54 protein-coding genes (2 of these 54 cut by a window edge) are annotated in these 56704 nt (G+C 65.0%); 30 read left to right on the forward strand and 24 right to left on the reverse strand.

Going from position 1 to position 56704, the window contains the following annotated elements; all coding sequences use genetic code 11:
• Window positions 1–477, reverse strand: the start of a protein-coding gene (clpA, locus tag sphantq_RS15970; protein WP_066601228.1) for an ATP-dependent Clp protease ATP-binding subunit ClpA. 1842 nt of this gene lie to the left of the window's left edge; only the first 477 of its 2319 coding nucleotides appear in the window; its start codon is at window positions 475–477; the stop codon falls past the left edge of the window.
• A gap of 153 nt (window positions 478–630) precedes the next feature.
• Window positions 631–828, reverse strand: coding sequence for a DUF1192 domain-containing protein (locus sphantq_RS15975; protein ID WP_272798972.1), 198 nt, complete (start codon window positions 826–828; stop codon window positions 631–633).
• Between the two features lie 103 nt (window positions 829–931).
• Here sphantq_RS15975 and sphantq_RS15980 point away from each other — a divergent pair, with 103 nt between their 5' ends.
• The 7 genes from sphantq_RS15980 to sphantq_RS16010 all read left to right on the forward strand — a co-directional run bounded on the left by sphantq_RS15980 (window position 932) and on the right by sphantq_RS16010 (window position 7886).
• Window positions 932–1936, forward strand: a complete 1005-nt coding sequence (locus tag sphantq_RS15980; protein ID WP_066601232.1) for an NAD(P)H-quinone oxidoreductase — start codon at window positions 932–934, stop codon at window positions 1934–1936.
• 415 nt (window positions 1937–2351) lie between these two features.
• Complete coding sequence (locus tag sphantq_RS15985) at window positions 2352–3224, forward strand: UDP-2,3-diacylglucosamine diphosphatase (RefSeq protein WP_129927235.1); 873 nt, start codon at window positions 2352–2354, stop codon at window positions 3222–3224.
• Window positions 3225–3281: 57 nt separating this feature from the next.
• Window positions 3282–4310, forward strand: coding sequence for a glycosyltransferase family 4 protein (locus sphantq_RS15990; protein WP_066605097.1), 1029 nt, complete (start codon window positions 3282–3284; stop codon window positions 4308–4310).
• Window positions 4311–4424: 114 nt separating this feature from the next.
• Window positions 4425–5108 carry a DUF1013 domain-containing protein gene (locus sphantq_RS15995; protein WP_066601244.1) on the forward strand — a complete coding sequence of 228 codons (684 nt, stop codon included), beginning with the start codon at window positions 4425–4427 and terminating at the stop codon, window positions 5106–5108.
• A gap of 136 nt (window positions 5109–5244) precedes the next feature.
• The gene (locus sphantq_RS16000) at window positions 5245–6951 is read left to right on the forward strand and encodes a long-chain-fatty-acid--CoA ligase (RefSeq protein WP_272798973.1); all 1707 of its coding nucleotides are present in this window, start codon (window positions 5245–5247) and stop codon (window positions 6949–6951) included.
• A 41-nt stretch (window positions 6952–6992) separates the two neighbouring features.
• Complete coding sequence (gene msrA / locus sphantq_RS16005) at window positions 6993–7526, forward strand: peptide-methionine (S)-S-oxide reductase MsrA (protein ID WP_066605100.1); 534 nt, start codon at window positions 6993–6995, stop codon at window positions 7524–7526.
• Between the two features lie 96 nt (window positions 7527–7622).
• Window positions 7623–7886: a hypothetical protein gene (locus sphantq_RS16010; RefSeq protein WP_272798974.1), complete on the forward strand. Its 264-nt coding sequence runs from the start codon at window positions 7623–7625 to the stop codon at window positions 7884–7886.
• Between the two features lie 308 nt (window positions 7887–8194).
• Here sphantq_RS16010 and sphantq_RS16015 read toward each other — a convergent pair whose 3' ends face one another.
• A complete protein-coding gene (locus tag sphantq_RS16015) occupies window positions 8195–9148 on the reverse strand; it encodes an L-threonylcarbamoyladenylate synthase (protein ID WP_272798975.1) in 954 nt (317 codons plus the stop codon).
• Window positions 9149–9271: 123 nt separating this feature from the next.
• On the opposite strand from sphantq_RS16015, the gene sphantq_RS16020 reads away from it, so the two are divergent.
• On the forward strand, window positions 9272–10090 hold the full coding sequence (locus sphantq_RS16020; protein ID WP_272798976.1) for an ATP-binding protein: 819 nt from the start codon (window positions 9272–9274) through the stop codon (window positions 10088–10090).
• 40 nt (window positions 10091–10130) lie between these two features.
• On the opposite strand, the gene sphantq_RS16025 is transcribed toward sphantq_RS16020, so the two are convergent.
• Both sphantq_RS16025 and sphantq_RS16030 read right to left on the reverse strand, forming a co-directional pair.
• Window positions 10131–11456 (reverse strand): PQQ-dependent sugar dehydrogenase, encoded by a 1326-nt coding sequence (locus tag sphantq_RS16025; protein WP_066601254.1) that lies wholly within the window; start codon window positions 11454–11456, stop codon window positions 10131–10133.
• Between the two features lie 51 nt (window positions 11457–11507).
• Complete coding sequence (locus tag sphantq_RS16030; RefSeq protein ID WP_165363646.1) at window positions 11508–11681, reverse strand: hypothetical protein; 174 nt, start codon at window positions 11679–11681, stop codon at window positions 11508–11510.
• A gap of 231 nt (window positions 11682–11912) precedes the next feature.
• On the opposite strand from sphantq_RS16030, the gene sphantq_RS16035 reads away from it, so the two are divergent.
• Window positions 11913–12122, forward strand: coding sequence for a hypothetical protein (locus tag sphantq_RS16035; RefSeq protein ID WP_201785474.1), 210 nt, complete (start codon window positions 11913–11915; stop codon window positions 12120–12122).
• Window positions 12123–12137: 15 nt separating this feature from the next.
• On the opposite strand, the gene argC is transcribed toward sphantq_RS16035, so the two are convergent.
• From argC to sphantq_RS16055, 4 genes are read right to left on the reverse strand one after another with little or no spacing between them, the layout of a single operon-like run.
• Window positions 12138–13082 (reverse strand): N-acetyl-gamma-glutamyl-phosphate reductase, encoded by a 945-nt coding sequence (gene argC, locus sphantq_RS16040; RefSeq protein WP_272798977.1) that lies wholly within the window; start codon window positions 13080–13082, stop codon window positions 12138–12140.
• A complete protein-coding gene (locus sphantq_RS16045; RefSeq protein WP_066601256.1) occupies window positions 13079–13987 on the reverse strand; it encodes a C40 family peptidase in 909 nt (302 codons plus the stop codon). The genes argC and sphantq_RS16045 overlap by 4 nt, the downstream gene beginning before the upstream one ends.
• Window positions 13947–14342, reverse strand: coding sequence for a MarR family transcriptional regulator (locus sphantq_RS16050; protein ID WP_066601257.1), 396 nt, complete (start codon window positions 14340–14342; stop codon window positions 13947–13949). The genes sphantq_RS16045 and sphantq_RS16050 overlap by 41 nt, the downstream gene beginning before the upstream one ends.
• 60 nt (window positions 14343–14402) lie before the next feature.
• Window positions 14403–15800, reverse strand: a complete 1398-nt coding sequence (locus tag sphantq_RS16055) for a leucyl aminopeptidase family protein (protein ID WP_272798978.1) — start codon at window positions 15798–15800, stop codon at window positions 14403–14405.
• Between the two features lie 140 nt (window positions 15801–15940).
• Between sphantq_RS16055 and sphantq_RS16060 the strand changes: the two genes are divergently transcribed.
• Both sphantq_RS16060 and sphantq_RS16065 read left to right on the forward strand, forming a co-directional pair.
• Complete coding sequence (locus tag sphantq_RS16060) at window positions 15941–16141, forward strand: hypothetical protein (protein ID WP_066601263.1); 201 nt, start codon at window positions 15941–15943, stop codon at window positions 16139–16141.
• The gene (locus sphantq_RS16065; RefSeq protein ID WP_272798979.1) at window positions 16141–16974 is read left to right on the forward strand and encodes a DUF4163 domain-containing protein; all 834 of its coding nucleotides are present in this window, start codon (window positions 16141–16143) and stop codon (window positions 16972–16974) included. Before sphantq_RS16060 ends, sphantq_RS16065 begins: the two co-directional genes overlap by 1 nt.
• A gap of 117 nt (window positions 16975–17091) precedes the next feature.
• On the opposite strand, the gene rimO is transcribed toward sphantq_RS16065, so the two are convergent.
• The 4 genes from rimO to serS form a co-directional block, all read right to left on the reverse strand.
• Window positions 17092–18480 carry a 30S ribosomal protein S12 methylthiotransferase RimO gene (gene rimO / locus sphantq_RS16070; RefSeq protein WP_201785475.1) on the reverse strand — a complete coding sequence of 463 codons (1389 nt, stop codon included), beginning with the start codon at window positions 18478–18480 and terminating at the stop codon, window positions 17092–17094.
• Between the two features lie 47 nt (window positions 18481–18527).
• A complete protein-coding gene (locus tag sphantq_RS16075; RefSeq protein WP_066601265.1) occupies window positions 18528–19586 on the reverse strand; it encodes a potassium channel family protein in 1059 nt (352 codons plus the stop codon).
• Window positions 19583–20653, reverse strand: a complete 1071-nt coding sequence (locus sphantq_RS16080) for a peptidoglycan DD-metalloendopeptidase family protein (RefSeq protein WP_443021495.1) — start codon at window positions 20651–20653, stop codon at window positions 19583–19585. The genes sphantq_RS16075 and sphantq_RS16080 overlap by 4 nt, the downstream gene beginning before the upstream one ends.
• 150 nt (window positions 20654–20803) lie before the next feature.
• Window positions 20804–22081 (reverse strand): serine--tRNA ligase, encoded by a 1278-nt coding sequence (serS, locus tag sphantq_RS16085; protein WP_272798980.1) that lies wholly within the window; start codon window positions 22079–22081, stop codon window positions 20804–20806.
• Window positions 22082–22175: 94 nt separating this feature from the next.
• Here serS and sphantq_RS16090 point away from each other — a divergent pair, with 94 nt between their 5' ends.
• From sphantq_RS16090 to sphantq_RS16110, 5 genes are all read left to right on the forward strand, one after another.
• Window positions 22176–22616 (forward strand): host attachment family protein, encoded by a 441-nt coding sequence (locus sphantq_RS16090; protein ID WP_066601267.1) that lies wholly within the window; start codon window positions 22176–22178, stop codon window positions 22614–22616.
• Window positions 22617–22773: 157 nt separating this feature from the next.
• Complete coding sequence (locus tag sphantq_RS16095) at window positions 22774–23079, forward strand: hypothetical protein (protein WP_272798981.1); 306 nt, start codon at window positions 22774–22776, stop codon at window positions 23077–23079.
• Between the two features lie 6 nt (window positions 23080–23085).
• Entirely contained in the window at window positions 23086–23655 is a 570-nt protein-coding gene (locus sphantq_RS16100) for a hypothetical protein (RefSeq protein ID WP_066601270.1), read from the forward strand.
• A gap of 526 nt (window positions 23656–24181) precedes the next feature.
• Window positions 24182–24646: an RNA polymerase-binding protein DksA gene (gene dksA, locus sphantq_RS16105; protein WP_066601271.1), complete on the forward strand. Its 465-nt coding sequence runs from the start codon at window positions 24182–24184 to the stop codon at window positions 24644–24646.
• Between the two features lie 65 nt (window positions 24647–24711).
• Entirely contained in the window at window positions 24712–25086 is a 375-nt protein-coding gene (locus sphantq_RS16110; protein WP_066601274.1) for a PilZ domain-containing protein, read from the forward strand.
• A gap of 157 nt (window positions 25087–25243) precedes the next feature.
• Here sphantq_RS16110 and sphantq_RS16115 read toward each other — a convergent pair whose 3' ends face one another.
• A complete protein-coding gene (locus tag sphantq_RS16115) occupies window positions 25244–25402 on the reverse strand; it encodes a YdcH family protein (protein ID WP_082679101.1) in 159 nt (52 codons plus the stop codon).
• A 189-nt stretch (window positions 25403–25591) separates the two neighbouring features.
• Between sphantq_RS16115 and sphantq_RS16120 the strand changes: the two genes are divergently transcribed.
• The 7 genes from sphantq_RS16120 (at window position 25592) to sphantq_RS16150 (ending at window position 35606) form a co-directional block, all read left to right on the forward strand.
• A complete protein-coding gene (locus sphantq_RS16120) occupies window positions 25592–25771 on the forward strand; it encodes a YdcH family protein (RefSeq protein WP_066605112.1) in 180 nt (59 codons plus the stop codon).
• A gap of 124 nt (window positions 25772–25895) precedes the next feature.
• Window positions 25896–26375, forward strand: a complete 480-nt coding sequence (locus sphantq_RS16125) for a DUF1465 family protein (protein WP_066601277.1) — start codon at window positions 25896–25898, stop codon at window positions 26373–26375.
• A 77-nt stretch (window positions 26376–26452) separates the two neighbouring features.
• Window positions 26453–28516: an autotransporter assembly complex protein TamA gene (locus tag sphantq_RS16130; RefSeq protein WP_082678977.1), complete on the forward strand. Its 2064-nt coding sequence runs from the start codon at window positions 26453–26455 to the stop codon at window positions 28514–28516.
• Entirely contained in the window at window positions 28516–32718 is a 4203-nt protein-coding gene (locus tag sphantq_RS16135; protein WP_272798982.1) for a translocation/assembly module TamB domain-containing protein, read from the forward strand. Before sphantq_RS16130 ends, sphantq_RS16135 begins: the two co-directional genes overlap by 1 nt.
• Before the next feature lies 1 nt (window position 32719).
• Window positions 32720–34114, forward strand: coding sequence for an L-serine ammonia-lyase (locus sphantq_RS16140; protein WP_129927506.1), 1395 nt, complete (start codon window positions 32720–32722; stop codon window positions 34112–34114).
• Window positions 34115–34295: 181 nt separating this feature from the next.
• Window positions 34296–34949: an outer membrane protein gene (locus sphantq_RS16145; RefSeq protein ID WP_066601283.1), complete on the forward strand. Its 654-nt coding sequence runs from the start codon at window positions 34296–34298 to the stop codon at window positions 34947–34949.
• Between the two features lie 225 nt (window positions 34950–35174).
• Window positions 35175–35606: an acyl-CoA thioesterase gene (locus sphantq_RS16150; RefSeq protein ID WP_066601284.1), complete on the forward strand. Its 432-nt coding sequence runs from the start codon at window positions 35175–35177 to the stop codon at window positions 35604–35606.
• A 72-nt stretch (window positions 35607–35678) separates the two neighbouring features.
• On the opposite strand, the gene pyrF is transcribed toward sphantq_RS16150, so the two are convergent.
• The 7 genes from pyrF to sphantq_RS16185 are packed head-to-tail and all read right to left on the reverse strand — an operon-like array spanning window position 35679 to window position 41835.
• A complete protein-coding gene (gene pyrF / locus sphantq_RS16155; RefSeq protein ID WP_129927505.1) occupies window positions 35679–36353 on the reverse strand; it encodes an orotidine-5'-phosphate decarboxylase in 675 nt (224 codons plus the stop codon).
• Window positions 36350–36703 (reverse strand): LapA family protein, encoded by a 354-nt coding sequence (locus tag sphantq_RS16160; protein ID WP_272798983.1) that lies wholly within the window; start codon window positions 36701–36703, stop codon window positions 36350–36352. The genes pyrF and sphantq_RS16160 overlap by 4 nt, the downstream gene beginning before the upstream one ends.
• 33 nt (window positions 36704–36736) lie before the next feature.
• Window positions 36737–37606, reverse strand: coding sequence for an aldose 1-epimerase (locus sphantq_RS16165; RefSeq protein WP_272798984.1), 870 nt, complete (start codon window positions 37604–37606; stop codon window positions 36737–36739).
• Window positions 37607–37623: 17 nt separating this feature from the next.
• A complete protein-coding gene (locus sphantq_RS16170) occupies window positions 37624–39036 on the reverse strand; it encodes a sugar porter family MFS transporter (protein WP_066601288.1) in 1413 nt (470 codons plus the stop codon).
• A 21-nt stretch (window positions 39037–39057) separates the two neighbouring features.
• Window positions 39058–39933, reverse strand: a complete 876-nt coding sequence (locus tag sphantq_RS16175; RefSeq protein WP_272798985.1) for an SMP-30/gluconolactonase/LRE family protein — start codon at window positions 39931–39933, stop codon at window positions 39058–39060.
• A 1-nt stretch (window position 39934) separates the two neighbouring features.
• On the reverse strand, window positions 39935–40690 hold the full coding sequence (locus tag sphantq_RS16180) for an SDR family NAD(P)-dependent oxidoreductase (protein WP_272798986.1): 756 nt from the start codon (window positions 40688–40690) through the stop codon (window positions 39935–39937).
• Complete coding sequence (locus sphantq_RS16185) at window positions 40687–41835, reverse strand: fumarylacetoacetate hydrolase family protein (RefSeq protein WP_066605121.1); 1149 nt, start codon at window positions 41833–41835, stop codon at window positions 40687–40689. Before sphantq_RS16185 ends, sphantq_RS16180 begins: the two co-directional genes overlap by 4 nt.
• 153 nt (window positions 41836–41988) lie before the next feature.
• On the opposite strand from sphantq_RS16185, the gene sphantq_RS16190 reads away from it, so the two are divergent.
• Complete coding sequence (locus tag sphantq_RS16190; protein ID WP_129927511.1) at window positions 41989–42201, forward strand: hypothetical protein; 213 nt, start codon at window positions 41989–41991, stop codon at window positions 42199–42201.
• Window positions 42202–42345: 144 nt separating this feature from the next.
• On the opposite strand, the gene sphantq_RS16195 is transcribed toward sphantq_RS16190, so the two are convergent.
• A complete protein-coding gene (locus tag sphantq_RS16195) occupies window positions 42346–42771 on the reverse strand; it encodes an EF-hand domain-containing protein (RefSeq protein WP_272798987.1) in 426 nt (141 codons plus the stop codon).
• Between the two features lie 275 nt (window positions 42772–43046).
• Between sphantq_RS16195 and purB the strand changes: the two genes are divergently transcribed.
• Window positions 43047–44363 (forward strand): adenylosuccinate lyase, encoded by a 1317-nt coding sequence (purB, locus tag sphantq_RS16200; RefSeq protein ID WP_272798988.1) that lies wholly within the window; start codon window positions 43047–43049, stop codon window positions 44361–44363.
• A 93-nt stretch (window positions 44364–44456) separates the two neighbouring features.
• On the opposite strand, the gene sphantq_RS16205 is transcribed toward purB, so the two are convergent.
• Both sphantq_RS16205 and sphantq_RS16210 read right to left on the reverse strand, forming a co-directional pair.
• Complete coding sequence (locus sphantq_RS16205; protein WP_272798989.1) at window positions 44457–45530, reverse strand: LacI family DNA-binding transcriptional regulator; 1074 nt, start codon at window positions 45528–45530, stop codon at window positions 44457–44459.
• 76 nt (window positions 45531–45606) lie between these two features.
• Complete coding sequence (locus sphantq_RS16210; protein WP_443021560.1) at window positions 45607–47733, reverse strand: alpha-glucuronidase family glycosyl hydrolase; 2127 nt, start codon at window positions 47731–47733, stop codon at window positions 45607–45609.
• Window positions 47734–47899: 166 nt separating this feature from the next.
• On the opposite strand from sphantq_RS16210, the gene sphantq_RS16215 reads away from it, so the two are divergent.
• The 5 genes from sphantq_RS16215 to uxaC all read left to right on the forward strand — a co-directional run.
• Window positions 47900–50275 carry a glycoside hydrolase family 3 N-terminal domain-containing protein gene (locus tag sphantq_RS16215; RefSeq protein ID WP_272798991.1) on the forward strand — a complete coding sequence of 792 codons (2376 nt, stop codon included), beginning with the start codon at window positions 47900–47902 and terminating at the stop codon, window positions 50273–50275.
• Entirely contained in the window at window positions 50272–52641 is a 2370-nt protein-coding gene (locus sphantq_RS16220; protein ID WP_272798992.1) for a glycoside hydrolase family 3 N-terminal domain-containing protein, read from the forward strand. Before sphantq_RS16215 ends, sphantq_RS16220 begins: the two co-directional genes overlap by 4 nt.
• A 14-nt stretch (window positions 52642–52655) precedes the next feature.
• Window positions 52656–53867, forward strand: coding sequence for a D-mannonate dehydratase ManD (gene manD, locus sphantq_RS16225; protein WP_129926566.1), 1212 nt, complete (start codon window positions 52656–52658; stop codon window positions 53865–53867).
• Window positions 53868–54248: 381 nt separating this feature from the next.
• Complete coding sequence (locus sphantq_RS16230) at window positions 54249–55478, forward strand: MFS transporter (RefSeq protein ID WP_272798993.1); 1230 nt, start codon at window positions 54249–54251, stop codon at window positions 55476–55478.
• Window positions 55475–56704: the 5' portion of a glucuronate isomerase gene (gene uxaC, locus sphantq_RS16235; protein WP_066601303.1), read on the forward strand. The gene runs 186 nt beyond the window's last position; the window shows 1230 of its 1416 coding nt (coding positions 1–1230); it begins with the start codon at window positions 55475–55477; the stop codon falls past the right edge of the window. Before sphantq_RS16230 ends, uxaC begins: the two co-directional genes overlap by 4 nt.

Here is a 56704-nt window from a genome sequence, read left to right on the forward strand (position 1 = left end):
GGAAGCGCCCTTTGTCTCCTGACGCTCGGGCGTGGGCGTGCCCTTGCCGACGCCATGGCTGATGAAGCTCACGGCATCGAGGCGGCTCATATCCTGCTGTTGCAGGAAATAGACGGCATAGGATTCGCGTTCGGAGAAGAGCGCGACGAGCACATTGGCGCCCGTCACCTCATCCTTGCCGGACGACTGGACATGGAGGATGGCGCGTTGAACCACGCGCTGGAAACCGCTGGTGGGGGAAGGATCGCTGGACCCCTCGACCTTCAGGCTGTCGAGTTCGGTATCGAGATACTGGGTGACGGCGTCGCCCAGTTCGCCGATTTCCACGCCGCACGCCTGCATCACCTTTGACGCATGTTCGTCATCAATCAGCGCCAGAAGCAGATGCTCCAGCGTGGCATATTCATGCTTGCGCTCCGACGCATGGGTCAGCGCATTGTGCAGGGTGGTTTCCAGAGCGGGTGCGAAAGAAGGCATGTCTGTTCTACTCCTGGCCCCAAAGAGGGGCGGTATCGAACCATATGTCGGCATTGCTCGACGCGGGATCAAGGCCACGGCCCTGACCAGCGGAATTGCCTGACTGCCCAAGCCCAATGGCGCCCTTATCGGCGCACGGGGCACGGCGCGGGTTCATCGCCTGAATAACGCCTCGGCACTTGCCTTATGGTTAACGGCGTTTTCTTTTGTCGATCTGGCGCGCGCGATTTCCGTTTCCAGAGCGCGGATGCGGGCGTCCAGTTCGGCAACGGACAAAGGCCCCAGATCCTGCCTGAGCAGGCGGGCCAGAGGATCATCTCCCTTGTTCGGCAGATCGTCATCCAAGTCCATGACGCCAATGTTGACCCTGCGGGCCACTCTGTCAATAAGGGCGCTGGCTCCGTCCGTCGATTTCTGGTGCGGTGCAACATGGTTAATCACCGGGGACAGTAAGATGGCGGATGTGGACGCAATAGCGCGCGAAATGACGGCGATCGCGATTCCCACGCCGGGCGGGCCGGAAGCGCTGGTGCCGGAACGGCGGCCGGTGCCGGTGCCGGGCGCGGGCGAGGTGCTGATCCGCGTGGCCGCTGCGGGCGTCAATCGGCCCGACGTGCTGCAACGGCAGGGCAAATATCCGCCGCCGCCGGGGGCTTCGGACATTCCGGGGCTGGAGGTGGCCGGAACCATCGTGGCGGCCGGCAGCGGCGCGGATAAGCTGGTGGGGCAGAAGGTCTGCGCGCTGCTGGCGGGCGGCGGCTATGCCGAATATGCGGTGGCGCCGGCGGGGCAATGCCTGCCGCTGCCCGACGATTATGATCTGGCCGAGGCGGCGGCGTTGCCTGAAACGCTGTTCACCGTGTGGACCAATTTATTCGAGCGCGCCTATGCGGTGGGCGGCGATACGGTGCTGGTCCATGGCGGGACCAGCGGCATCGGCACGATGGCGATCCGCTTGTGCAACTTGTTCGACGTGCGCGTGATCGTGACCTGCGGGTCGGACGAGAAATGCGCACAGGCCAAGGCGTGGGGCGCGGACCATGCGGTCAATTACAAGACGCAGGACTATGTCGAGGAAGTGAAGACGATCACCGGCGGGCAGGGGGTGCAGGCGGTGCTCGACATGGTCGGCGGCGATTATGTGCCGCGTAACCTGTCCTGTCTGGCCGAGGATGGACGGCATGTGTCGATAGCGGTGCTGGGCGGGCCGAAGGCGGAAATCTTCATCCCGGCGATCATGAGTAAGCGGTTGACCATCACCGGATCGACGCTGCGGGCGCGGTCGGTGGGCTTCAAGAGCCTGGTCGCGGATGAGCTGATGCGGACGGTGTGGTCGTTCGTGGGCGAGGGGAAGCTTCGCCCGGCGATGGACCAGAAGTTCGCGCTGGCGGATGCGGCGAAGGCGCACGCGCGGATGGATGCGGGCGAGCATTTCGGGAAGATCGTGCTGGTGGTTTGATGGGGGTCATTAGCGAACCCGAAGGCTGTAAGCGTTGCGGACATCTCATCGGTTATCACTGGGATGGTGACGGGGAAATGTGGTGCACCGCCTGCGAGTGTAAGGGATATGTTGACCCCGATGAGCCAAAAGTCGTGAGCCGACGTCCTAATGCTGCGGATGATAAAAGGGAGATGTCACCCTGAACTTGTTTAGCTGCGCTGGCCTTCGGCTCAGGGTCCATTTTGCCAAATCGAGGGAAGGTTGGTGCCGCGCGATGGATGCTGAAGCAAGTTCAGCATGACAAATCAAATGAGGCGCGCTCCTCCGGTCAAGCCCCGCAAACCGTAGCATTTCCGTCATATTCTCTTCGGAACTGTAACATTGCGCGCTTAAGGATTCGCTCCCAAGGACATTGGTCTTTGGGGATCGTATCATGAACGCCATCACGCGCCTGCCCTTCCTGAGCGAGCTGGAAGAGGGCGCGGACGACCGCTTCCATATCCCTGAACGGGAAGGGCAGCGGCGCCGCTATCGCACCATCTGGATTTCGGACATCCACCTCGGCACGCGCGGTTGCAATGCCGCGATGCTGATCGATTTCCTCGACAATGTGGATAGCGACACCATCTATCTGGTCGGCGACATCATCGACGGTTGGCGGCTGAAGAAGCGCTTCTACTGGCCCGCCAGCCATAATGACGTGGTGTGGCGGCTGATGAAGCGGGCCAAGCGCGGCACGCGGGTCGTCTATATCCCCGGCAATCATGACGAGATGTTCCGGCAGTTCACCGGCATGAGCTTTGGCGGCGTCGAAATCCGGCGCAAGGCGATCCACACCACCGCCGACGGGCGGAAGCTGCTGGTGCTGCATGGCGACGAGTTCGACACGATCATGCTGGCGCATCGCTGGCTCGCCTTCGTGGGAGACGCGGCCTATACCACGCTGATGCGGCTCAACGTCGTGGTCAATGCGGTGCGGCAGAAGATGGGGCTGCCCTATTGGTCGCTCAGCAAGATGGCCAAGCACAAGGTCAAGAACGCGGTGTCCTTCATCTCCCGCTTCGAGGAGGTGGTGGCGCATGAGGCCGGGGCGCGCGGCGTCGACGGCGTGGTATGCGGCCATATCCACAATGCCGAGATGCGTGAGATCGAAGGCATCGACTATTATAATGACGGCGACTGGGTGGAAGGCTGCACCGCGCTGGTCGAGCATGATGACGGCCGGATGGACGTGCTGCACTGGGCCGACGAGATCGCCAAGCGGGAGCAGGGCGAGCAGGATGTCCGGGCGCGAATGGCCGCTTGAGGATTCCCGCCTGCGCGGGAATATGCTGGATTTGACGGGATGATGGAGTTGATCCCCATGCGCATAGCGATCGTCACCGACGCCTGGAGCCCGCAGGTCAATGGCGTCGTGCGCACGCTCCAGACGATCCGGGCCGAACTGGAGCAGATGGGGCATGTGGTCGAGGTCATCTCGCCCGATCTCTATGGCTCCATTCCTTGCCCGACCTATCCCGAAATCCGGCTGGCGCTGGTGCGATCGACCGTCGTGGGTCAGGCGATCGCGGCGTTCCAGCCCGATGCGGTGCATCTGGCGACCGAAGGCCCGCTGTGCCTGGCGGCGCGGCGCTGGTGTCTGCGCAGCGGGGTGCCGTTCACCACCGCCTATCACACCCATTTCCCCGATTATGTCGCGCAGCGCACCGGCCTGCCCGCGGCCTGGTTCTGGCGCTATATCCGCTGGTTCCACGGGCCGGCGCAGGCGGTGCTGGTATCGACCCGATCCGTGCGCGAGCAACTCCGCACGCATGGCGTGCCCAATGTGCGGCCATGGGGCAGGGGCGTAGACCTGGCTGCCTTCACCCCCGATGCGCCGCCGCCCGCGCTTTACGCCTATCTGCCGCGCCCGATCATGCTCTATGTCGGGCGGGTCGCGGTGGAAAAGAATTTGGAGGCGTTCCTGGCCACCGACCATGTCGGGACCAAGGTGGTGGTGGGCGATGGACCGGCGCGCGCGGCGCTGGCGCGGGCCTATCCGCAGGCCCGCTTCATCGGGCCGATGTTCGGTGCTGAACTGGCGGGGGCTTATGCCGGGGCGGATGTGTTCGTCTTCCCCAGCCGCACCGACACGTTCGGGCTGGTGATGATCGAGGCGCTGGCCTGCGGCACGCCGGTCGCGGCCTATCCGGTGACCGGGCCGGTCGATATCGTGACGGCGGAATGCGGGGCGCTGTCGGAGGATCTGGGGCAGGCGATCGCCGCCGCATTGCCGTGCGATCGCGCCGCCTGCGCCGCCTATGGGCGCAGCTTCAGCTGGGAGCGCAGCGCGCGCGAGTTCCTGGCGGGGCTGCACGCCATCCCGGCCACGCTGATCGAAAGCGCCGCCTGACGCTTTTCCTTGCTCAGCCTGCCGTCATGGACTATCTCTGATCCGTCGTGGCCGCCCTGCTTGGGCGGCCCTTATCGTTTTTACGCCGGAGAAGACCCCGTGTCCCAGCCCCTCATGCCTCACGCGACCGCCAGCTGGCTGATCGACAATAGCGCCCTGAGCTTCGACCAGATCGCGGAATTTTGCGGGCTCCACATTTTGGAAGTGCAGGCGATCGCCGACGACACCGCCAGCATCAAATATACCGGCCGCGATCCGGTGCGCGCCCATGAAATCACCATGGAGGAAATCCATAAGGGCGAGAGCAATTCCGACTATCGGCTCAAGATGCTCAAAGGCCCTGAGCCGGTCCGCCGCACCAAGGGGCCGCGTTACACCCCCGTCAGCAAGCGTCAGGACAAGCCGGACGGCATCGCCTGGATCCTGCGCAATCATCCCGAAGTGTCCGATGGCGCGATCGGCAAGCTGATCGGCACCACCCGCACCACCATCGCGGCGATCCGCGACCGCACTCACTGGAACATCTCCAACATCACGCCCAAAGACCCGGTGACGCTGGGACTGTGTTCGCAGCGGGAGCTGGACGCTCTGGTCGCCAAGACGGCCAAGAAGCTGGGCATCGAGGCGCCGACCGATTCGCGCCTGGATGGCGACCGCGAGGCCTTGATCGAGGAACTGCGGCGGGAGCGTCAGGAGACGGTGCGCCGCGCCGAAGAGGCGTTGAAGGCCGAGACGGACCTGATTTCGGCGACAGCCACGATCCTCGATCCGTTCAGCAGCAACAAGGGCGAGGTGTAATGCCGTAGCGTCATCGGCGGCTTGCTCCAAGTCGCGGCGACGCAGCATTTTTCAGGGCCGCGCGGTTCACGCCGCGTGGCCCTTTTTGCGTTGGTTGACGCTTGCGTAAAGTGCCCGGTGCCCATACACTTCGGGCATGGAGAGCATAGAAAAAATCTGGCGAGAACGCTATCAGCATCCCACGGCCTGGGACCAGACATTCCCCCCGTTGTCGATGGGCGACATGGTCACGAACAGCGCAACGGCCCACCCCGACGCGCCGATGATCGATTTCATGGGGCGGCATTTCAGCTATGGCGCGATGCTGGAGCAAATTCGCAGGATCGCCTGCGGCTTGCAGGCCATGGGCGTGCGCAAAGGCGACCGGGTCGGCCTCTATCTGCCCAACACCCCCCATTATGTCGCGGCCTATTATGGCGCGCTGATGGCCGGCGCGATCGTCGTCAACTTCTCCCCCCTCTACACCGCGGCCGAACTGGAACATCAGGTCGAAGATAGCGGCACGAAGATTTTATTCACCCTGTCGGCCAAGGCGCTGCTGCCCACCGCGCTGCAGGTGCTGGACCATAGCGCGCTGGAGACGCTGATCGTCGGGTCGGTCGCCGAGATGCTGCCGCCGGTCAAATCGCTGCTGTTCCGTTGGTTCAAGGCCAGCGAGTCCACGCCTTTGCCGGACGATCCGCGCATCATCCGCTACGACCGGCTGGTCGCCAATGCGGGGGGGTGTTCCGTGCCGGAGATCGACCCGGTCAACGACGTCGCGTTGCTGCAATATACCGGCGGGACGACCGGCACGCCCAAGGGGGCGATGCTGACCCATCAGAATCTGACCGCCAATGCGCGGCAGGCGCAGGCGATCGATCCGCACGCCAATGAGCCGGACCGGATCATCGCCGTGCTGCCCTTCTTCCATGTCTTCGCCAATACCTGCACGCTCAACCGGACGGTGGTGAATGGGGGCGAGATGGTGATGCTGCCGCGCTTCGACGCGGCGCAGGTGCTGGCGGCTGTGCAGCGGGTCAAGGCGACGTCGCTGCCCGGCGTGCCGACGATGTTCCAGGCGCTGCTGGACCATCCCGCCATCCGCAACATCGATTTCTCCTCCCTGCGGGCCTGCATTTCCGGCGGCGCGCCATTGGCGCTGGAGTTGAAGCAGAAGTTCGAGGCGGCGACCGGCGCCAAACTGATCGAAGGCTATGGCCTGACCGAAACCAGTCCGATCGTCTGCACCAATCCCTATGAGGGGTTGAACAAGAGCGGGACGGTGGGTCAGCCGGTGCCAGGGACGCGGGTGAAGCTGGTCGATCGTGAAGACCCGACCCGCCCGCCGGCCGAAGGCGAACCGGGCGAACTGCTCTTTGCCGGGCCGCAGATCATGAAGGGCTATTGGAACCGGCCGGACGCCGATGCCGAAGTGTTCGTCGGCGACTATGTCCGCACCGGCGATGTCGGCCTGGTCGACGAGGACGGCTATGTGAAGATCGTAGACCGGTTGAAGGACATGATCGCGGTCGGCGGCTTCAAGGTGTTTCCAAGCCAGGTGGAATCGGTCCTGTATCACCATCCTGCGGTCAAGGAGGCGCTGGTGATCGGCATACCCGACCATTATCGCGGTGAGCAGCCCAAGGCGTTCGTGACCCTGAACGAAGGCGCGGAGATGGACGGCGGGGCGCTCATGGACTGGCTCAATCCGCAACTGGGCAAGCATGAGCGGGTCTGCGCGGTCGAGGTGCGGCTGAACCTGCCCAAGACGCTGGTGGGCAAGCTGTCGCGCAAGGAACTGGTGGCCGAAGAGCGCGCCAAGGCGGACGCGGCGCGGGCGGAGGCTGGAACCGCGGCGTGAGAATGCTTATCTGTGGCGTCGAACATGGATAAGGAATGAACATGGCGCAGGAAATCGCGACGCTGGCCGGTGGCTGCTTCTGGTGCACCGAAGCGGTCTACCAGAATCTCAAGGGCGTCGAGGGCGTGGAAAGCGGCTATATCGGCGGCGCGTTGCCCGATCCGACATATGAACAGGTCTGTTCGGGCGCGACCGGCCATGCCGAAGCGATCCGCATCACCTATGATCCGGCGATCATCAGCTATGCCGACCTGCTCGACATCTTCTTCGCGACCCATAATCCCACAACCCTGAACCGGCAGGGCAATGATGTCGGCACCCAATATCGGTCGGCGATATTTCCCCATTCGGCGGAGCAGGAAGCGCAGGCGCGCGCGGGCATCGAACGAGCGCAGGCGGACCAGGCCGATCCGATCGTCACGACGATCGAGCCCGACGCGCCCTGGTATCCCGCCGAGGATTATCACCAGAAATATTGGGACCGGGTCGGCGACCGGAACCCCTATTGCATGGCGGTGATCCCGCCCAAGCTCGCCAAGCTGCGCAAGGGCTTCGCGGCCCGGATCGAGGGCTGAGCCGTCGCTACGGCCCGTCGCTTTTCGCGCCGTTCTTAGTGGGCTGTTCATGTCGCCCGTGTTAGGGAGGCGCGAACGACAAGTCGGGAATGGACGATGAAAAAATGGGTATTGCTGGCGACGCCCTTATTGCTGTTGGCGCTGCCGGGTTGCGTGCGCACGGTGGCGAGCGTCGTGACCGCGCCGGTGCGCGCCGGATCGCAGATCGTGGACTGGTCTACCACCAGTCAGGATGAAGCCGACCGCAATTATGGCCGCAAGATGCGCAAGCAGGAAGCGCGCGAGGGCAAGGAGCGCAAGAAGGCGAACAAGGAGCGGCGCAGACAGTGCCGCGACGCGGGTTATGACAATTGCGGGTGAGGCTGGGTTGAACGGGAATGCCAGGCGTTTGACCGGGGCGGAGCGTATGTCTGGTTTGGGTGGAGAGCGTACTGTCTACTTTGTGCGAGACTTCACGCGACAGGCAACGTAAAAATCCCGTCACCCCAGCGAAGGCTGGGGTCTCGTGCGGGGGCAAGCGGCGGTCCGGCTTGGCACATACTCAACCGCATCGCACTGTCGCCTGAGACTCCAGCCTTCGCTGGGGTGACGGTAGTGGGTCATCCGCTTGCCGATCATAAAGCCCGTCTGCTCAACGTCTGCTTTCTGTCGCGACCAACTAATCCCGATCAAGCCGCGGCTCGCCGCAGCCGGTCGTTGATCGCCGCGCCGATGCCCTCGTTCGGGATGGGCGCCACGGCGATGCGGGCGGCGGCGCTGGCGTCGGCGACGTGCAGGGCGGCGAACAAATGGGCCGCGGCCTCGCGCAGGTCCGCCTCCTGACTGAGGTTGATATGGCAGGGCATCAGCCCGAAGCCGATCAGATATTCGTCCTTTTCCGCCCGCAGCGCATTCAGTCGCACCGGCTTTGACGGCGCATAATGGCTTTCCAGCTGGCCGGGCGCCTCGATCTTCCCATCATCGGTCATCATCACCGGCAGTCCGGTCGCTTGCTCCAGCATGGCGGCGGTGACGGGGCCGGGGCGCAGCAGGCGGACGCGATCCTCTGCGGGCGCGGCGATGGTGGATTCCAGTCCCTCGCTGGTCGGCCCCTCGTCCAATATCATGCGGATCTTGCCGCCCAGGCTGGCCAGCACATGTTCGGCGCAGGTCGGGCTGATCGATCCGCTGCGATTGGCGGAGGGGGCGGCGAGCGGGCAGCCGCTTTCCCGGATCAGCGCGCGCATCGCCGGATGAGCGGGCAGGCGCAGCGCGACGGTCGGCAGCCCCGCCGTCACCAGCGGCGACAGGCCGCTGTCGCTGCGCACCGGCAACACCAATGTCAGCGGGCCTGGCCAGAAATGGTCGGCGAGCAGACCCGCCACGGCCGAGAAATCGGCCAGCCGCTCCGCCATGGCGCGGTCGGCGACATGGACGATCAGCGGATTGAAGCTGGGCCGCCCCTTGGCGCTGTAGATGGCGGCGACGGCATTGCTGTCGGTGGCGTCGGCGGCCAGGCCATAGACCGTCTCGGTAGGCACCGCCACCGGCTCGCCCGCACGGATCAGCAAGGCCGCCTCGCGCAGGGCTTCGGCGCCATAGCGGCAGGATTTCGTCGAAAATGATGGATGAGCGATAGTCACGACCCCCGCGATATAGACCCCGAATTAGGCAAGTAAAAGGCCATTGCGTCAGGGAAATGACATCGACGCGCAGGGAGGAGCAGGGCGCTTGCAGCCGCGCGGATCGGCGGTTAAGCCGCGACCATGACCGACGCCCTCCTTATCCGTATCGCCGAAGCGCTGGAACGGCTCGCGCCGCCGCCTCCCTCGTGCGCCGATCTCGCCGCTTTCCCCGCCTATGTCTGGGACGGGCGGGCGATCCATGCGGTGGAGGCATTCGCGCCGGTGGACTATGCGCTGCTGACCGGGATCGATGCGCAGAAGGGCGCGCTGCTGGACAATAGCCGCCGCCATGCGGCCGGCCATGCCGCGCATGACGTGCTGCTGTGGGGCGCGCGCGGGACCGGCAAATCGGCGGCCGTAGCGTCCGTCGTCGGCCTGTTGCAGGCGGAAGGGCAGGACATCGCCCTGATGCAATGCGCAATCGATGAACTGGCGAGCCTGCCCGCGCTCTTTGCCCTGCTGCGCGGCACGACGCGCCCCTTCATCCTGTTCCTCGACGATCTGGGGTTCGAGGAACAGGGCGTGGGCGACGCGCGGGCGCTGCGGTCGCTGTTGCAGGGGGGCACGGCGGCGCGGCCCGCCAATGTCCGCCTCTATGTGACGTCGAACCGCCGCCATATTGTGCCGCGCCACCTGTCCGAACAGGACGATCCCATCAATCCGCGCGATGTGGTGGACGACAAGATGGCGCTGTCCGACCGCTTCGGCCTCAGCCTCGGCTTCCATGCGCTGGATCAGGACGCCTATGTTGCGATCGTGGGCGGCTATGCGGCCAAGCTGGGCTTGGCGTTCGATCCGCTGGAGGCGATCCAGTGGGCGACCCAGCGCGGCAGCCGGTCGGGCCGTGTCGCCTGGCAATATGTGGTCGACCTGGCCGGGCGCAACGGGCTGAGTGTGTAAAGCCTGCATCCGTTCGCTCGAAGCGAACGGATGATTGCCATCACTGCGCCTTCGTCACCCGCCACACCACGCCCCCGACATCGTCGCTGACCAGCAGCGCGCCCTTGGCGTCGGCGGTGACGTCGACCGGCCGACCATGCGCGGCGCCATCCTTGTCCAGGAAGCCGGTCAGCAGGTCCACCGGCTTGGCCTTGCCCGCTTCGCCATCGGCAAAGCCGACATAGACGACCTTGTAACCGGCGGCCGGTTTGCGGTTCCAACTGCCGTGCAGGCCCACGATCGCGCCGTCGGTATAGGGCGCGCCCAGTTGCAGCTTGTCGGCGAAGGTCAGGCCCAGCGGCGCGACATGGTTGCCCAGCGCATAGTCGGGCCGGTGGGTATATTCGCGGATTTCCGGTCGCTGCGGCTGGACGCGGCGATCTTCATAACCGCCCCAGTAATTCCATGGCCAGCCGTAGAAAGCGCCGAACTCCACCCGCGTCAGATAGTCGGGGACGAGGTCGCCGCCCAGCATGTCGCGTTCGTTGACCACGCCCCACAGCGCGCCGCTCTTGGGTTCGAAGGCAAGGCCCACGGGGTTGCGCAGGCCCGATGCGAATATGCGCTTATAGCCGGTCTTGGGATTGACTTCGAGCACGAGGGCGCGGCCCTTTTCCACTTCCAGCCCATTGTCGGCGACATTGCTGTTGGAGCCGACGCCGACATAGAGCAGCCCTTCGGGGCTGGCGGCCAGGCTCTTGGTCCAATGCTGGTTGGGCGCCTGCGCGGGCAGGTCGATGATCTTGCGCCCCTTGGCGGTGATCCTGATATCGCCTTCCTTATAGGGGAAGGCCATCAGCGCGTCGGTGTTCGCTACATAGAGCGTGTCGCCGATCAGCGCCATGCCATAAGGGGAGTTGAGGCCGGTCAGGAAAGCGGTCTTGGTTTCCGCCCGCCCGTCGCCATCGACGTCGCGCAGCAGCGTGATGCGATTGGCGGACGGTGCGCCAGCCCCCGCCTTGTCCATCAGATAGCTCATCACCCGGCTGACGATGCCGTTCTTGGGCCGCGGCGGGCTGTTGGTTTCGGCCACCAGCACGTCGCCATTGGGCAGGCGCAGCAGCGAGCGCGGATGGGCCAGGCCATCGGCATAGCGCGCCACGTTCAGTCCCTTGGCCGCGACGGGCTTTTCATCGCCGGTCCACGGCTTCACCTCGGCGATATTGACCGTCGGAATCATTTCGTTGCGCGGGGTAGTGAACAGCGGCTCGCGCCCGGTATCCGCGCCCGGCGGGAGTTGCGCCGTGTTGCCCTGGGCGAGATAAAGGAAAATGCCGCCCGCGATCAGGAGCGCGATGAGGGCGAGGGCGATGATATGCTTCTTCATGCGCTCACATCTATGCGGACGCAGGGCGGCGGGCAAGGCGGCGTGTGCGGCTTATTTGCCGCGTTCGCGCAGCCACAGCAGGACGGCGATCAGCACGCCCGCGCTTGCGCCCGCCAGCAGCCCGATGCTGGGCTGGCCCAGCAGGCCGCCGCCGATCGTACCGGCCAAGATGAGGAAGGCGATGATCGCGCCAGCGCCGGTCGGGTTTTTCGTCTCCTTGGTCATGGCGGCCCCTTGCCATGGACCGCGCGACAAGGCCAGCGGCTTTGAAGGCCATCCCGGACAGCCCCGTTTCGGGAAGCATCGTCCCGTGACGGGATGGCTGATCCATATCGGGACTTCCCTAATGGACGATTTACCGTCCAAACCAGCCATTCACGCCAAAGCGTTGAAATGGCACGGTGATTGAACAGCGTGCTCCATAATAAGGTCGCCAGGAACGAGTCGGGGGTCGCAATGCAGGTGCCATATCTTTCGAACCGAAAGAGCTATGAAGACGCGACCGAGCTGATGGCGGCTTTCGGTGACAATGCCGGCTATGAAGCCGCCGCGCGCGCCGACCGCAGCCTGGATCAGGGCAATCATATCCATTTCTGCCATTGGCGTCAGATCGAGCGGCTGATCGTGCTGCTGACCTACGACCAGCCGCTCGGCACCATCCACTAAAATCCACGGCCGCAGTTACAACCGCAGGCCCGCGGTTTCGGGCAGGCCCGCCAGGATGTTGAGATTCTGCACGGCCGCGCCGGCCGCGCCCTTGCCCAGATTGTCGAGCGCCGCCACTAGCCGGGCCTGCCCGCTGTCGGCGTTGCCGCAGACGAAGAGCGCCAGCCGGTCGGTCGCGCCGACATGCTCCAACGCCACCTGGCCGATGCTCAGGCTGTCCTCCAGCGCCGCCACGCTGACGATTTGCGATCCGGCATAAGCGGCGGCAAGAGTGGCATGGATGTCGGCCAGCGCCGGCGCGCCCGGCATCGCCCGCAACTGCAACGGCACTTCCACGATCATGCCGCGATAGGCGTCGGCCACCGCGGGCGCGAACAGCGGCGGGTGGGTCAGCCCCGAATAGCGAGTCATTTCCGGCACATGCTTGTGGCCCAGGGCCATGCCATAGGGACGGAAGGCGCTGGGCGCGCCGGTATCGCCCTCATAGTCCGCAATCATCGCCTTGCCGCCGCCCGAATAGCCCGAAGCGCCCGACACCGTCACCGGCCAATCGACGGGGATCAGCCCCGCCAGCACCAACGGACGGACGAGCGCCAGAAAGCCGGTCGGCCAGCAGCCGGGATTGGCGACGAAGCGGCTGCCCGCCAGCACCTCACGATGACCCGGCTCCAATTCGGGAAAGCCATAGGTCCAGCCATTGGCCACGCGATGCGCGGTCGATGCGTCGATGACGCGGGTGCGATCATTGTCGATCAGCGCTACCGCTTCGCGCGCGGCATCATCGGGCAGGCACAGGATGACGATATCGGCGGCGTTCAGCGCGTCGCGGCGCGCGCCGGCGTCCCGACGCTGCTCTTCCGGCACGGTGATCAGCGACAATTCGGAACGCCCCGCCAGCCGGTCGGCGATTTCGATCCCGGTGGTGCCGTGACCGCCGTCGATGAAGACGTTGATGCTCATGCGCTGATCCTCCGCCGGGCGATGATCGGCTGCGGGTGCGCGTCGGCCAGCCGGGCGACGACGTCCGCCAGCGGCTCCTTCACAACCGCCATCCAATAGGCGTTGGCGTGCAGCAGGGTCTTGGCGTCGGCCATGATGCCGACATGGCCGGGGAAGAAGACCAGGTCGCCGCGTTGCAGCGCCGCGTCGCCGTCGATCGGCATCCCGATGCCTTCGCATTGCAGGTCGGTGTCGCGCGGGACGCTGATGCCCGCCTGCCCCAGAGCGGCCTGCACCAGGCCCGAACAGTCGATCCCGCGATGGCCGCGTCCACCCCAGACATAGGGCTGGCCCAGATAGCGTTCCGCCACGGATACCCAGTCGGATGACTTGGCATCGATCGGCTGGGCATGGCGGATATGGACGAAGCCTTCGGCGCAGGCGATGAAGTCGCCCTGTACAACGCCGGAAAACAGCGCGCCGCTCGGCCAATGTTCGGCAATGGACGACTTGATGTCGGCGGCGCTGAACAGTGGCGCGCTTTCCACCATGATGCGATGGCTGGGCGTTTCCAGAATGTCGAGCGCATCGCGGCGAATATAGCCGACATAGCCGTCATGGCCGCAAAAGCCCCATGCCCAGTCGGTCATCACGTCGAGTGCATGGAAGGTTTCGCCGCGCAGCAATTCGCTGACGGCTTCGGCTGTCGGCGTGGGGGCCGATGTTATCGCGGCGCCGGGCGCAACGCAGGTGAGCGGCACGGCGCGGGCATAATGGGCGGAAAACAGGACGCCAGCCAGCGACAGGTCCGCCAGGTCGCCGCGCGCCGCATGGATGCGCCGATCCAGCGCGACCGACCGGCCATCAAGCTCGAAGCGGGTTCGTTCAGGCGGTCCGTTCCGCAGGGGTGTAATTATGCCGTTCATCGCGCGCGGTTCCTGCGATGAAATGGTGAAAGGCGTCAAGAAATTCCGCGCCTTTTGGCGTCCGGGTGATGAAAATATTACGACGGTCCGCCACATCGCGTTCCCGGCGGAGGTAGCCGAGCGCCGACAGCTTGTTCAGTGCGCGCGTGATGACGGGCTTTGAAACATGGAGCGCTTCGGCCAGGCCGCGCACCGTATGGGGACCGGACCCGATATAGACGGTCATCATCAACGCCATCTGGCGGTTGGTCAGGTCGGGTTTGCCCGATCGGACATAATCGACGAGGGTGCGCATCCATTGGCCAAGCGATTGCAGGCCGGGGCGGTCGATTTCGGTTGCGGATAGCGCGTTCATGTCACCTTAACGCACCATTCCCAATCCGGTTGCGTAACGGATGAGACGCAATCGCAGCCTTTATCCGGCCCGCCCATAGCGATGTTGCAGCAGGCGGAAGACCGCGCGCAGCCCCAGCGCCTCGCCGCCCTTGGGTCGGCCGGGCTTGGCGGAGGGGCGCCAGGCGAAGGTGTCGAGATGCAGCCAGGGCGTGTCGTCGGGCACGAAGCGCTTGAGGAACAGCGCCGCTGTGATCGCGCCGGCAAAGCCCCCTTCGCCCGCATTGTTGAGGTCCGCGATATCGGACTTCAGCATGTCGGCATAGCCATCCCATAGGGGCAGTCGCCAGGTCGGATCGTCCACCGCGGCACCCGCGACCGCCATATCGGCCGCCAGCGCATCGTCATTGGCGAACAAAGCGGGCAGGTCGGGGCCGACAGCCACGCGCGCCGCGCCGGTCAGGGTCGCGAAATCGACGATCAGCTCCGGCTTTTCCTCCCCCGCGCGGGTCAGGGCATCGCCCAGCACCAGCCGCCCTTCGGCATCGGTATTGCCGATTTCGACGCTCAGCCCCTTGCGGCTGCGCAATATGTCGCCGGGGCGAAACGCATTGCCCGCGATCGCATTTTCCGCCGCCGGGACCAGCAGGTGCAGCCGCACCGGCAACCGCGCCGCCATGATGAGCTGCGCCAGCGCCAGCGCATGGGCCGCGCCGCCCATATCCTTCTTCATCAGGCGCATTCCCGACGACGGCTTGATATCCAGCCCCCCGCTATCGAAGCAAATGCCCTTGCCCACGATCGCAATGCGCGGCGCGGCAGGGTCACCCCACAGCAATTCGATCAGGCGCGGCGCGAACCTCTTGTCAGCCGCCTTGCCGACCGCGTGGATCATCGGATAGCCCTGTTCCAGCGCATCGCCGCTGATGGTCGCCACATGCGCGCCAAAGGCGGCGGCGACCTTCTCCACCGCGGCTTCCAGATCGGGCGGCCCCATGTCGGCGGCGGGCGTGTTCACCAGGTCGCGGACCAGCGCGACGGCTTGGCCCAGTTGCACCATCGGCGCGATCCGGGCGACATCGCTCGTCAGCAGGACGCGCGCGCCAGCCGACGCATCATCCCGGCGATAGCGGTCGAAGCGATATTGCGCCGTCAGCCACCCCAGCGCCGCGGCTCCCGCCGACCCCTGCGCCAGCCGATAGACGCCTTCGGGCAGGGTTTCGGCCGCCCGCGCCAGACACCATGATCCCAGGGCGTCGCCATGGGCCACCCCGGCGACCACCGACCAGTCATCGTCCCTCTCGCCCGGCAGAATCGCGACGTCATGGGGCTGGCCCCGGAATTTCTGCGCCGAAACCAGGGCGCGCGCCCGCGCCGGCTGGGCCGCGATCCATGTGTCATAACCCCTGGCGTCGACAAGCTGGATCGATCGGGCGGGTTGCTGGTTGTCGGCTTTGAGCAGGTCGGAAAAGTCGGTCATTGCGCGGGTGTAAGGGAAAGGGAATGTGGATGGAAAGCGCAATTTTTTCATCGCGCACCCGGCACGTTCGGCCCTTTCTTCGTTTGCGCTGCGCACCGGGCGGGCCTAGATTCACAGGCATAGATTAAAGGAGACGGACAATGATTCACGGTGATGACCGGGGCCTTCAGGCCGCCAGGGCGCGCGCCTATGCGCTGGCCGAAACGGGCCAATTCGATAACAGCCATGCGGTGCAGCAAGCATTGATCGCGGAAGGCTGGCCCAATGCCGGCTTGGCGCTGGGCAGCGATTACGCGCGCAAGGCGGTCGGCGAACGCTGCCGCGCAGCGAAGGCGCATTGATGCGAGCAGGCGTGATTGGGGTCAGGGGACTGGTCCCGGCGGCGGCCCTGTTGGCCGCCGCCTGCACGCCTTCGCAGGATAATGGCGGCGGCGACGCGGCGGCCAATGCGGCCGCCTCCCGCTATGTGGGAAAGATGGTCGGCGTCGAAGCGCCGACGCCGCCGGCCAAGCCCTTTGCCGAGAAGGACAAAAATCCTTTCCTCGAATTTTCCTATGCCTATCCGGCGCAGGCCGCGGCGGTGCCCGTCCTAGTGGAGAAGTTCGCGAAGGACAGGGCTGCATCCAAGGCGGATGCGCTGTCCATGGCGAAGGAAGACAGCGCCGCCGCCAAGGAGTCGGGCTTTCCGTTCCGGCCCCACAGCCTGGAAACCCAATGGCGCGTCGCTGCGGACACGCCGCTCTTTCTGGCGCTCCAGTCGGAAACCTATGTCTATACCGGCGGCGCGCATGGCATGACTGGCTTTGAGGCGCTGCTGTGGGACAAGGCGCGCAAGCGCGAGACGAGCGTCAAGGCGATGATGACGTCGCCCGCCGCCTTCGCAGCGGTGATCCAAGAACCCTTCTGCGCGGCGCTCGACAAGCAGCGCGCGGAAAAGCGTGGCGCGCCGGTGGTGCGCGGCGACGATGAATTCACCAAATGCATCGACCCGATGGAACAGGTTTTGGTGCCGACGTCGAAGGACGGCAAGCTGATCGACAGCATCACCGTGATCGTTGGTCCCTACAACGCCGGACCCTATGCGGAAGGCAGCTATGACGTGCCGCTGCCGGTCGATGCGGCGATGCGCAAGGCGATCAAGACCGAATATCAGGATGGGTTCGTGGCCCGGTAACCTGTGGCGCAAAGTGACTGTGTTCCCGTGAAGGCGGGAACACAGTCCCGCCGTCTGAACTGGGTTCCGCCCTCGCGGGAACGCATGTCGTAATGTACGACCCTGACTTATCGCGTTTCAGTCCTGAACAGGCGCCCCATAAAGGTCATGCTCGTCGGCATCCTCGATCACGACGTCGAATATATCGCCTGCCCTCCGCCCTTCGCCGACATCGCGCAGGAAGACATTGCCGTCGATTTCCGGCGCATCCGCCTGGCTGCGCGCGGTCGCGCCAACGCTGCCATCTTCCTCGTCCGGCTCGCCCACTTCGTCGATGATGACGGGCAGCACCCGGCCGATCTTCGCCTGCAACTTGGCGGCGCTGATCGCGGCGGTTTTCTCCATGATCCGCTGGTAACGCTCTTCCTTGACCTCTTCGGGCAAGGCGCCCGGCAGGGCGTTCGCCGGCGCGCCCTCGACCGGCTCGAAGCGGAAGGCGCCGACGCGATCGAGCTGCGCCTCGTCCAGCCAGTCGAGCAGATATTGGAAATCGGCCTCCGTTTCGCCGGGGAAACCCACGACGAAGGTCGACCGGATCGTGATGTCGGGGCAGATCGCCCGCCATTTATGGATGCGATCCAGCACCTTGGCTTCGTTGGCCGGGCGCTTCATGGCTTTCAGTACCGACGGCGCGGCGTGCTGGAACGGGATGTCGAGATAGGGCGTCAGCAGCCCGTCGGCCATCAGCGGAATGACATGATCGACATGGGGATAGGGATAGACATAGTGGAGCCGCACCCAGGGCGCGACGTCATCCGCCGTGCGCAACTGCCCCAGTTCGCGGGCCAGGTCGGTCATGTGCGCGCGCACCTCGCGCCCCTTCCACAGGCGCGGATCGTGCCGCGTATCGACGCCATAGGCCGACGTATCCTGGCTGATGACCAGCAATTCCTTCGTGCCCGCCTGCACCAGCTTTTCGGCTTCGCGCAGCACCGCGTCGATCCGGCGCGACACCAGGTCGCCGCGGATCGAGGGGATGATGCAGAAGGAGCAGCGATGGTTGCAGCCCTCCGAAATCTTCAGATAGCTGTAGTGGCGCGGCGTCAGTTTCAGCCCGCCTTCGGGCACCAGGTCGACAAAAGCGTTGGGGATGGGCGGCGACGCATCATGCACCGCATTGACCACCTGCTCATATTGATGCGCGCCGGTAACGGCCAGCACCTGCGGGAATTTCGCACGGATGACATCCGCCTCGTCGCCCATGCAGCCGGTCACGATCACACGGCCATTTTCGGCCATCGCCTCGCCGATCGCCTCCAGCGATTCCTCCTTGGCGGAATCCAGGAAGCCGCAGGTGTTGACCAGCACAACGTCGGCGCCGGCATAGTCGGGCGACATCTGATAGCCGTCGGAACGCAGCTTCGTCAGGATGCGCTCGGAATCGACCAGGTTCTTGGGACAGCCGAGCGAAACCATGCCGATCTTCGGCGCGTCAGGAAATTTGGTTGCCATGATGGTCGCGCACATAGGGATTTACGCGCCAAATGTCACGCGCCGCCATAGCGTCCCCGGAATCAGTCGCCGTCCGCAGGTTCGGGGAGGCCATTCCCTTCGGTGATCTCGATGATGACGTCGCCGCTCTGGAGCCGCTTGGCCTCCTCCTCCCAAAAGCCGATCGGGCGGTCGCCGCGATAGATGCGCAGGCCAAGGCCGGTGCCGATCGCCGACAATGGCCCGCCCACCTCTTCGGGCAGCACGGTTCGCTCGTTCAGCTTCACCCGCCCGCCCGATGCGGCCAGATCCGCCATATAATCGGCGATATGCCGGCCGCTGGTGCTGCCGGCCAGCAGCAGTCCGGCAAAACTGACCGGGTTGATGACCGTGGTCGCCCCGGCCTGCCGCGCGGGCAACTCATTATCTTCGTTGCGCACGACGATGCTGATCGGCAGGCGCGGCGCCAGGTGGCGGGCGGTGAGCGTGATGAGGATCGAGGTATCGTCGCGCCCCGCCGACACGATCATGCTGCGGGCGCGGTGGATCGCCACATCCTTGAGCGTGCGGTCGCGTGTCGAATCGCCGCACAGCACATTGCATCCCTGCGCTTCGGCCAGTTCCAGCGCCTTTTCGCTGCCGTCGATGACGACGATCTCGCGCGGGTCGGTGCCGCGGGCGAGAAGTTCATGCACCGCTTCCTGCCCGCTGGTGCCGAAACCGGTGACGATGATGTGATTGTGCAGATCAGCCTGAATACGCGCCATGCGCCACCTGTAGAGGATGTTGCGGAGGAAGAGGTTATAGGCCGTGCCGAGGAAGATCAGCCAGACGAACAATCGGATGGGGGTGACGAGCAGCGCTTCGAACAGCCGTGCTTCCGGCGTCACCGGGACGATATCGCCATAGCCGACCGTCGTCACCGTGACCGTGGTGAAGTAAAGGACATCGACGAAGCTGATATCGTTGTCGAGATTGTCCTTCAGCCCATCGCGCCCGACCCAGTGCAGCAACAGCACCAGCGCGATCAGCCCGAACACCAGCGCGACGCGCCACACCAGGTCCGCCCACATCGGCATAGACGATCGTCGCCGCAGAAAGCCAGCGGCGCCAAGCGCGGGGCGGGCTTCGTTGATCCTCATGCCGGCGGCAACTGACCGATCGGGTTCACCGGCGCCCGGTCCTTGCGCAATTCGAAATGCAGCTTGGGCTTGCTGGCGTAACCGGTGTCGCCGACCAGGCCGATCACCTGACCCCTGGTCACCTTCTGCCCGCGCACCACATCGACACGGGCGGCATGGCCATAGGCGCTGACCCAACTGCCGCCATGGTTGATGAGGACCAGGCCGCCGAACACCGCCACCTTGTCCCCGGCATAGGCGACGACGCCGTCCGCGGTCGCACGGATCGGCGTGCCGGCGGGCGCGGCGATATCGATGCCGTTGTTCTTCGCGCCGCTTTCACCGGGGCCGAAACGCGACAGGATCACGCCCTTGACCGGCCAGGCGAAGCTGCCGGCGAAGCGCGTGGGCTGGGCGATCGGCACGTTGGAGGGCAGGGGGCGTGGCGCGCTGGATGCGACGGCGACCGCCGCATTGTCGGCCGCGGCGGGCTGGCCGCCGGTCAGCACATCGTCGATATCGATGCGGAAGGCGGCGGCGCGTTGCTCGATGCCCGGCGCGCGGGCGGGCGCGTCGCCGGGCAGCAAAAGCCGCTGGCCCCGCCGCAGCATATAGGGTTCGCTCAGGCCATTGACCGTGACGATCCTGCTCCACGCGACGCCATAGGCCGATGCGATGGCGATGCCCGTCTCCCCCTCCGCCACCAGATGATAACGGCCGCCGGGGATTTGGAGCTTCTGCCCCGCCCGGATCGCATAGGGCGCGGTCAGGCCATTGTGGCGCGCGATCGCCTCCGACCCTGCGCCGGTGCGATTGCCGACCCCGCGCAGCGTATCGCCGGGCTGCACGACATAGGTGGCGCTGGCCACGGTGCGGGCGTTCGCCACAACCTGCTGCGCGGTCCAGACCGGCTGCTTTTCCGTCAGTTCGACGGTCGATGCGTCGGCATCCATCTGCGGCGGCGGCGTGGGCGCCGGATCGGCGCGTTCGGCCTGATAGGGAATACAGGCGGCCAGCAGGAGCGTGCCGAGCGGCAGGATCAGAAGAAACGGGCGCTGCATCGCGCCGTGTGTATCTGATCCTGCCATGGTTTCCAGCATTTTCAGTCCGCAGCGAGGCGGAGCGTGATTCAGTTAGTTAGCTAACTAAAAAAATAGCGCAATCGCGTGCAACTGTCGCACTCCCTGTCTCAAATGCCCGTTCGGTTCGCGCCTGTCGAGAACCGAACGGGGCAGGGTTCAGCGCGGCTCCAGCTTCGTGATCCCGCCCATATAGGGCGCCAGCACGTCCGGCACGGTGACGCTGCCATCGGCCTGCTGGTAATTTTCCAGCACCGCCACCAGCGTCCGCCCCACCGCCAGTCCCGACCCGTTGAGCGTGTGGAGGAAGCGGGTCTGCTTCTCGCCTTCCGGCTTGTAGCGCGCATTCATCCGCCGCGCCTGGAAATCGCCACAGTTCGAAACGGAACTGATCTCGCGATAGGTGGCCTGGCTGGGCAGCCACACCTCCAGATCCCATGTCTTGCGCGCGCCAAAGCCCATGTCGCCGGTGCACAGCAGCATCTTGCGATAGGGCAGGTCCAGCGCCTGCAATATCCCCTCCGCCGCCGCGCACATGCGCTCATGCTCGACCTCGGACTGTTCGGGCTTGGCGATCGCGACCAGTTCGACCTTCTCGAACTGATGCTGGCGGATGAAGCCGCGCGTATCGCGCCCCGCCGAACCGGCTTCGGACCGGAAGCACGGGGTCAGCGCGGTCAGCCGGATCGGCAGGCTGTCGGTCGGCACAATGTGGTCGGCAACCAGATTGGTCAGCGAGACTTCGGCGGTCGGGATCAGCCAGCGGCCGTCGGTCGTGCGAAACAGATCCTCGGCGAACTTGGGCAACTGCCCCGTCCCGAACAGCGCCTCGTCCCGCACCAACAGCGGCGGATTGACCTCTTCATAGCCGTTGGCGCCCGTCTGGGTATCCAGCATATATTGCGCCAGCGCCCGATGCAGCCGCGCCATCTGCCCGCGCAGCGCCGTGAAACGCGCGCCCGACAGCTTCGCGCCGCCCTCGAAATCCAGCCCCAGCGCCGGCCCGAAATCGGCATGGTCCTGCGGCGGAAAGTCGAAATCGCGCGGCGTGCCCCAGCGGCTGACCTCCACATTATCCGCCTCGTCCGCGCCCTGCGGCACATCGTCGGCGGGCAGGTTGGGGATGGCGGCCAGCATCGCGGTCAGCGCGTCGCCGACCGCCTTGTCCTGGGCTTCCAGCGCGGGCGCGCCTTCTTTCAGCGCCGCGACTTCCGCCTTCAACGCATCGGCCTTGGCCATATCCCTGGCGGCCATCGCCTGCCCGATCGCCTTGCTCGCCTCGTTGCGGCGGGCCTGGTCCTGCTGCAATTGCGTCTTGATCGACCGACTCTGCTCATCCAGCGCCAATATCTCGGCGGAGAGCGGGGCCAGACCGCGCCGGGCAAGGTCAGCGTCGAAGGCGGCGGGGGTTTCGCGGATGAAGCGGATATCATGCATGGGGCAGTCCTATGCCGCTGCGCGACGGGCCGCGCAACCCTATGCGCCGCTGGCTCGTTAGTCCTGCATCAATCAAAAAGAAAAGGACGAAGCGATGCAGATCGAACATGACGCGATGGTGCTGGTGGCGGACGGCCGCAAGCTGCTTTTCTTCCGCAACAAGGGCGATGACGCCTTTCCCCAGCTGGAGGCGGAAGAGGTCAAGGTGCAGGATAACCCCGCCAATCGCGATCAGGCTTCGGACGCCGCGGGTCGGTCTTCGTCCCCCATGGGCGGGCGTCAGAGTTCGATGGAGCAGGTCAACTTTCATGATCTGGAAGAAGCGCGCTTCGCCACCGAAGCGACCGACCTGCTCAAGCGTCGGGCCTTTGCGCAGGATTACGAGAAGCTGATCATCGTCGCCCCGCCCACCGCACTGGGCGAGATGCGCAAACATTATCATAAGGAAGTGCAGAGCCGCCTGGTCGGTGAGATCGCTAAGGATCTGACCAATCATCCGGTGTTGGAGATCGAGAAAATTATCGCAGCGGCCTGACCCGTCCGGCTTGGCACGACAAAAAGGGGCGGCGCCCGATGCCGGGGCCGCCCCTTTTTGTGGCGGGCGCTGCAATTAAGCGGCGGCCTTCGCCTTGCGTTCGGCGAAACGGCGGCGGGCGACAAGCGCCACGGCCGCCGCGCCAAACAGGAGCACCATGGGCGGAGCCGGAACATCGGTGCCCCCGGTGCTGCTCGAACCCCCGCTCGAACTGCTGGATGACGAACTGCTGGACGAAGAGGAAGAGCTGCTGCTCGACCCGCTGGAACCGGAACTGCCGCTCGATCCGGTGCTGCCCGTGCTGCCGAAGCTGGACGAGCCGCCCGACGAGGAAGAACTGCTGGACGACGAACTGGACGAGGAGGACGAACCGGACCCGCCGCTGGACCCGGAGCTGCCGCTGGACCCCGAACTGCCGCTGGAGCCGCTGCTGCCCGAACTGCCGCCGCTCGAACCGGGGTGACCCGGCTTGGGTGGCTTGCCGCCGCTCGAACCGCCCGAACTGCTCGACGACGAACTGGACGAGGAGGAGGAACTGGAACTGGAGCTGGACGAAGAAGACGAGCTGCTGCTGACATTGCCCGACGACGTCGACACATTGCCGGAAGAGGTCGACACATTCCCGCTCGACGTCGAAACGCCGCCGGTCGATGTGGACACGCCGCCGGTGGAGGTCGAGACGCCGCCCGTGGTCGAACTGGTCGAGCTGCTGATGCCGCCGGTCGAGCTGCTGGTCGAGGAGATCACGACCGATCCACCGCCGCTGCCGCCGCCACCGCCGCCGAAGAAACCGCCGATGAACCCGCCGCCGCCAAAGCCGCCGCCACCGCCCATCACGATCGGCACGGCGCCGCCACCGCCCGACATCATCGGCATTTCTGCGCGTGGCATCGGCGCGGGCAGCGGAATGGGCGCGGCCTGCGTCACCACCGTCACCGTCTGCGGCTTGGTGACCTGCACGGTCTTGACGATCTTGCGTTGCACCGTGCGGACGGCCAGGCGCTTCTTGGGCGCGGCCTTCATGCTCTTGCTGCTGTGAACCACCGCCGGCCGGGCGTTTTCGGCGACATGGACGGCGCCGCCGCCAATGATCGCTCCGCCGCAAGTGCAGGCGCATAATTTCGCCAAAGCCATCCGTACCGACATAGGATCCACTCTTCTCTTGTTACCCCCGCGCCTCTCTCTGGATTTCCAGCGATGGGCTGACGGGAACTTCCTATGCGCATGAACGCAAAAGAAAGGGTTAACTGCAATCCCGTTAACCCTCAATATCATCTCTAAGTCGAGGGGAAAGCTGCCATTGGCTGAAAGGAAATGGTTAACGTCCCACTATGAAACGACCGGCGGGGCAGGGTTGAACGAGCGCAGGCGATGCAAGGCCCTTCGTCCTTTTCCAGCGACTCGATGACAAGCGCCGTCATGCGTATGAAAAATGGGCCTGGACAAGCGGCGAGCCGGAGATTGCCCGCTTGTGTCGGTCCGCGGCCATGGCTATGAGGCGGGCACAATCAAAGTTTGGGCGCCCGGAACATCAAGCGCCGGGGCCTTACGAGTCGGAGAGCCAGATGGCATCGGTCCTGAATTCCGATAAAGACGGCGATAAGCCGCCCAAATCGACTGTAGCGCTTCCTGCCGATTACCGGCCGTCGTCCGACGAAGAATTTATGAACCCGTTGCAGCTGGAATATTTCCGGCAGCGCCTGTGGGATTGGAAGAAGCAGATATTGGCCGAAGCGGAAGGGACGCTGGCCGTATTGCAGAACGAGCCGTTGCGCGAACCCGACCTGAACGACCGTGCATCGAGCGAAACCGACTGGTCGATCGAACTGCGCACCCGCGACCGGCAGCGCAAGCTGATTTCCAAGATCGACGCCGCTCTGCGCCGGATCGACGACGGCGAATATGGCTATTGCGAAGTCACCGGCGAACCGATCTCGCTGGGTCGGCTGGAGGCGCGCCCGATCGCGACGATGACGGTGGAGGCGCAGGAGCGCCACGAGCGGCAGGAAAAAATCTCCCGCGACGATTAACGCTTTTTCCATCACCGCGCGGTTAGGATGGCGGCCTTCACCGCTTTCCAACCGTGGGTTTTTGCATGAACGACGAACAGGATATTTCGGACCGGGGACCGGCGCGCGCCGCGCCTCGCGACAGCCTGTTCCTGCTGACCACGCTCAGCACGCCCGAAGGCGCCCAGCTGGGCAAGGCGCGCGTGCGTAATCTGTCGGCGACCGGACTGATGGCCGATTGCGAACGGGCTGTGCCTGCGGGCATCAAGATTATCTGCGATCTGCGCGGCATCGGCAAGGTGACCGGCATGGTGGCCTGGTCGCGCGATGACAAGATCGGCCTGGCCTTTGACGACCCGATCGATCCCCAACTGGCGCGCAAGCCCGTTGGCGCCGCCACGCAGCAGACGCTGATGCCCGATTATCTGCGCACCACGCAGCACGGCGTAAAACGCCGCTGATCCTTTCCCATCTTGCCATATGCTAAAATGCCCCGCGAACCTGCCGGCTCTGGGGCATTTATGATTCCATTTCCCTAAGTTAGAGCGGTCGAGGCGGTCGGACGGGCGGTCTTTCGCCGCCGCGCCCTGACCTCCTCCCAGAGTGTTGCGCCAGCGATCAGTGCTGGGCCGCCAACTCCTCCTTCAGCCGCAATTTCTGCTTCTTGAGCGAGGCCACCAATATGGCGTCGGGCATGGGCCGACTCGATTCCGCCTTGATTCGGGCTTCAAGGCCGGCGTGCTTGGCTGAAAGAGCTGAAATGTGGCTATTTTCCATGACATTCTCCTTACGAGGGCGATGGATCACCAAATAAATCATGATTCGGATGGCTTGTCTCGCCTCGATTCGGGCTTTGCGGCGGGCTGCGTGAAAATTTGCGATGGTCCGCATCGTCACGGCGCGTTATCAAGCGCTGTTTGAGACGAGCGAAGTGGAGGCACAGGCGCGGTGAGCCGGGAAGACATCATGCGCCGACTGGAATTGCTGCGGGTCGAGCATCGAGATCTCGACAGCGCGATCGCCGCGCTGGTCACGGCCGGCGGCGGCGACCAGATGCAGGTCGCCCGCCTGAAGAAACGCAAATTGCGCCTGCGCGACGAGATCGCGATATTGGAGGATGCGCTGGTCCCCGACATCATCGCCTGATTGCCCCGCCGTCGAAGCGGCATTTTCGGTTAATGGTCCGCTAACCGATCCCAAATGGGACAAAGTCTGCCCGGACCGGCGCAACAGGCCTGACAAGGTTGCAAAAATATGGCAGCTCAATCCGATGCAACGCGCCGCCCTTCTTGATCCTGGCCTGCACCGCCGGCTGGTCGACGGACTCTATCTGGAAGCCATGATCATGGCGGACGAGGCGCGCGCCTATTTCGACGGCAGCGCTTCGCTCGACGACGGGGTGGACGATCCCCTGCGCCGGGTCGCCTTCGCTTGCGAATCCTTGAAAGTCACGACCCGTCTGATGCACATCATCGCCTGGCTGCTCAGTCAGCGGGCGTGGCAGCGGGGCGAGATCGAGCAGATCGATCTGTCGGACGAGAAATATCGGCTGGGTCGGGCATCGCACACCGACGCCGATCTGGCCGGCGCTTTCCCCTTCGCCGCCCGCGCGCTGATCGATGCGAGCCAGGAACTCTACGACCGCGTCGCCCGGCTTCAGGACCGGCTGGACGCAATGACCACCGCCGCCGCGACGGTCGGAATCAGCCCGGCGCGCGCGCTGATGGACCGGTTGAACACCGCTTTCTGACGATTGGCCTGTAATTGGCGGCGGTCGGCGTCTTCTGGGGCTGGCGTTTGCGCCCGCACTTGGTCTAGACCGGCGCCATGACCGATGGTTTGCGGATACGACGCCGCTCTTCAGGCCGCCCGTATGCCGCCCGGCTCCTTCTCGCGCCGCTGCTGCTGGCGGCGCCCGCCGCCGTGCGTGCGCAGCAGGAACCGGCGGCGGTCGCGCCGCAACAGGCGCTCGATGCGATGCCTGACATCGGCGTCGATTGGCCCGACATGGGCCAGCCCGACGCCATCGCGCCATTGCCCGAAGACCCGGTCGATACCGCCACGCAGGCCGGCGATCCGGCCAATCCCGCCGCGTCGGATGCCCAGATGATCGCCGATACCGCTCCGGCCGATGCGGATGACGCCGCCACCTTCGCCGATGCGGGCGAAGAGCGACGCTATACCGTGCTGTTGAGCGGCATCGATGCGATCGCCGACGCCCAGTTCACCTTGCGCTTCGACGAACTCTCGGCGCTGCGGCTGGGGCAGGGCAAGTCCGCCAACCTGGCCCAGATAAACCGGCGCATGAAGGAGGATCGCGAACTGCTCGACCGGCTGCTGCGCGCGAAGGGCTATTATGCCGCTCGCATCCGCAGCGCCGTCGCCGCACCCCCACCGGGCAGCGATCGGCTGGCCGTCACCTTCGACATCATACCCGGCACCCAATATCAGCTGGAATCGGTCGATGTCACGGGCCTTGCCGAAACCGCGGGCCAAGAGGCGCGGCTGCGCGCCGCCTTCCCGCCCAAGGTCGGCGATCCGGTCGATGCCGACGTCATCCTGGCCGGGCGCGATGCGCTGGCGCTCAAATTGTCCGAAAGCGGCTTTCCTTTCGCCAGAGTGGACGAACCCGAAGTGCGGATCGACCATGAGGAGCGCAAGGGCGATCTGGACATCATCGTCGCGCCCGGCGGTTTCCGCCGGTTCGGCGCGATCCGCATGGACGACACCCGTTTGTTCGATGCCCATCACGCGCAGGAAATCGCCCGCTTCGATCCGGGCGACGCCTATAGAGCGTCCGATGTCGAGGATCTGCGCCGCGCCATCGTCGCTACCGGCCTCGTCTCCTCGGTCAGCTTGAAGCCGGTCGATACGGGCGATGGCGCGCATGTCGATCTGGCCGTCGATGTCCGTCCGGCGCCGCTGCGCACAATCGCGGGCGAACTGGGCTATGGCACGGGGGAGGGCTATCGTGCCGAAGTCAGCTGGCAGCATCGCAACCTCTTTCCGCCCGAAGGCGCGTTGACGCTGCGCGGCGTGCTCGGCACGCAGGAGCAGACGGCGTCCGCCACCTATCGCCGCAACAATTTCCACCGGCGCGACAATGTGCTGACCGGGCTGCTCTCGGTCAGCAATATCCGGCGCGACGCCTATGACGCGCGCACCATCACCGTCGCGGGCGGGCTGGAGCGCCAGACCAACATATTGTTTCAGAAGAATTGGGTGTGGCGGGTCGGCGCCGAACTGGTCGCGTCGGACGAAGCGGATGCCTTTTCTGGCGGCGCGCGACGCACCTTCCTGATCGGCGCGATCCCCTTGAGCCTGACCTATGATGGCAGCGACGACCTGCTTAACCCCAGCAAGGGTTTCCGCCTGGGCGGCCGGATCAGCCCGGAATTGTCGTTCCAGGACACCACCTTCGGCTATGCCAAGGTGCAATTGGACGGCAGCGTCTATCAGCCGGTGGGCGAAAAGCTGGTCGTGGCCGCGCGGACCCGCTTCGGCACCATCCTGGGATCGACCGTCGATCAGATCGCGCCGTCGCGCCGCTTCTATGCCGGTGGCGGCGCGTCTGTGCGCGGCTATGGCTATCAGGCGATCGGGCCGCGCTATGGCGATGACGACGATCCGGTCGGCGGCAAGAGTCTGGCCGAATTTTCGCTGGAGGCGCGAGTCCGCTTCGGCAATTTCGGCGTCGTGCCCTTCGTCGACGCCGGCAATATTTCGACCAGCTTCCTGCCGCGCTTCCGCGACCTGCGGATCGGCGCGGGCATGGGCGTGCGCTATTACAGCAATTTCGGCCCGATCCGCGTCGATGTCGGCACCCCGCTCAACCCGCAGTCGGGCGATCCCAAGATCGCGGTCTATGTCTCGCTGGGCCAGGCCTTCTGATGGCCGACGACGCCCCCGTCGATCCGGTCGCGCCGGTTCCCCCGCTTTCCACTCCGCGCCCGCGCCGCGCCTGGGACGGTCGCTGGCAACGCTGGCTGGCCGGCCTGCTGGCGGCGCTGGGTATGATCGTGGCGGGCGCGCTCCTGTGGCTCGATACCGGCGGCGGGCATCGCTTCCTCGCCACCCGGATCGCGGCGATCAAGTCGTCGTCGGGGCTGCGCATAGAGGTCGGCGGGATAGAGGGCAGCATCTATCGCAAGGCGGTGTTGCGCGACCTCATCCTGTCCGATCCAAAGGGCAAGTTTCTGGAGGCTCCACGGGTCGAGCTGGACTGGTGGCCCTTCGCCTGGCTGTCCAACCGGCTCGACATCGACCGGCTGGTGATCCCGCGCGCGACTTTGCACAAACTGCCCAAGTTGAACCCGACCCAGCGGCGCGGCCCGATCCTGCCCGGCTTCGACATCAGGCTGATGGAATTTTCGGTTGGCCGGCTGGATATCGCGCCCTCCGTCACCGGCCGCGCGCAGGTCGCGACCATGGCGGGCGACGCCGATATTCGCGGTGGACGCGCCATCATCGATCTGGCGGCGCGCACGCTTGATGGCAGCGACGCTCTGACGATCGCGCTCGACAGCCGCCCGGATGACGATCGCTTCAAGCTGGACGTGACCGTCAACGCGCCCAAATCGGGGATATTGGCCGCGATGGCGGGGTTGAAGCAGGACGCCAATCTGCGCATCGGCGGCAAGGGCGGCTGGAGCCAGTGGGACGGCCGTTTGTCCGCCACGCTGGACGGCGCGCCTGTCGCCGATGCCGTGCTGGCCGCGCGCAGCGGCGCATATTCGGCGCGCGGCATGGTGGAGGGCAATGCGATCGCGGGCAATGGCCTGTTCCGCCGCATCGCCGCGCCGCGCCTGTCCGTGCGGGCCAGCGGGACCATGGTCGACCGGGTGATCGACGGCCGCCTCTCGCTCCGCTCCGCGGCGGTCGATCTGGCCGCCGACGGCGCGATCGACCTGCGCAACAACGCGCTCGACAATATGCGGGTCGACCTGAAACTGACCCGGCCCGAAGCGCTGCTCAAGGATGTGCGCAGCCGGGACGTTGCAGCAAAGATTCGGCTGGATGGTCCCTTTGCGGGGCTGGGCTATGAATATCTGGTCACTGCGCGTCAATTGACCATCGACCGGGCGATCATCAACGATCTGCGGGCGGAGGGCAAGGGGCGCGTCACCCGGAATGGCCCTACAGTCATCCCCCTGCGGCTGCGCGCGCGCAGCGTCGATGGTCAGGGCGATCTGGTCGCGGGCATAGTGCGCAATTTCCAGCTTGATGGCGTGTTCCAGATCAAGGGGCAGCAGATCGTCAGCAACCCCATGGTGCTGCGATCGGACAAGCTGCGCGGCAAGCTGGTGGTGATCGCGGACTTGAAGACCGGCCGCTATGACGCGGGGCTGGACGGCGAGATCGCCAATCTCTTCATTCCCAACTTCGGCATCGTCGACCTGACATCGAAGCTGCGCGCCGTCCCGCGCGCCGATGGGGGCTTTGGCCTGTCCGGCAATGCGATGGCGCGGGTGCGGCGGCTGGACAATGAATTTCTGCGGACATTGGGGGGCGGCCTGCCGATTGTGCGCAGCGGGCTGGACCTGCTGCCCAACGGCGATCTGGGGTTGCGCGACCTGCGACTGGAATCGCCGCTGCTGACGTTGGCAGGGCAGGGCGTGCGCTATCGCGACCAGTCGCTGCATTTGGAGGGCGTTGGCCGCCACGGCCGTTACGGGCCGGTGAAGCTGACGCTGGACGGTTTGATCGACAAGCCGACCATCGACGTCACACTGGCCCGGCCGATGGACGCGCTGGGCCTGCGCGACGTGCGGGCGAAGCTTATCCCAGACGCCAACGGTTATAGCTATACCGTCAATGGCGGATCGACGCTCGGCACCTTCACCGGCCGGGGCGTCATCCTGTTGCCGCTGGGTGGGCAGGCGGTGGTGCGGGTCGCGAGCCTCGCCGTGTCGGGCGTGACCGCCAGCGGCGATATCCGTCCCATTGCCGGCGGCCTGAATGGCCAGCTCAGTGTCCTGGGACCGGTCACCGGCTATATCAATTTCAAGCCGGTGGGCGTAAACCAGCAGGTGCAGCTCAAGCTGACCGCCAGCGACGCCAGCTTCGAAGGACCGACTATCATAGCGGTCCGGCGCGGTACGCTGGACGGCACCATCTTGCTCGATCCCACCGGCACCACCGTCACCGCGACGGCGCAGGCGCGGGGCTTGCGCGTCGGCGGCGTGCTGCTCGGCCGTTTCGCCGCCAATGCCGAACTGGTCGATGGCAGGGGCAAGATACGCGGCAGCCTGTCGGGCCAGCGCGGCCGCCTGTTCGATTTGCAGGGGGAGGCGGACGTCCAGCCCGACCGCATCCGCCTGACCGCTGGCGGCACCATCGACAAGCGGTCGATCCGCCTGACCCGATCGGCAGTGCTCACGCGCGCCGAAGATGGCTGGCGCCTGTCGCCCGCGACCATCGCCTATGCCGGCGGATCGCTGCAACTGGCGGGCGAACTGGGCGGCGCAGCGACGCATATCGAGGCGCGGATGCAGAAGCTGCCTCTGGCCCTGCTCGACATCGCCTATGACAATCTGGGCCTGGGCGGCATGGCGACCGGATCGTTGACCTATGCCCAGCCGCGCGGCGGCCTGCCCAGCGGCAAGGCGGAACTGCGCATTCGCGGCCTTTCCCGCTCCGGCCTCTCGCTCAGCTCCCGCCCGGTCGATGTCGGCGTCAATGCGGTGCTGACCGGCGAACGGCTCGCCACTCGCATGGTCTTCGTCGCCGACGGCAAGACGATCGGCCAGGCGCAGGCGCTGCTCAATCCGCTGGGGACGGAGGGCGGTCTGACGACGCGCCTCAACCGCGCGCCCTTCTTTGCGCAATTGCGCTTCAATGGCACGGCGGACACGCTCTGGCGGCTGACCGGGGTGGAGATCGTCGATATTGCCGGCATGGTCGGGGTGTCGGCCGACATGCGCGGCACGCTGGGCGAGCCGGTCATCACCGGCACCTTCGCCACGGACAATGCCGCGATCAACAGCCCGGTGACCGGGATGCGCCTGAAGGACGTCAAGGCGCGCGGTCGCTTCTCCGGCGCACAACTGGTTATTTCCAGCTTCGCCGCGACCGCGCAAAATGGCGGGACGGTCAATGGCGCCGGCCGCTTCACCTTCAACGGCATTGCGGGCGTGGGCATGGACCTGGCGCTGCAAGCCGACAATGCCGCCTTGCTGGAACGCGACGATATCGCCGCGACCGTCACCGGCCCGATCACCCTGCGCTCCGATGGGGTAGGCGGCACGATCGGCGGCGACCTGATGCTCAACAAGAGCCGCTTCACCATGGGCCGCGCCGCCGCCGTGGCGCAAATCCCCGAACTCAAGGTGGTGGAAATCAACCGCCGTGGCGACGAGATCGAGCGGCCGCGCTCCAACGTCCCCTGGGCCCTCGCCATCAAGGCGCGGGCGCGCAATCGCCTGACCGTCACCGGCCTCGGCCTCGACAGCGAATGGCGGGCGGACCTCGACCTTGGCGGCACCGTGACCAATCCGGCCATCGCCGGCCGGGCGCAACTGCTGCGCGGCGGCTATGAATTTGCCGGACGCCGCTTCGAACTGCGCGAGGGCAATATCCAGTTTGACGGCCGGAGCCCCGTCAACCCGACGCTCGACATCAGCGCGGAGGCCGACGTCAGCGATCTCAGCGCCACTATCCATGTCGGCGGCACCGGCCTGAAGCCCGACATCAGCTTCACCAGCGTTCCCGCGCTGCCGCAGGACGAACTGCTCTCGCGCATCCTGTTCGGCACCTCGATCACCAACCTGTCCGCGCCCGAAGCGCTGCAACTCGCCTCTGCGGTCGGCTCGCTCCAGGGCAATGGCGGCCTCGACCCGATCAACGCGGTGCGCAAGGCGGCGGGCCTCGACCGGCTGCGCATCATCGCCGCCGACCCGACCCAGGGGCAGGGCACGTCGATCGCGGCGGGCAAATATCTGACGCGCAAGACCTATGTCGAACTCATTACCGACGGACAGGGCTATAGCGCCACCCGGATCGAATATCAGGTCACGCGCTGGCTCTCGCTGCTGGGCGCCATTTCCACGCTGGGCCGCGAAAGCGCCAACGTGCGGGTTTCCAAGGATTATTGATGTGACCAAAAGCCGGATCGACGCGGCCACCGCGATCAGCGTGACGGACCTGTTCACCATCGGCATCGGCCCGTCCAGTTCCCATACGGTGGGGCCGATGCGCGCCGCCCTGATGTTCATGGACTCGCTGCCCGCCCAGCCGCAGCGGGTGCAGTGCGAACTGTTCGGATCGCTCGCCCTGACCGGCCGGGGCCATGCGACCGACAGCGCCATCCTGCTCGGCCTGTCGGGCTACCGTCCCGAAGGCGTCGACCCCGACGCCATTCCCGCCGTCCTGGCCGCCATCCGCACCGACGGCCGCATTCGCGCGGGCAGCGCCGTCGATCATATGGTGCCGTTCGAGGAAGCCCGCGACCTGCTGTTCCGCATGGGCGACTTTCTGGAGGCGCACAGTAACGGGATGCGCTTCACCGCCTGGCTGGACGGGCAGGCTGAACCACTGGTGCGCGACTATTATTCGATCGGCGGCGGCGCTGTCCTGCCCGGCGCCGCCCCGACCGATGACGCAGCGCCGCTCGGCCATAATGTCGTCCAGCCCTATCCCTTCTCCTCCGGCGCGGAAATGCTGGCGCAGGGCGAAGCGACCGGCCTGTCGATCGCGACCCTGGTCCTGCGTAACGAAGGGGCGTGGCGCGTACAGGCGGAAACCGACGCCTTCCTCGACAGCGTCATCGACGCCATGAGCGCCTCGATCGACCGTGGCCTGGAGCAGGAGGGGTTATTGCCCGGCGGCCTCAAGGTCCGTCGCCGCGCCCGCGCGATCCACCAGCGGCTGCGACTGCAACAGGATGCGCTGGGGCCGGCGCAGATTTTCGAATGGGTCAGCCTTTTCGCGCTGGCGGTGAATGAGGAAAATGCGGCGGGCGGCCGGGTCGTCACCGCGCCGACCAACGGCGCGGCGGGGGTGATTCCGGCGGTGCTGCATTATTATCGCCGCTTCGTGCCGGGGGCCGATCGGGATGGTGAGCGCCGCTTCCTGCTGACCGCCGCGGCCATGGGCTTCCTCTACAAGAAGCGGGCCTCCATTTCCGCCGCCGAAATGGGCTGCCAGGGGGAGGTCGGCGTCGCCTGCTCGATGGCGGCGGCCGGGCTTGCCGCGGTGCTGGGCGGCACCAACGGCCAGATCGAGAACGCCGCCGAAATCGGCATGGAACATAATCTTGGTCTCACCTGCGATCCGATCGGCGGGCTGGTCCAGATCCCCTGTATCGAGCGCAATACGATGGGCGCGGTCAAGGCGATCAACGCGGCCTATCTCGCGCTCCAGGGCGATGGCCGCCACATCGTCAGCCTGGACGCGGTGATCGAAACCATGCGCCAGACGGGCGAGGATATGGCCAGCCGCTACAAGGAAACCTCGCTCGGCGGCCTGGCCGTCAATGTGGTCGAATGTTGAAAATCGTTCCGGCGTTTCATCGCTCGATCGGCACGATTGCGCGGCGAATGGAGGTGATTTCGTGACATTAAGGTCACATAATCAACTGTTTATCTCCCGTTCATGAAACTAACTCGGCCGCTCCGGCTTGTGCGTCTCACCCCCTGAGAGAGGGGAAAGAATGACACACGGAGTATCTGTTATGCGTAAGTTGATGGTCGCAACCCTTCTGGCCGGCGCCACTGTCGCCACCCCCGTTTTCGCGCAGGATGTCGGCCCGACCTTCACCGGCCCGCGCGTCGAAGCGATCCTGGGCTATGATCGCACCGGGGCCGGCAGCGATGTGGACAATGACAATGGCAATGACGATCAGAATATCGACGGCCTGCTCTACGGTGTCGGCGCGGGTTATGACGTGAATTTGGGCAGCGCGGTCGTGGGCGTCGAGGGCGAATATACCGACTCCACCGCCAAGAGCAGCCGCACCGACTTTTCCGACCAGTTCGGCTTCGGCCGCGTCAAGCAGGGCCGCGACCTCTATGTCGGCGCGCGCGCAGGTATCCTGGCCAACCCGGCCACTTTGGTCTATGTGAAGGGCGGCTACACCAACACCAAGCTGGACGTGCTGGCCGGCGACAGCAATCAGGAAACCGACACCGCGTTCAAGCTGGACGGCTGGCGCATCGGCGCCGGCGTGGAGCGGGCGATTAACGCCAACACCTTCGCCAAGATCGAATATCGCTATTCCAAATATGAGGATGCCCACATCAACTTCGCCAATGGCGCGACCAGCGAAGAATTCGGTATCGACACCGATCGCCACCAAGTCGTCGGCAGCGTCGGCTGGCGTTTCTGATAATGGCCTGATCCCGTTCGCCCTGAGTAGGGTCTGAGCGAAGTCGAAGACCCGTATCGAAGGGCAGCCACGATCCTTCGATACGCCGCTTCGACAGGCTCAGCGGCTACTCAGGACGAACGGCGGTGACGTAGAAAAGGGGTCGGTCTTCGGATCGACCTCTTTTTCGCGGGGTAGGACGTTGCCCCCTATCAGCCTGCCTGTAGGGCTGCTATTAACATCCATGTGAGTAACGCGATTCCCCACCGCTTCCCGATCGGCATCGATCCGATCGACATCGACTTCATGGGTCATGTCAACAATGCCAGCTACCTGAAATGGGTGCAGGCGGCGGTGCTGGACCATTGGCGCGCGCTGGCCCCGGCCGAAGCGGTCGCCCAGCATCTGTGGGTCGCGCTGAAACATGAGATCACCTATCGCAAGCCCACCTTCCTGGACGACGACGTCATCGCCACCGTCTTGCTGGAGAAGGTGCAGGGCGCCCGCGCCTTCTACGAAACCATCATCAAACGCGGCGAGGACGTCCTGGCGGAGGTCAAGTCAAGCTGGTGCTGCATCGACGCCAGCAGCCTGCGCCCGGCGCGGCTGACGCGCGAGGTGATCCAGCATTTCTTTGTTGGGGATGAGGACGAGGCGGTCGGTAGGCGTTTGCGCTGAAGTTGTTATAAGAGGCGGTTTCCTGCCATCTCCTCCCGCCCTCCCGCAAGCGGGAGGGGAATAAAGCGCCTCCTACAACGTCGCTTCAATCTCCCGCGCCGCCATATCCGGGTTCTCCGCTAGGCTGATCGGCCGCCCCACCACCAGGATCGACGCGCCCCGATCCAGCGCCTCGCGCGGGGTTACAGCGCGCTTCTGGTCGCCCAGCGCGCCGCCCGCAGGCCGCACGCCCGGCACCACGAAGAAACCGTCTGACCAGTGTTTCTTGACCGCTGCGACTTCCTCGCCGGAACAAACAATGCCGTCCAGCCCTGCGTTCTGCGCCAGGTCGGCCAAGCGCCGCACTTGATCCTCCGCCTTTCCGCCCACACCGATATCCAGCAGATCGCCATCGTCCAGGCTGGTCAGCACGGTCACAGCCACGACCTTGGTCTTCACCCCGGCCGCCGCCTTGGCGTCTTCCAGCATCGCCCGGCCGCCAGCGGCATGGACGGTCAGGATCGCCGGTTCCAGCAGGTGCAGCGCCTGCACCGCCTTCGCCACCGTGTTGGGAATGTCGTGGAGCTTCAGGTCGAGGAAGATCGGCAGGCCGAACTTCATCATCTCATGCACGCCATGATGGCCGTTGGCGCAGAAAAATTCCAGACCCAGTTTCAGCCCGCCGACATGATGCTTCACCTGTCCGGCCAGCGTCTGCGCCTTGGTCAGGTCGGGCGTGTCGATGGCGACATAGATGGGGCTGCTCATGCTGGTCCTGTGGTGCTTGGAGTGGTGGGGGCGAGCGGATCGGGCAGGCCGCCCATGACGGGCGCGTCCTGTATTATGGGGGGCGGTGGCGGCGCGGCGGCGGCGGTGGCGACGACCAGCGCCTTTTGCGTGCTGTCGAGCCGGCGCTTCAGACGCCAGCGGGTGGCCCGCGCCATGATCCAGAAGGGCAGCGCCCCCAGCAGGAATGCGCCGATCAACAATACGGGCAGCTTGGTTTCCATCACCATGTCGCCCCACAGGCGCACGGTCACGGGCACGTAGTTCGCCATGCAGAAGAAGGCGAGTCCCACGGCGATGACGACCCAGAAGGCTGTCCGCAAAAATTGCATAGGCTTAACCCTTCGCTGCTGCTTTGGGGCAGCTTAGGCGATCCCGCCGCATTTCGGAAGCGTCTGGTCGATTTTGTCGATGGCGATGGTCATGGTGATGCGCGCGGTGTCGCCGGGAGCCAAGGACGCCATGCCGCCGCGGTTGATCGCGTCGGGCATGTGGCTGACCGGCTCCAGACAGAAATCGTCGCTGGCGGGCGGACGATAGACATGCAGGCACTGGGCGCCGGTGGCCGTGAGCGTCAGGCGCAGGCCTTCACCGCGCCGGATCGTCGCGCTGCCGCTCCAGCCGGTATAGGCGTTGTCGATCAGCCTATCGCCGCGCACGATGGCGGGGCGCGACCAGTCGCCCAGCGCATCGGCGGGAACTTGCCGATCGGGCAGCATGTCGGGGGTGGAGAGCCAAAGGCCGTCCGCGTCGAACTGGATCGTGGTGCCGGCATCCGCCAGAAAATAGGGGTGGAAGCCCAGGCCGGCGGGCATCGCGGCGTCGCCGACATTGGTGATGGACAGCGACATGGACAGTTGTAGGGGCGTCACCGCGACCTGCTGCTGCGCCCGATAGGACCAGGGCCATCCGGCGCCGCCGTCATGGTCATGCACCAGTGTCGCAGCCGTTTCAGCTGTCTCGCTCGCTGTCCATGCCGTCCGCCAGCCAAAGCCATGGATGCTATGCGGATGGTCGCCGAAATTGAGCGGCAATTGATAGCTTCGCCCGTCGAAGGTGAAGCGCCCTTCCGCGATGCGATTGGCGTAGGGGACCAGCGGAAAGCTGGCCATGGCGAGCGGATCGCCGGTGCCATCCGGCGCGCGGCGCAGCAGGTCCACACCGTCCAGCGTCAGACAAAGCAGCGATCCGCCGACAGCGGGGGAGAGGGCCGCTTCCAGCCCTCCCGCCCGCAAGGTGATGACGTCCTTGTTCAGCCTTCCATATCCTCAAGCTCGCGCCCCTTCGTCTCATGCACCATCTTGCGCACGAAGAAGAAGCTGATCGCTGCGAACAGCGCATAGCCGGTATAGGTCATAACCAGCCCCGGCGACACGGCGAGCGCCGGAAAACTGACCGAGATGGCGGCATTGGCGATCCATTGGGCGAAACCCGCGACCGCCAGGCCTGACCCGCGGATTTGATTGGGGAACATTTCGCCCAGCAACACCCACATGATCGGACCCCAGCTCAGATTGAAGAAGACCACATAGAGGTTCGCCGCGATCAGCGCCATCAGGCCGTTATGGCCGGGCAGGGACACCGCGCCATCCGCGCCGGTGACGGCGGTGGAGAAGGCATAGGCGACGATAGCCAGCGTCACCGCCATGCCGGCCGATCCGACCAGCAACAGCGGCTTGCGCCCGATTTTGTCGACCAGCATGATCGTGCCCAGGCACGCGCCGATCGACAGCACGCCCGACAGGATGTTGATCTGCAAGGCATTATCTTCGGAAAAGCCGACCGCTTCCCACAAAGTCGCGCCATAGTAAAAGACGACGTTGATGCCCACCAGTTGCTGGAAGACGGCGAGGCCAATGCCGGTCCACACGATCGGGCGGATCTTGCCGGTGGTCTTGCTGATGAGGTCCGACAGCTTGGGGCGATGATGGTCGGCGGACAGGCTGGCGCGAATCTCGCCGACCTTGCGCGCGGCCTCCAGCGACCCGAACAGCCGGGTCAGCACCGCCAGCGCATCGGCGTCGCGCCCACGCGCGACCAGGTAACGGGGGCTTTCGGGGATGGCGAGCAGCGCCAGAAAATAGATGGCGGCCGGTATCGCCTGCAACCAGAACATCCAGCGCCAGGCGGGATAGTCCAGCCACAGCGGCGCGGTGGAGCCGCCCGCATAGCGCGCCAGCACGAAGTTCGCGATGAACGCGCCGGTCAGGCCGGATATGATCATCACCTGCTGCACGCTCGACAGGCGCCCGCGCACATTGGCGGGGGTGACTTCGGAGATATAGACGGGCGAAATGACGCTGGCCGCGCCCACGCCCAGGCCGCCGATGATGCGCGCGAAGATGAAGATGGCCGAGGAACCGGCCGCGCCCGCCAGCAGCGCGCTGCCCAGGAACAGGATCGCGGACAGCATCATCACGCCGCGCCGGCCGATGATGTCGGCCATGCGCCCCGCGCCGAACGCGCCGATCGAGGAGCCGACCAGGATCGCGCCGACATTGACGCCGATGCCGAGTTTTCCCAGGTCGAAGGCCGCTTCCAGTCCCTTCTGCGTGCCGTTTATGACGCCTGAATCATAGCCGAACATGAATCCGCCGATCGTCGCCACTGCGACGATTGCGGCGACAAAGGCCATGTTGACCTTTTCCGCGCTCCCCTCATTCATCCTTACGCATCCTTCCATTTTTTATATCGTTGCGACATGGCCCGGCAGCCCCGCGACGCCGGGATCGAAGGCGAACAGATCGCCCGCCAGGGGTTGCTGTGTCAACGCTGTCATGTCCAGCCCCTTGCGCGCCGTCGTCGCATAGGCGGTGGACAGGTCGCCGCCGCCAAAGGCGATCTTGGTGATGTTGGCGACGGGGAAGCGCACTTCGCGCATCAGCGTGCCCGCCGGGTCGTAGCGGCGCACCGCCCAACCGCCGAACAGGCCGGTCCACAGGCAACCTTCGGCATCGATAGTCGGCCCATCGGGATAGCCTGCGTCGTCCTCGATCTTCGTAAACAGGGTCGTGTTGCCGACCGTGCCGTCGACATCCACGTCGGTGCGCCAGATGCGCTTGCCCAGCGTGTCGGTGTGATACAGGATACGGCCGTCGGGCGAGAGCGCCGGGCCGTTGGTGATCGATACTGCGGGCAATCCAGCCTCGACGCAGACGCCCTTGTGAACGCGATAGAAATATCCGCTTGTCGCTTCCTCCGCATCGTCCATAGACCCGAACCAAAGCGCGCCATCGGGCGCGACGCAGGCGTCATTCTGCCGATTGCCCGGCAGATGGCCTTCCGGGGCGTGCAGCAGGGTGAAGCTGGCGGCCGACGGGTCGAAGCGATGCACGCCCGATTGCATACCCACGGCGAATAGCCCGTCGTCGGTCGGCAATATCCAGCCGACCTGGCCCGGCGCGGCCCAACTGCGCCCGACGTCCAGCGCCGGATCATAGCGATGGATGCGATGCTGTTTGATGTCCACGAACCACAAAGCCGCGTCACGCGCGACCCAGACCGGCCCTTCGCCCAGCGTGGCGCCCACCGACAGGACGCTGTAGGGGGCAGCGTCCGCCATGTCAGCGCCAGCCGGCATCGATAAAATAATCATGGCTGGTGCAGTAGCGCGCATCGTCCGACGCCAGGAACATCGCCAGCGCGGCGACATCCGCCGGCAGGATGCGACCGTCCAGGCATTGGGCCGCGACGATCTCCGCTTCGCCTTCTGGCGTGTACCATTTTTCCTGGCGCGGGGTCTTCACATTGCCCGGAATGATGGTGTTGACGCGGATATTGTCACGGCCGAGGTCACGCGCCAGGCTGCGCGTCAGCCCTTCGATCGCGGCCTTGGCGGTCTGGTAGAGCGTCAGTTCGGGCAGGGCGAGGTGCCAGCTGATCGACCCGAAGTTCAGGATCACGCCGCCGCCCGCGCGCTTCATCGCCGGCACCGCCGCCTGCGCCGCGAAGAACAAATGGCGCAGGTTCACCGCCATCCGCTCGTCCCAATAAGCGGGCGTCACCTCTTCGATCGTGTGGCGGTCGTCATTGGCGGCATTGTTGATGAGGATGTCGATCCCGCCAATCTGCGCTTCCACCTTGCCGATCATGGCCTGCACCGCTTCGATGTCGCGCAGGTCGATAGCGTGGAAGATTGGGGCGACGTCGGCGTTCTGGAGACGCGCGACGAGCGCCTCGCTCTCGGCCACGGCAATGTCGCAGAAGGCGACATGCGCGCCCTGGCCGACGAACGCCTCGACCAGCCCCGCACCGATGCCGCTGCCGCCACCGCTGATGAAGACCCGCTTGCCCTTCAAACTGGGGTAGATGGCGCTCATGCGGCGGGGTCTTTCAACAGGTCGCGCGCGGCGAGATTGGTCATCAACGCCACCAGGCCATAGGTCCAGGGCGCAGCGTCCTTCGACGTCACAACCGTGTTGACCAGCTTGCCCAGCCGCGGGGTGGAGATGGCGACGACATCGCCGACCTTGTGGGTGAAGCCGCGGCCCGGATCGTCGCGATCCTGCACCGGGGCGAAGAGCGTGCCCAGGAACAGCGCGAAACCGTCGGGATATTGATGTTCGCTCAGCGTCTGGCGCACCAGTTCCAGCGGATCGCGGCTGATCTGGTTCATGCTGCTCGCGCCTTCCAGCCTATAGCCTTCGGGACCGTCGATGGTCAGCTCGACTTCGGCATTGCGCACATCGTCGATCGTGAAGTCGCCGTCGAACAGGCGGATGAGCGGGCCGAGCGAACAGGAGGCGTTATTGTCCTTCGCCTTGCCCAGCAGGAGCGCAGAGCGTCCTTCGAAATCGCGCAGGTTGACGTCATTGCCCAGAGTCGCGCCGATAGCGCTCCCAGCGGCATTGGCGATCAGCACTATTTCGGGTTCGGGATTGTTCCAGGTCGAATCGGAGCGGATGCCGATCTGCGCGCCCGCGCCCACGGTCGACAGCACCGGCGCCTTGGTGAAGACCTCGGCATCCGGGCCGATCGCAACCTCCAGATATTGCGACCACAGGCCATCTTCGATCAGCGCGGCCTTGAGCGCGGCGGCTTCGGGCGAACCGGGCGCAACGGCGCGGATCGAACCGCCGACCCGTTCCTCCAGGCGGCTGCGAATGTCCGCAGCGGCGCTGGCGTCGCCGCGCGCCCGCTCCTCGATCACCCGCTCGATCGCGGACAGGGCGAAGGTGACGCCGCACGCCTTGACGCATTGCAGGTCGACCGGGCTGAGCAGCGGCAGGTCGAGCGTGTCCAGCGGCCCCAGTGGTTGGCCAGCACCCGTCGCCAACGGCAGTTTTTCGAGCAGTTGCGCCACGGTCGGCGCGACCCGGCTCATGTCATGGGCGATGCCTTCGCGCACCAATATGGGGCTGGGGCCGTCAGCCGTCAGAATGCGACCGACGAACAGGCCCGCGCGCCAATCGGCGGGTAGGCAATTGGCCAAGGTCATGGCAAGCAAGGAGGAGTCCCCCGGCATCATCAACTCCTAAAGGAATGGTTGTAATTGATAGCGCTACCAACATGGATCGGCGTCCGAAGTCAAGAGGGCGCGCGCAAAATGCAAAAGGCGACGAAGAGAAGCAGTTCCGGCTTTTCGTGGCCGCTGCTTTGGGGCATAGCGTTAAAGACCATGAGCAAGCCTGAAGACAGCGCGCCGTCCGTCGGCGCAGACGCCGCACAGCCCACAGTTCCTGCCGCTGAAAAGGCGAAGGAAAAGGATAAGGTCGATCTCGCCACTGCGGCGATCAAGTCGGCTGGCAAGGGCGTTTGGGCTGGCGCCGCCGTCGGTATCGGTTCCGCCGCGATCGTCGCAGCATTACTCTATACCCGCAGAAAAGGCTGAGTGCGCGCTGCTCTGGCGGTGCGCTCATTCACCCTATTCAGACGAAAAAAGAGGCGGCATGGCCTTCGCTCCATGCCGCCTCCGGGCGCGACCCTTCAGGCTCTATGTCCCCCGCCTTCGTGACAGGGTGGGGAATGATAGACTTTAGCCTGCGCCACCGCTCAGATAACTCACCAATTCCGGCTTGCTGATCGTAACGCTCTTGTCCTTGTCGGCGGTCGTGAATGCGCCGCTGGCCCAAGCCGTGACTTGCTCGGCCGGCAGGGTGGAGCCCGTCGCCTTCATCTCCTGATCCTTCAACGCCACCATCCAGCGCGAAAATTCCGACTGGTCAAGTTGCCCATCACTATTGGCGTCATAGGCGGGAAATTCACTATCGACGATTGACGCGACAGTGGTGGCGGCATTGGCCGGCGCGGCGGGCGTCGCCGCCTGCGGTGCGGCAGGCATTGCCGGAGTCGCGGATTGCGGGGCGGCCGGAATCACGCCCTGATCTGGCGCCATGCCCTGCTGCGCCATCGCTGGCGCGGCTATGACGAGAGCGGTCGAGAATAAAAATGTGCGTATCATGGTAATCTCCTGTCACCTTGGAATGTGTCGGGGCGACTTGTGTTTCCGACTGTCTGGATATGCTGTGGTAATAATGGATGGCGACTGGCGAATGTTCCTGAACGTCCATTCATGTTCATGCTTTCGTCTTGAAAATATACTCGGTTCGTCGGGCTTCGTCATTTTGGACGGCGTTGACTGTTGTGGATCGCTCTCCGCTCCCTCCCGATTTGCTCCAAAGGGACGACGCTGCTAGGCGCGCGGCAACATTCCCTCTCCAACCGCAGGATTCGCCCATGGTCCCCCGCTATTCTCGCCCCGCAATGACCGCGCTCTGGGAGCCGGAAGCCCGTTTCAAGATCTGGTTCGAGATCGAGGCGCAAGCGACGCAGAAACTGGGCGAACTGGGCGTCGTCCCGCCGTCCGCGGCGAAGGCGCTGTGGGACTGGTGGGCGACCAATCCCGCCATCGACGTCGCCGCGATCGACGCGATCGAGGCCGTTACCAAGCATGACGTCATCGCCTTCCTGACCTGGGTCGCCGAACAGGTGGGCGACGAAGCGCGCTTCATGCATCAGGGCATGACCAGCTCCGACGTGCTCGACACCTGTCTGGCCGTGCAACTGGCCCGCGCGTCAGACATCCTGATCGAAGATCTGGACAAGCTGCTGGAAGTCATCAAGCGCCGCGCCTTTGAACATAAGTTGACGCCGACCATCGGCCGCAGCCACGGCATTCATGCCGAACCCGTCACCTTCGGCCTGAAAATGGCGGAAGCCTATGCCGAGTTCAGCCGCTGCAAGACCCGCCTGATCGCGGCGCGCGAAGAAGTGGCGACCTGCGCCATTTCGGGCGCGGTCGGCACCTTCGCCAATATCGACCCGGCGGTCGAGGAGCATGTCGCCGAGAAGCTGGGCCTCGCCATCGAGCCGGTTTCGACCCAAGTGATCCCGCGCGATCGCCATGCTATGTTCTTCGCCACGCTGGGCGTCATCGCCTCGTCCATCGAGCGGCTTGCGGTCGAGGTGCGCCATTTGCAGCGCACCGAGGTATTGGAGGCGGAGGAATATTTCTCCCCCGGCCAGAAGGGTTCGTCGGCAATGCCGCACAAACGCAACCCGGTGCTGACCGAAAATCTGACCGGCCTGGCCCGCGTCGTGCGTGCGGCCGTCGTGCCCGCTTTGGAAAATGTCGCGCTGTGGCATGAGCGCGACATCAGCCATTCGTCGGTCGAGCGCTTCTTTGGTCCCGACGCCACCATCACGCTCGACTTCGCGCTGGCCCGCCTGACCGGCGTCATCGACAAGCTGCTCATCTACCCTGAGCGGATGATGAAGAATTTGGACAAGATGGGTGGCCTAGTCCACTCGCAGCGCGTGCTGCTGGCGCTGACGCAAGCGGGCGTCAGCCGCGAGGACAGCTATCGCTACGTCCAGCGCAACGCCATGAAGGTGTGGGAATCGGACGGCCAGCTATCGCTGCTGGAACTGCTGAAAGCCGACGCCGACGTCACCGCCGCGCTGCCGGTTCAGGAGATCGAGGACAAGTTCAACCTCGATTATCATTTCAAGCAGGTCGATACGATCTTCCGCCGGGTGTTCGGCGAGGCTTAAAACAACACCCCTTCGCTTCGAGCGAAGTCGAGAAGCGGCCAGCGCCGCGCTTATCGTTTCTCGACACGCTCGAAACGAACGGATGATGATGTGTTACCGCCCACCCAATCGCGGGCGCATCCTCGGTGCGGCGTCCGATTGCCGGCGGATCAGCGCATGGTCCAGCACCAGATGCTCCGCCGCCTCGACGTCGCCGCTGCGCCGCCCTTTCAACTGCCGCACCAGCACTTCCACCGCCGCGCGCGCCATCGCGCTGATCGGCTGGCGAATGGTGGTCAGTTCCGGCCAGATCGTCGTCGCCAGCGAGGTATCGTCGAAGCCGCAGACGGTCAGGTCGCCCGGCACGTCCAGCCCGCTGCGATGCGCGATCGCCACGGTCGCGGCGGCCATGTCGTCATTGCTGGCGAAGATGGCGGTCGGCGGATCGACCAGCGCCAATATATGTTCGGCCGCGTCCAGCCCGGACCGATAGGTGAAATAGCCCTGCGCGATCAATTCGTCCTGCACTGGCAGGTCCGCTTCGGTGAGTGCGGCGACATAGCCCTCGAACCGGCGGGCGCTGGCGCTCTGGTTCGGGTTGCCCTTGATGAAGCCGATGCGGCCATGGCCCAGCGCGATCAGGTGGCGGGTCATTTCATAGGCGGCCTGCCGATCGTCGATGCTGACCGCGGCCAGCGCCGATGGCGCGCGCCCGGTCGCCACCGCCACGGCGGGAATGCCGGCCTTGCCCAGCGCCTCCACCATCTCGTCCAGGTCGCATAGCGGCGGCGGCAGGATCACGCCGTCGATGCGTCCGCGTTGCAGATGGGCGACGACCGATGCGATCGATGTTTCCTCGTCCCATTTCTCCACGACCAGATCGACGCTGCTGCGGCTCGCCTGGTCCAGGCTGCCGACCAGAAATTCGCTGAGATAGGAGGAGGAGGGGTTGGAATAGAGCAGGCCGATCCGCGTTTCGTCGCCACCCGCCAGCGTCCGCGCGGCGGCGCTGGGGGCATAGTTGAGCGCAGCGATCGCCGCATCCACCTTGGCCCGCGTGGCCGCCCGCACGACCTGTTCGCCGTTGATGACGCGCGACACGGTCATCGGCGACACGCCGGCATGGGCGGCGACATCGTTGATCGTGGGCGCGTTGCGCTGGCGGCGCGATGATCGTGTATCGCTCAAGGCGGTTATGCTTTCGTTGGAATGAAGTCGCTGTCGAAATGGGTGCGACATCATCCATGAATATTAAAGCGAAAAATCAGTTATGACCCGGCGCATAGGGGAATTCCAGCGCCTTGTACCACTGCAAATCATGTGCGGGTGCGGCTGATCCGGCGGGCAGGGGGCGTTTCGACACCGACTGGAAATAGGCGATGCTGGCGTCGCGCCACCATTGCGCCTCGCGATGCTGAATGGTGAGGAAGGCTTGGGTCTCCGCAAACCGCTCCGCATCGACATAGGGTTTGAGCGACGCCCAAGTCGTTTGCATATCCGCGACATAGCGGACCCCGTTGTCATAGCGATGGATCAGGCCGTCCCACACTGTCTCGCCCGATGACAGGCGATAATCCCACGGCACATGATGGAACCAGAGCAGGTCGCGCTCCGGCGTGGTTTTCACATTAGCCCACATCTTCGCGACTGGCGGCGCATATTGGCCGACCGCGTCGCTGCCCGTCTTCGTCCGGTCGAAGCCGATGCCGTTCGCATCCGCCTTGTGATAATAGACCGGGTTCCATTCGGGCCGGGCCAGATCGGAAACCCAGGGGCCGGGGCCATAATGATGGCCGGTGTCCATGACATGCGTCAGGCCCAGCGGCGTCATATAATCGACCGCCGCCTCGCGCGATCCCATCATCATTTTGACGACTGGCTGGACGATCTTCTGGTCGGGGGAGAAGGTCATCTCCGCCCATTCTTTTGCAATATCCTGCGCCGACAGGCTGGTGTCCCAGGCGAGGCGGCCAAAGGCATACCAGTCCGCCTGATTGAAGATCGACCCGTTCCAGTCGCGATCGACGCCGATATTGGCGACGCCGGCGATGCCCGTCAGCTTGTGGCCGTCCAGCGACCCGTCGATCACCTTGGCGACCGTCGACCCCTTGCCCTTCGCATAGGTGTCGGCGTCCAGCACTTCCTCGAACAACGGGCCGAGATAGGTGAGGTGCGTCGACTGGCCCAGATATTCCTTGGTGATCTGGAATTCCATCATGAGCGGGGTCTTGGGCATTGCGCCGAACAGCGGGTGGAAGGGTTCGCGCGGCTGGAAATCGATCGCGCCATTCTTCACCTGCACGATCACATTGTCGGCGAATTTGCCGTCCAGCGGCTTGAAGTCGCTATAGGCCTGTTTGGCGCGGTCGTCGGGATTGTCATGCGCGTAGACAAAGGCGCGCCACATCACGATGCCGCCATGCGGCTTCACCGCCGCCGCCAGCATGTTCGCGCCATCGGCATGAGTGCGTTGATAATCCTGCGGCCCCGGCTGGCCCTCGCTGTTGGCCTTGACCAGGAAACCGCCGAAGTCTGGAATCGCCTTGTAGATTTCGTCGGCCTTGGCTTTCCACCAGGCAGCGACGGCCGGATCGAGCGGGTCGGCGGTCTTGAGGCCGTCTAGTTCCATCGGCGCGGTCCATTTGACCGACAGATAGACTTTGATCCCATAGGGACGGAAGACATCCGCCAATGCTGCCGCCTTGGCGATATAGGGGGCGGTCAGGCTGTCGGCCTTCGCATTCACATTGTTGAGGACGGTGCCGTTGATGCCGATCGAGGCGTTGGCGCGGGCATAGTCGGTGTAGCGCGGCCCTGTCCAGTCGGGCAGCCGCCACCAGTCCCAGATCGACTGGCCGGCATAGCCGCGCTCGACCGTGCCATTGAGATTATCCCAATGATTGAGCAGGCGCAGGCCGATCTTGGGTGCGCTGCGTATGTCGAGCTTGTCGAGACTTGCCCCGCTCTGGGCGAGGCGCAGCCAATGATAGGCGCCGTGGAGCAGGCCGATGTCGCTGTTCGCGGCGATCAGTGTGACCGCCTTGCCGTCGATCATCGTAGTGCGAATCGCATAGCCCTCGCTGCCCAGGCCATCCGTTTTGATGGGCAGGGCGGAGGCGGGCGTCGCCAGCCAAAGCGCGCCTTGCTGGATGGTCGCCGACACGGTCGGGATGGCGCCGGTCATCCCGGCGATGCCGCGCTGCAATTCCTGCGTCGCGATGGTCAGGGTGGGGCTGGTTCCGGCCGCCACGATAGCGGTCGCATGGGCCGCCAATCCGGGCTTGCGGGCCTGATCCGCGGGCGCATAACGCAGCCACAGATCATAGCCATCTTCGGCCTGCGCCACGGGCGCCATCACGGGCGTCAGCGCCGTCGCGGCCATGGCGATCATCCAGCAAAACAGGCGCGCGTTCACGAATATCCTCTCCCTTGTCGTCGACTGTCAAAGCCCATGGATCGGGCATTGACAAGTCTCTCTTGTCGAAGCAATGGTAACGCTATCAGTTCAGCCACGGCAAGCGGAAAGATTGTCGCGGAATAAAATGGAGAGGGGCGTCGTGATCCGTAACCGTAAAATATGGTGTGCCGCATCGGCGCTGGCGCTGAGTGTCGCCTTGCCGATGGCGCCCGTTCATGCGGCGCCAGCGACGGCATCGACCAAGGCTGTGTACAAGGATGCCGGCGCCCCGATCGAAGCCCGCGTAGATGATCTTCTTGCGCGCATGACGCTGGATGAAAAGATCGCGCAGATCACCACTGTCTGGCTCGACAAGGTCAAGATTTTCGACGCGCAGCTTCAACTCGATCCTGCGAAGCTCGCGGCGCAATATCCCAATGGCCTCGGCCATTTCACCCGGCCGTCTGACGCGAAGGGCGCGGTCAGTCCGCGCGTCGCGCCGGGCCGCAATCCGCGCCAGACGGTCGCGCTCGTCAACGCCCTGCAAAAATGGGCGACGACGCAGACGCGGCTGGGCATCCCGATCCTGTTCCATGAAGAGGGGCTGCATGGCTATGCCGCCGTCGGCGCGACCAGCTTCCCCCAGTCGATCGCCATGGCCTCCTCCTTCGACACCGCCATGCTACGCGACGTGAACAGCGTGATCGCGCGGGAGATCCGTGTCCGCGGCGTGCCGATAGTGCTGTCGCCGGTGGTGGACATCGCCCGCGATCCGCGCTGGGGCCGGATCGAGGAAACCTATGGCGAAGATCCCTATCTGGTCGGCGAAATGGGCGTTGCGGCGGTCGAGGGGCTGCAAGGCGTCGGCCGTAGCCGCGACCTGCGACCCGGCAAGGTGTTCACCACGCTCAAGCATCTGACCGGCCATGGCCAGCCCGAAAGCGGCACCAATGTCGGCCCCGCGCCGGTCAGCGAACGCGAACTGCGCGAAAATTTCTTCCCGCCCTTTGAACAGGTGGTCAAGCGTACCGGCATCGAAGCGGTCATGGCGTCGTATAACGAGATCGATGGCGTCCCCAGCCAGGCCAATCGCTGGCTGTTGGATAATGTGCTGCGCGAGGAATGGGGCTTCAAGGGCGCGGTCGTGTCCGACTATTCGGCGGTCGATCAGTTGATGAGCATCCACCATATCGCCGCCAATCTGGAAGAAGCGGCGATGCGCGCGCTCGATGCGGGCGTCGATGCGGACTTGCCCGACGGCCTGTCTTACGCGACGCTGGGCAAGCTGGTGCGCGAAGGCAAGGTGAACGAGGCGAAGGTCGATCTGGCCACGCGCCGGATGCTGGAGCTGAAATTCCGCGCCGGCCTGTTCGAACAGCCCTATGCCGACGCCGCCGCGTCGGAAAAGATCACCAACAACGCGGACGCCCGTGCCCTCGCGCTGAAATCGGCGCAGCGTTCCATCATCCTGCTCAAGAATGACGGCATGTTGCCGCTCAAGCCCGAAGGCACGATCGCCGTCATCGGGCCGAGCGCTGCGGTGGCGCGGCTGGGCGGCTATTATGGCCAGCCGCCGCACACCGTGTCGATCCTCGGCGGCATCAGGGCGAAGGTTGGCGGCAAGGCAAACATCGTCTTCGCGCAAGGCGTGAAGATCACCGAGAATGACGACTGGTGGGAAGACAGCGTCACCAAGTCCGACCCGGCCGAAAACCGCAAGCTGATCGCGCAAGCGGTCGAGGCGGCCAGGGGCGTGGACCGAATCGTCCTGACGCTGGGCGATACCGAACAGTCGAGCCGCGAGGGCTGGGCCGACAACCATCTGGGCGACCGGCCCAGCCTGGACCTTGTGGGTGAGCAGCAGGAACTGTTCGATGCGCTCAAGGCATTGGGCAAGCCGATCACCGTCGTCCTCATCAACGGGCGGCCGGCCTCGACCGTCACCATCAGCGAACAGGCCAACGCAATTCTCGAAGGCTGGTATCTGGGCGAGCAGGGCGGCAATGCCGTCGCGGACGTCCTGTTCGGCGACGTGAACCCTGGCGGCAAGCTGCCCGTCACCGTGCCGCGATCGGTCGGGCAATTGCCGCTATTCTACAATGCCAAGCCCTCGGCGCGGCGCGGCTATCTGTTCGATACGACCGACCCGCTCTACCCCTTCGGCTTCGGCCTCAGCTACACGAGGTTCGACCTGTCGCCCCCGCGTCTGGCCGCGACGACGATCGGCACCGGAGGCAAAACAACTGTCTCGATCGATGTCCGCAACAGCGGCGCACGCGAAGGCGACGAGGTCGTCCAGCTCTATATCCGCGACAAGGTCAGCTCCGTCACGCGCCCGATCAAGGAGTTGAAGGGCTTTCAGCGCATCACCCTGAAGCCGGGCGAAAGCCGGACCGTCACCTTCACGATCAGCCCGCAAAGTCTGTGGATGTGGAATGACCATATGGAGCGCGTCGTGGAACCGGGCGAGTTCGAGATCATGACCGGGAACAGTTCGGTCGCGCTCCAATCCGCCACGCTGACGGTGAAGCCATGAGTCTCGCCCGACGTCAGGCGCTGGGCCTGCTCGCCTCGACCTCCTTCTTCGCGGCGGCCCCGGCCGTCGCCGCTAGGAAGAGCGGTCCGCTCTACAAGGACGCCACCGCCCCGATCGACCTGCGCGTTCGCGACCTGCTGGGCCGCATGACGCTGGAGGAGAAGGTCGGCCAGATCATCGCGCTCTGGGCGACCAAGGCCGACATCATGGACGACCTGACCTTCTCGCCTGCAAAAGCGAGCCAGGCCTATCCCGCCAGCTTCGGCCAGATCACGCGCCCGTCCGACCGGCGCGGCGCGCCCGACGGGTCGCAGCAGGCGGGCGGCGTTGGCGCGCGCTGGCGCACCCCGGCCGACACCGTCGCCTTCATCACCACCGTCCAGACATGGGCGACGCAGGAAACGCGCCTGGGCATCCCGGTTCTGTTCCATGAGGAATCGCTGCACGGCTATATGGCCACCGACGCGACCATGTTCCCGATGGCGATCGGCCTGGCGGGCAGTTTCGACCGGGACCTGATGCGCGACGTCCAGTCCGTCATCGCCCGCGAAGTCCGCGCGCGCGGCGTCCATCTGGCGCTGTCGCCGGTGGTGGATATCGCCCGCGACCCGCGCTGGGGCCGGATCGAGGAGACGTTCGGCGAAGACCCCTATCTGTGCGGCGAAATGGGTGTCGCGGCGGTGCTGGGCTTGCAAGGGGAGAGCAAGCAGATCGGCCCGGACAAGGTCATGGCGACGCTCAAACATATGACCGGTCATGGCCAGCCCCAGAGCGGCGAGAATATCGCGCCCGCGCCGATCAGCGAGCGGGAGTTGCGCGAGAATTTCTTTCCGCCCTTCCGGCAGGTGGTCAAGCGCACCGGCATCGCCGCCGTCATGCCCAGCTATAACGAGATCGACGGCGTCCCCAGCCACCAGAACAAATGGCTGCTCGGCGACATATTGCGCGGCGAATGGCATTTCGACGGCGCGGTGGTCAGCGATTATGGCGCGGTCCACGAACTCGACACCATCCACCATGTTCAGCCCGACCCGGAGGCATCGGCCCGCGCCGCCCTCCGCGCCGGGGTCGATTGCGAGCTGCCCGATGGGATGACCTATCGGACGCTCGTGGAACAGGTCCGCGCGGGCAAGGTGCCCCTCGAAGCGGTCGACATCGCCTGCACGCGCATGTTGACGCTCAAGTTCCGCGCGGGCCTGTTCGAAAATCCCTGGCCGCGCAAGGATTATGACGCGCTGACCGGCAATGCCGAAGCCCGCGCGCTGGCGCTCAAGGCCGCGCACAAATCGATCGCGCTGCTCAGGAATGACGGCACGCTGCCGCTCGCTGCCGGCGCGCACAGGCGGGTCGCGGTGATCGGCCCCAACGCCGCCATCGCGCGGCTGGGCGGCTATTCTTCCATTCCACGGCAGGACGTGTCTTTGCTGGAAGGGGTGAAGGCCAAGCTCAAGGGCAAGGCGGAGGTCGTCCATGCGCAGGGCGTCTTCATCACCCAGAGCGAGGATCGCTCGGTCGATGAAGTCTATCTGGCCGATCCCGCAAAGAACCGCCAGTTGATCGCAGAGGCGGTCGAAGTCGCTAAGGGCGCGGATATCATCCTGCTCGCCATCGGCGATACCGAACAGACCAGCCGCGAAGGCTTCGCGAAGAACCATCTGGGCGACCGCACCAGTCTGGACCTGCTGGGCGAACAGAACGCCCTGTTCTCGGCGATCAAGGCGACCGGCAAGCCCGTCATCGTCTGCGCCATCAATGGCCGCCCGCCCAGCTATCCGGACATAGTGGAGAGCGCCAACGCGCTGCTCGAATGCTGGTATCCGGGGCAGGAGGGCGGCGCCGCCATGGCCGATATCCTGTTCGGGGACGTCAATCCCGGCGCGAAGCTGCCCGTCACCGTCGCGCGCGACGCAGGGCAGATTCCGATCTTCTACAACCGCAAGCCCAGCGCCCGGCGCGGTTATGTGTTCGAGGACATCTCGCCGCTTTTTCCCTTCGGATATGGCCTTAGCTACACGCAATTCACATTTGGAAAACCACGACTTTCTGCTCAACGCATCGGCGTCGGTGGAACTGTCACGGTCGAGGTCGATGTGCGCAACATGGGCGACAGGGCAGGGGACGAAGTGGTCCAGCTCTACGTCCATGACCAGACCGCCAGCGTCACGCGCCCGATCAAGGAACTCAAGGGTTTTGAACGCATCACCCTTGCCCCCGGCGAGACGCGGACCGTGCGCCTGAGCCTCGGCCCTGATGCCTTCGCCTTATGGAATCTGGAGATGGAAGAGGTGGTCGAACCCGGCCTCGTCGACATCATGGTCGGGCCGGACAGCCAGAATCTTCAAACCGTCACGCTCGAAATTATCTGAACAGGACTGCGCATATGCCCAAGATCATTGATGCCAAGGTCATCGTGACCTCCCCCGGTCGCAATTTCGTTACCCTCAAGATCATCACCGAAGACGGGGTCTACGGCCTCGGCGACGCGACGCTCAACGGCCGCGAATTGTCGGTCGCCAGTTATTTGCAGGATCATGTCGTCCCCTGCTTGATCGGCCGCGACGCGCACCGGATCGAGGATATCTGGCAATATCTCTACAAGGGCGCTTATTGGCGGCGCGGTCCCGTCACCATGTCGGCCATCGCCGCCGTCGATACCGCGCTCTGGGACATCAAGGGCAAGCTGGCGGGCCTGCCGGTCTATCAATTGCTGGGCGGGGCGAGCCGGGAAAGCGTGATGGTCTACGGCCATGCCAATGGCGCCAGTATCGAGGATACGGTCGCCGTCGCGCTCGACTATCAGCGCCAGGGTTACAAGGCGATCCGCATCCAGTGCGGCGTGCCGGGCATGGCGTCCACCTATGGCGTGTCGAAGGACAAATATTTCTACGAACCGGCCGACGCCGACCTGCCGACCGAAAATGTCTGGAACACCAGCAAATATCTGCGCGTCGTTCCCGAACTGTTCAAGGCGGCGCGCGAAGCACTGGGCTGGGACGTGCATCTGCTGCATGACATCCATCACCGCCTGACTCCGATTGAAGCGGGCCGTCTGGGCAAGGATCTGGAGCAATATCGTCCTTTCTGGCTGGAAGATGCCACGCCGGCCGAAAATCAGGAAGCGTTCAAGCTGATCCGCCAGCACACCACGACGCCGTTGGCCGTGGGCGAGATTTTCAATTCGATCCACGACTGCCGCGAGCTGATCGAAAACCAGCTGATCGACTATATCCGCGCCACCGTGGTTCATGCCGGCGGCATCAGCCACCTGCGCAAGATCGCGAACTTGGCCGACCTTTATCAGGTCCGCACTGGTTGCCACGGCGCGACCGACCTGTCGCCGGTCTGCATGGCCGCCGCGCTGCATTTCGACCTGAGCGTCCCCAATTTCGGCGTGCAGGAATATATGCGCCACACGCCCGAAACCGACGCGGTTTTCCCGCACGCCTACACCTTTGCTGATGGGGCCATGCATCCGGGTGAAGCGCCCGGTCTGGGCGTCGATATCGACGAGGACCTGGCCGCCCAATATGAATATAATCGCGCCTTCCTGCCGGTGAACCGGCTGGAAGACGGCACCATGTTCAACTGGTGATCCCTTGACCCATCCGCAAACATCTCCGTCGTTCCCGCGCAGGCGGGAATCCATCGCGCCATCTCGCGCCTTGCTTCGTGCCGATAGATGGATCCCCGCCTGCGCGGGGATGACCAATGCTTGTTGGAAAGCCCGATGAATGCCATCCCCAAGCCATCCGGCCCAAAGCCATCCGGCCCAAAGCCATCCGGCCCCAAGCCATCCGGCCCAAAGCCATCCGGCCCAAAGCCATCCGGCCCAAAGCCATCCGGCCCAAAGCCATCCGGCCCAAAGCCATCAGGCCCAAAGCCATCAGGCCCAAAGCCATCAGGCCCAAAGCCATCAGGCCCAAAGCCATCAGGCCCAAAGCCATCAGGCAAAGTCCGCTGGATCGTCTGCGGCTTGTTGTTTGCGGCGGTCGTGCTGTCCTATGTCGATCGCCTCGTCCTGCCGACATTGAAGCCTGACCTTCAGGCCCGCTATGGCTGGAGCGAACGCGGCTATGCCGATCTCGCCATCTGGTTCCAGGCGGGCTACGGCATCTCTTACGTCGTGTTCGGGCGGCTGATCGACCGGATCGGCGCGCGGGCTGGCTATGCGCTGGCTGTGACCTTGTGGACGCTGGGCCATGTCGCCCATATCTTCTTCACATCGACCGCCGGGATGCTGATCGCGCGCATTCCGCTGGCGATCGGGGAAGCGGGGACATTTCCCGCCGCTATCGCCGCGACCAACGAATGGTTCCCCAAGAAGGAACGGGCGCTCGCCATTGGCATCTTCAACGCCGGGTCGAATGTCGGGGCGATCCTGACGCCGCTGGTGGTGCCGATCATCGCGGTGACGCTGGGCTGGCGCTGGGCGTTCATTCTGACCGGCCTGCTGACCGTGGTCTGGCTGGCCGTCTGGCTGAGCTTCTACCGCACGCCGCGCCAGAAAAAGAGCCTGTCGGCCGAAGAACTGGCCTGGATCGAAACCGATCCCGTAGAACCCCAGCGCCCGGTCAAATGGGCGACCCTGTTCCGCCATCGCCAGACCTGGGCCTATATGGCGGGGCGCTTCCTGATTGATCCGGTCTGGTGGACCTTCCTCTTCTGGCTGCCCGATTTCTTCAACAAACAATATGGCGTCAAGATGCTGGACTTTGGCCCGCCGCTGATTGCGGTCTATCTGCTGGCCGATGTCGGGTCGGTCGCGGGCGGATGGGCCTCCTCGCGCTTCATGGGGCGGGGATGGAGCCTCAATCGCGCGCGCAAAGGCGCGATGTTGCTCGCCGCGCTCTGCGCCGTGCCGATCGCCTTTGCCGCCAGCGCGCCATCCATGTGGGTGGCGGTCGGCCTCATCGGCCTGGCCTGCGCCGGGCATCAGGGCTTTTCCGCTAATCTCTATGCGCTGCCCGGTGATGTCTTTCCGCGCCGGATGGCGGGATCGGTCGTCGGTCTTGGCGGCCTTTCGGGTGCGGTCGGGGGTATGATGATGGCCAAATTCGCGGGCGTCATCCTCGACACGGTGGGCAGTTACGGCCCGATCTTCGCGGTCGCCTCCTGCGCCTATCTGATGGCGCTGGGCGTCATCCATCTTCTCCTGCCCCGCTATCAGGCGGTGCTTGTTCCCCTTCCAGAGACTCGCGCATGACGAAGCCCTTACGCCTGCACCCCGACCGCCTGTTCCCGTCCGATCCCGCCACCCGCGATATGGCGCGGCGCCTCTATGCGGCGGTCAGGGATCTGCCGATCATCAGCCCGCACGGCCATACCGATCCGCGCTGGTTCGCCTATGACGCGCCTTTCGCCAATCCCGCCCAACTGCTGATCGTGCCCGATCATTATGCCTTCCGCATGTTGATGAGCCAGGGTGTGACGCTGGACGAACTGGGCGTGCCGACCGTCGATGGCAGCGCGACCGAAAGCGATCCGCGCGCCATCTGGCGGCGCTTTGCCGAGCGTTACTATCTGTTCCGGGGCACGCCCACGCGGATGTGGATGGACTGGGTCTTTGTCGAGGCGTTCGGCATCGATGTGCAGTTGGAAGCGGACACCGCCGATCACTATTACGACATGATCGATACCGCGCTGAGGACCGACGCCTTCCGCCCGCGCGCCCTGTTCGAACGCTATAATATCGAAGTGATCGCAACCACCGAAGGGCCGCTCGATCCGCTCGACCATCACCGCGCGATCCGGGCGTCGGGCTGGGGCGGCCGGGTCGTCACCGCCTATCGTCCCGACCCGGTGCTGGACCCCGACGACCCGCATTTCATCGCCAACGTCCAGCGCTTCTGCGCCATGGCGGGTGAGGATGCAGGCAGCTATGCCGGATATCTCCGCGCCCACGAAAAGCGCCGCGCCGATTTCCGCGAAGCCGGCGCGACCTCCACTGACCACGGCCATCCGTCCGCCTTCACCGCCAACCTGCCGCGCGAAGAGATTGAGGCGCTTTACGCCAAAGTCACGACCGGCCCCGTCACGGCCGGAGAAGCAGAACTGTTCCGCGGACATATGCTGACTGAAATGGCGCGCATGGCGATCGAGGACGGCATGGTGATGCAATTGCACCCCGGCGTCCATCGCAGCCATAACGCCGCCGTGCTGGCCCGCTTCGGCAAGGACAAGGGCGGCGACATCCCGACCGCGGGCGAATTCGTGCAGGCGTTGAAGCCCTTGCTCGACGCTTATGGCAATGACCCGCGCCTGACCCTGATCCTCTTCACCCTGGACGAGGATGTCTATGCCCGCGAACTCGCCCCGCTGGCGGGCCACTACCCCGCGCTCAAGCTGGGGCCGCCCTGGTGGTTCCATGACAGCCCGGAAGGGATGCGCCGTTTTCGCGAGCGCACAACCGAAACCGCGGGTTTCTACAAC

The organism is Sphingobium sp. AntQ-1, assembly GCF_028538045.1.
Taxonomy (GTDB): Bacteria; Pseudomonadota; Alphaproteobacteria; order Sphingomonadales; family Sphingomonadaceae; genus Sphingobium; species Sphingobium cupriresistens.

Coding starts and splice junctions, on each gene's coding strand:
- sphantq_RS15975 (WP_272798972.1), bottom strand. CDS start 828: ATGGACTTGGATGACGATCTGCCGAACAAGGGAGATGATCCTCTGGCC.
- sphantq_RS15980 (WP_066601232.1), top strand. CDS start 932: ATGGCGGATGTGGACGCAATAGCGCGCGAAATGACGGCGATCGCGATT.
- sphantq_RS15985 (WP_129927235.1), top strand. CDS start 2,352: ATGAACGCCATCACGCGCCTGCCCTTCCTGAGCGAGCTGGAAGAGGGC.
- sphantq_RS15990 (WP_066605097.1), top strand. CDS start 3,282: ATGCGCATAGCGATCGTCACCGACGCCTGGAGCCCGCAGGTCAATGGC.
- sphantq_RS15995 (WP_066601244.1), top strand. CDS start 4,425: ATGCCTCACGCGACCGCCAGCTGGCTGATCGACAATAGCGCCCTGAGC.
- sphantq_RS16000 (WP_272798973.1), top strand. CDS start 5,245: ATGGAGAGCATAGAAAAAATCTGGCGAGAACGCTATCAGCATCCCACG.
- msrA (WP_066605100.1), top strand. CDS start 6,993: ATGGCGCAGGAAATCGCGACGCTGGCCGGTGGCTGCTTCTGGTGCACC.
- sphantq_RS16010 (WP_272798974.1), top strand. CDS start 7,623: ATGAAAAAATGGGTATTGCTGGCGACGCCCTTATTGCTGTTGGCGCTG.
- sphantq_RS16020 (WP_272798976.1), top strand. CDS start 9,272: ATGACCGACGCCCTCCTTATCCGTATCGCCGAAGCGCTGGAACGGCTC.
- sphantq_RS16025 (WP_066601254.1), bottom strand. CDS start 11,456: ATGAAGAAGCATATCATCGCCCTCGCCCTCATCGCGCTCCTGATCGCG.
- sphantq_RS16030 (WP_165363646.1), bottom strand. CDS start 11,681: ATGACCAAGGAGACGAAAAACCCGACCGGCGCTGGCGCGATCATCGCC.
- sphantq_RS16035 (WP_201785474.1), top strand. CDS start 11,913: ATGCAGGTGCCATATCTTTCGAACCGAAAGAGCTATGAAGACGCGACC.
- argC (WP_272798977.1), bottom strand. CDS start 13,082: ATGAGCATCAACGTCTTCATCGACGGCGGTCACGGCACCACCGGGATC.
- sphantq_RS16045 (WP_066601256.1), bottom strand. CDS start 13,987: ATGAACGGCATAATTACACCCCTGCGGAACGGACCGCCTGAACGAACC.
- sphantq_RS16050 (WP_066601257.1), bottom strand. CDS start 14,342: ATGAACGCGCTATCCGCAACCGAAATCGACCGCCCCGGCCTGCAATCG.
- sphantq_RS16055 (WP_272798978.1), bottom strand. CDS start 15,800: ATGACCGACTTTTCCGACCTGCTCAAAGCCGACAACCAGCAACCCGCC.
- sphantq_RS16060 (WP_066601263.1), top strand. CDS start 15,941: ATGATTCACGGTGATGACCGGGGCCTTCAGGCCGCCAGGGCGCGCGCC.
- sphantq_RS16065 (WP_272798979.1), top strand. CDS start 16,141: ATGCGAGCAGGCGTGATTGGGGTCAGGGGACTGGTCCCGGCGGCGGCC.
- rimO (WP_201785475.1), bottom strand. CDS start 18,480: ATGTGCGCGACCATCATGGCAACCAAATTTCCTGACGCGCCGAAGATC.
- sphantq_RS16075 (WP_066601265.1), bottom strand. CDS start 19,586: ATGAGGATCAACGAAGCCCGCCCCGCGCTTGGCGCCGCTGGCTTTCTG.
- sphantq_RS16080 (WP_443021495.1), bottom strand. CDS start 20,653: ATGGCAGGATCAGATACACACGGCGCGATGCAGCGCCCGTTTCTTCTG.
- serS (WP_272798980.1), bottom strand. CDS start 22,081: ATGCATGATATCCGCTTCATCCGCGAAACCCCCGCCGCCTTCGACGCT.
- sphantq_RS16090 (WP_066601267.1), top strand. CDS start 22,176: ATGCAGATCGAACATGACGCGATGGTGCTGGTGGCGGACGGCCGCAAG.
- sphantq_RS16095 (WP_272798981.1), top strand. CDS start 22,774: ATGGGCGGAGCCGGAACATCGGTGCCCCCGGTGCTGCTCGAACCCCCG.
- dksA (WP_066601271.1), top strand. CDS start 24,182: ATGGCATCGGTCCTGAATTCCGATAAAGACGGCGATAAGCCGCCCAAA.
- sphantq_RS16110 (WP_066601274.1), top strand. CDS start 24,712: ATGAACGACGAACAGGATATTTCGGACCGGGGACCGGCGCGCGCCGCG.
- sphantq_RS16115 (WP_082679101.1), bottom strand. CDS start 25,402: ATGGAAAATAGCCACATTTCAGCTCTTTCAGCCAAGCACGCCGGCCTT.
- sphantq_RS16120 (WP_066605112.1), top strand. CDS start 25,592: ATGCGCCGACTGGAATTGCTGCGGGTCGAGCATCGAGATCTCGACAGC.
- sphantq_RS16125 (WP_066601277.1), top strand. CDS start 25,896: ATGCAACGCGCCGCCCTTCTTGATCCTGGCCTGCACCGCCGGCTGGTC.
- sphantq_RS16130 (WP_082678977.1), top strand. CDS start 26,453: ATGACCGATGGTTTGCGGATACGACGCCGCTCTTCAGGCCGCCCGTAT.
- sphantq_RS16135 (WP_272798982.1), top strand. CDS start 28,516: ATGGCCGACGACGCCCCCGTCGATCCGGTCGCGCCGGTTCCCCCGCTT.
- sphantq_RS16145 (WP_066601283.1), top strand. CDS start 34,296: ATGCGTAAGTTGATGGTCGCAACCCTTCTGGCCGGCGCCACTGTCGCC.
- pyrF (WP_129927505.1), bottom strand. CDS start 36,353: ATGAGCAGCCCCATCTATGTCGCCATCGACACGCCCGACCTGACCAAG.
- sphantq_RS16160 (WP_272798983.1), bottom strand. CDS start 36,703: ATGCAATTTTTGCGGACAGCCTTCTGGGTCGTCATCGCCGTGGGACTC.
- sphantq_RS16170 (WP_066601288.1), bottom strand. CDS start 39,036: ATGAATGAGGGGAGCGCGGAAAAGGTCAACATGGCCTTTGTCGCCGCA.
- sphantq_RS16175 (WP_272798985.1), bottom strand. CDS start 39,933: ATGGCGGACGCTGCCCCCTACAGCGTCCTGTCGGTGGGCGCCACGCTG.
- sphantq_RS16180 (WP_272798986.1), bottom strand. CDS start 40,690: ATGAGCGCCATCTACCCCAGTTTGAAGGGCAAGCGGGTCTTCATCAGC.
- sphantq_RS16185 (WP_066605121.1), bottom strand. CDS start 41,835: ATGCCGGGGGACTCCTCCTTGCTTGCCATGACCTTGGCCAATTGCCTA.
- sphantq_RS16190 (WP_129927511.1), top strand. CDS start 41,989: ATGAGCAAGCCTGAAGACAGCGCGCCGTCCGTCGGCGCAGACGCCGCA.
- sphantq_RS16195 (WP_272798987.1), bottom strand. CDS start 42,771: ATGATACGCACATTTTTATTCTCGACCGCTCTCGTCATAGCCGCGCCA.
- purB (WP_272798988.1), top strand. CDS start 43,047: ATGGTCCCCCGCTATTCTCGCCCCGCAATGACCGCGCTCTGGGAGCCG.
- sphantq_RS16210 (WP_443021560.1), bottom strand. CDS start 47,733: ATGATCGCCATGGCCGCGACGGCGCTGACGCCCGTGATGGCGCCCGTG.
- sphantq_RS16220 (WP_272798992.1), top strand. CDS start 50,272: ATGAGTCTCGCCCGACGTCAGGCGCTGGGCCTGCTCGCCTCGACCTCC.
- manD (WP_129926566.1), top strand. CDS start 52,656: ATGCCCAAGATCATTGATGCCAAGGTCATCGTGACCTCCCCCGGTCGC.